Raw genomic sequence first — 57,671 nt, 5'->3', positions numbered from 1 at the left:
CGGATTTCCAGCAGCGTGTTCATCGCTGACGGCCTCCCTCGTCGCCCAGGTAGGCTTTGTGCACATCCGGGTTGGCACGAATCGCCTCTGGGAGGCCCGAGGCGATGACATGGCCGTAGACCAGCACCGAGATCCGGCTGGCCAGTCGGAAGACTGCATCCATGTCGTGCTCGACCAACAGGATGGTCAGGGTTGGGTTCTTGGGCGCACTGTTACCCGACGCTGTCGAAAGGGATCGCCTCAGATTGGAAATAAGCTCCACCATCTGCTCCGACTCCTCCGGCCCCATGCCCGCCATCGGCTCGTCCAAGAGCAGCATCTTGGGCTTGCAGGCCAGGGCCAGCCCCACCTCGAGCTGCCGCTGCTCGCCGTGCGAGAGTTCCGCAACAACCGTGTGGTTGCGGGAGGTCAGGCCCAGCAGCTCGGAGATCTGTTCGGCCTCCTCCCGCAGGTGGGCTTCGTAGCGTACAGGATTCCAGAAACGAAAACTGCTCCCGTTGCGGGCCTGCACGGCTAGCTCGAGGTTTTCCAGAATGGTGTAACTCTTGAAAAGGTTGATGATCTGGAAGGTGCGGGCCAGCCCCAGCCGCACGCGCTGATGCTGTGGCAGGTGGGTGATGTTGTGCCCATCGAAAAGAATCTGGCCCCTGGTAGGTCGCAGGGCGCCGCTGATCTGGTTGATCAGGGTGGTCTTACCGGCTCCATTGGGGCCGATGAGGGCATGGATTTCACCCGCCTCGATGGTCAGGTTGCAGTCGTTGACTGCGGCCAATCCGCCGAACTGCTTGGTGAGGTGCACAAGGGTCAGCAGACTCATTGTGGCCTCCGCCAAAAGAGCCCGGCAATGCCTTTGGGAGCAAACAGCACAATCAGCAAAAGAATCAGTCCCACCCCCAGTTGCCAGTAGATGGTGATGTCCTGCAAGATTTCCTCTACCACTAGCAGTACAGTTGCTCCCAACACCCCGCCCCAGAACTGCCCCACCCCACCTAAAATGACCATCATCATCAGATGGCCCGACTGCTGCCAGGCCAGCAGGTTAGGCGAGGCGTACTGGGTATAGTGCGCCATCAGCAGCCCCGCCAGCCCGGCCACAGCCCCCGCAATCACAAAGGCCACCAGTTGATAGTGATAGATCGGGTACCCAATGGCAGCAGCCCGGGTCTCGTTTTCGCGGATAGCTTGCAAAACACGCCCAAAGCGTGAGTTCACCAGCCGGGCCATTGCGTACAGCGTTCCTACCAGTACGGCTAGGGTCAGATAATACAGCGTGGTGTCGTCCAACTCGAACAGCCCAAATTCGGGACGCCGCGCCCGCAGACCATCCTCGCCGCCGTATTGCTTGAACGAGACTACTACAAAGTAAATCATCTGGGCAAAGGCCAGGGTGATCATAATGAAATACACACCCCGGGTACGCAGGCAGATGGCCCCAATCAGCAGGGCCAGCAGGGCGCAGATTACGATCGCGGTGGGCCAGATCACCCAGGCTGAAGTCACTCCCTCACGGGTCAAAATTGCAGAAGTGTAGGCCCCTATCCCGAAGAAGGCTGCATGTCCGAAGCTGACCATGCCGCCATAGCCCAGAATCAAGTTTAGACTGCTAGCAGCCAAGGCAAAGATCATGATCTTGTTAACAAGACCGGTATAAAACTCTAGACCTGTGCTGTTGGCAATCGGTGGGAACACTAGAAGCAGGCCCAGCAGCGCAGAGGGAATCAGCCAGTTTCGCTGCATACAGCACTCCTAGGTGCGGGCCGGGAACAGCCCTTGTGGCTTGAAGAACAGCACTACCGCCATCAGCAAGTAAATCAGGATGGAGGCCAGGGCCGGGCCAAGATTCGAGGCGACTTCGGGCGAGGCTACCTGACTGAGCAGCAAAGGTAGGAAAGCCCGCCCCGCCGTGTCTACGATCCCCACCAGCAAGGCGCCCACCAGCGCTCCCTTGATAGAGCCTATGCCCCCAATCACGATCACCACAAAGGCCAGAATCAGGATGCTCTCACCCATCCCCACTTGTACTGCCAGAATAGGCCCCAGGAAGGCCCCGGCAACGGCACAAAGGGCGGCTCCAACCCCAAACAGCAAGGTGAACAAGGGTTTGATAGGTACCCCCATGGCCTGGGCCATCTCGCGGTTGGAGGCCCCGGCCCGCAGCCACATCCCGGCTTTGGTGTAGTTCACCAAAAGGAACAGGGCCGCCGCCACGACCAGCCCTACCCCGATGATGGTCAGACGAAAAGCCGAGTAGTTGAGGCCGGGCAGAATCTCGATGGGACCGGACAAGTCTTCGGGGGCCGAGAGCAGCAGGGGTTGCGAACCCCAGATGATCCGCACCAGTTCGTTGATGATCAGTATCAGGGCGAAGGTAGCCAGCACCTGCGAGAGGTGGTCTCGTCGGTAGAGCTGGCGCAGGACGGAGACCTCCAACAGCATCCCGATGAGGGCCGTCCCGACCACCGCCAACAACACCCCCAGCCAGAACACCCCGGTGAGGCCCACGAAGGTTGCGGTCAGGTAGGCCCCAATCATATACAACGAGCCGTGGGCCAGGTTGATCATGTCCATGATGCCGAATACCAGCGTCAGGCCCGCCGCCAGCAGAAAAAGCATCAGACCAAACTGGATGCCGTTGAGGATTTGTTCTAGAAACAGGGATGGGGGCATGGTGAGGTAGGGCTAAACGGTTGGGTGTGGGAGGCAGAGGGCAAAGGGTTAAGAGCTTATGGTTTTAGCTCTTGGCTTTACGCCCTCTGCCCTCTGCTTTATTTCAGCTTGCACTGCGAGACATAGGCATCGCTGTGGTTGGCGAAGATGTTTCCGGCCAAGCGGTTGATGATTTCGCCGCCCGGAGCCTGCACCACTTGGCGCAGGTAGTAGTTCTGGATGGGGTAGCCGTTGGGGTTGAACTTGATGGGTCCCCGGGTGCTGTTGAAGCCAGCCAGCATGGCCTTGCGCAGGTCGTCTTTCTTAGAGAGGTCGCCACCCACCGCTTTGATGGCGGTGTCCAGCATCAAAGCCGCGTCGTAGCCCTGTGAAGCGTAAAGGGTAGGAGTGCGGTTGTAGGCCTTGCGGAACTCTTCTACAAAGCGCTGGTTCACGGGGTTGTTGAGCTCCAAAGCCCAGTGCGAGCTGTTATAAATGCCTACCATGGGGCGACCTACCGCTCGAATGACGTCCGAATCGGCGGAGAAGCCGGGCAAGAACAATGGGATCTCGCGCAGCAAGCCGGCCTCGGCATACTGTTTGATAAAGTTCACGCCCATTGCACCGGGCTGGAAGGCGTAGACCGCTTTGGGCCGTGCGGCGCGTATCTGGGCAATCTCGGCGGAGAAGTCGAGCTGGTTGAGGCGGTTGTATACCTCGGCGGCAATCTTGCCCTTGTAGAAGCGCTTAAAGCCGGTCAGGGCGTCGCGTCCAGCGGGGTAATTGGGAGCCAAGATAAAGACGTTCTCGAAGCGGCGGGTGTTGACGTACTGCCCCATGGCCTCGTGCAGGTTGTCGTTCTGCCAGGCCACATTGAGAAAGTAGGGGTTGCAGCGCTCCCCCGCGTATTCCGAGGGCCCGGCATTCAAGCTGATGTAGTGGACTTTCTCCTCGAAGATGGCATCGCCCACCGCCAGCAAAATGTTGGAGAAGATGATCCCGGTCATGAAGTCCACCCGCTCGCGCTTGAGCATCCGATCCACTGCCTGCCGCGCCACGTCGGGGTTCTGCTGGTCGTCGGCTACAATCACCTCGACCGGTAGGCCGCCCAACTGGTTGTTGAGGAGCCGCACGGCCAGATTGAAGCCGTCGCGGGCGTCAATGCCCAGAGCAGCTCCGCCACCTGAAAGGGTGCTCACGAAGCCGATCTTGACCGTGCGGGGCTGGGCCATCGAGAGCGAGAAGCCGACCAGCCCCAAGAAAACCATCAGCCAAAGCATTTTTTTCATATTTCCTCCCATCGCGCCCTGTGTTTGTCAAATGATACTGGGTTTGCAACGCTTTGTTTAGTACCTCGAGCCTCCCCAGGTTGTTGCCTTCTAGAGGTCGGTACGAACCTGCCACAGCTCGGGAAAGAGCACGATGTCCAAAGCCCGTTTGAGATAAGGAACCCCTGCGGTGCCGCCGGTGCCTTGCTTGTAGCCGATAATGCGCTCAACCGTGGTCAGGTGGTTGAAGCGCCAGCGGCGGAAGTTGTCCTCTACGTCCACCAGTTTCTCGGCCAGGTAGTACAGATCCCAGTACCGCTCGGGGTGTCGGTAGACCTCGAGCCAGGCTGCCCGCACCCGTTCGTGGGGCTGATAGGGTTGCGTAAAATCGCGTTCAAGAACGCTTTGAGGGAGCTCCAGCCCCCTTGCCGCAACCAGTTGCAAGGCGATGTCGTAGAGGCTTGGAGCCCGCAGAGCCTCTTCCAGAGGCTGATGATGCTCGGGCCGATGCTGGTGCGGGCGCATCATAAAGGGCTGCTTGTTGCCAAACAGGAACTCGATCAGGCGGTACTGGTACGACTGAAACCCGGAGGCCCGCCCAAAGGAGGCCCGAAACTGCAAATAGTCTGATGGTGTCATGGTTTTCAGGACTTCCCAACTGGCAGCCATCTGCTCCTGGGCGCGGCAGACCCGGGTCAGCATCTTGAGCGCAGGGTCAACGATGCCCTGCTTCAATAAGCCCATCGCACTGCCCAACTCATGGATAATCAGCTTCATCCAAAGCTCCTGTACCTGATGGATTAAGATGAACAGCACCTCGTCGTGGGCCTGGGTCAGGGGGCGTTGGGCCGAAAGCACCTGGTCGAGCATCAGGTAATCGCCATAGGACAGATCCTGACGGAAGTCGGTGTGGGCTTGGGTGTAGGTGTGTTCCTTGTCCATTAGGTCACCTTGGCCCGCTGGCTGAAGCGGGGCTCTCTCCAAAGCTCTTTTTGCAGCACTTGACGCAGCCTTTCTACCGCTTCCCAAACGTCGGTAAAGCGCAGGTACAGCGGGGTAAACCCGAAACGCATGATGTCGGGGGCGCGGAAGTCGCCGATCACCCCCTGATTAATCAGGGCCTGCATCACTGCATAACCCTCGGGATGCCGGTAGGAAACCTGGCTGCCGCGCCGGGCGTGGTCGGTAGGGGTGACCCGCTCGAGGCCGTACCGGGCGGCCAAGGGCTCCATCAGCTCGATGAAGAGGTCGGTGAGCTGTAGCGACTTTTGCCGCACCTGTTCCATGTCCACGCCCTCGAAGACCTCGAGCGCCGCCTCCAGCGCACTCATCGAGAGCACGCTGGGCGTCCCCACCGTCAGGCGCCGGATGTCCTCGGCGGGCAGGTACTCGGGCACAAAAGCGAAGGGAGCCTTGTGCCCCATCCAGCCGGAGAGGAAGGGGGTGGTAACCGACTGATGCCGCCGCGCCACGAACACGAAGGCGGGCGCCCCAGGGCCGCCGTTCAAGTACTTGTAGCCGCAACCCACTGCAAAATCCACCCCGTGCCGGTTGAGGTGTACCGGAAGGGCCCCCGCGCTGTGGGCCAGATCCCAGACGGTCAGGGCCCCTTTCTGGTGGGCCAGCTGGGTGAGCCGGGCCATGTCGTAGAGGTAGCCGGTGCGGTAGTCCACCTCGGTCAGCATCAGCACCGCGGTCTGCTCGTCGAGGGCGTCCTCGAGCTGGTCTTTTTTTACGAAGCGCAGCTCGTACCCGCCCAGAAGCTCCGCGATGCCTTGGGCGATGTAGAGGTCGGTGGGGAAGTTGTCAATGTCCGAAACGATAACCCTACGTCCGGGGCGCAGCTTGAGGGCGGCCAGCAGCACCTTGAATAGGTTGACCGAGGTCGAGTCGGCGGCGATTACCTCGTCGGACTCGGCCCCAATCAGCCGGGCGATCTTGGCCCCCACCCGAAGGGGCAGGTCCACCCAGCCGTGGGTGTTCCAGCTTCGGATCAGATCGGTGCCCCATTGTTGCAGCAGAACGTGCTCCAAGTGCTCCCGTACTGTCACCGGCAGCGGCCCCAGCGAGTTGCCGTCGAGGTAGACCAGCCCCACGGGGATATGAAACGCCTGGCGTTTGGCCGCCAGCGGGTCGGAGCGGTCCAGGGCTTGTAGCAGAGCAAGACTCATGCCTTCTCCTTTAGTCGGGGATCACCGCCGTGGCTTCAATTTCTACCTTGGCCCGGTCTTCCATCAGGGCCGAGACTTCTACTACCGACATGGCTGGAAAGTTACGCCCCATTACCTCGCGGTAGGCATCCCCCAGGGCCTCGAGGGAGGCCAGGTACTCTTGCTTACTGGTAATAAACCAGGTCAGCCGCACCACGTGCTCAGGTTTCCCGCCGGCCTCGGCCAGGGTCTCCACGATGTTTTGCAGGGCCTGTCGGGCCTGCCCTACGAAGCCGTCGGTCTCGAATACACCCTGCCGGTTCCAGCCGATCATTCCGGCAGTAAAGACCAGCCTGCCCCTGGCCGCCACCCCGTTGACGTAACCTCTGGGCTTGACCCAGCCGGGGGGTTGCAGGATTTGCAGGCTCTCTTTGATGTGCTCCATAATCACCCCCTTGCCCCTTCGGACTCCCGGCGCAGCATAAAGCGCTGTAGTTTACCGGTCTGGGTGCGGGGCAGGCTCTCGCGGAACTCGATGGCCCGTGGGTACTTGTAGGGTGCGATTTTCTGCTTGACGAAGTCCTGTAGCTCCTTCACCAGCGCAGCCGAAGGCTCTATACCGGCCCGCAGCACCACATAAGCCTTGACGATCTGGCCCCGTTCGGGATCGGGGGCCCCCACCACCGCGCACTCGGCCACCGCTGGGTGGAGCAGCAGGGCATCCTCCACCTCGGGGCCGGCGATGTTGTAGCCCGCCGTGACAATCATATCGTCGGTACGGGCCTGGTAGACGAAGTAGCCCTCCTCGTCCACCAGGTAGGCATCCCCGGTGATGTTCCAGCCGTGCTGTACGTAGTTGCGCTGGCGCTCGTCGTCTAGGTAGCGGCAGCCGGTGGGGCCCCGCACCGCCAGGCGGCCTACCTGCCCTGGGGGAAGCGGCTGGCCTGCCTCGTCCAGCACGCAGGCCTGGTAGCCCGGTACGGTTTTGCCGGTGGCCCCCGGCTTGGCCTTTTCCTCGGTGTGGGAGATGAAGATGTGCAGCATCTCGGTGGCCCCGATACCGTCTATGAGCTCAATGCCGGTGGCCTCCTTCCAGAGCTGGCGGGTGGGGGCTGGTAGGGGCTCCCCGGCTGAAACGCACTTGCGCAGCGAGGTGAGATCGAACTTTTGGGCCGGGGCGGCCATGGCCCGGTAGGCGGTGGGGGAGGTGAAGACCACGCTGGCCCGGTACTCGGCGATGGTCGGGAGCAGAAGATCGGGGCTGGCTTTTTCCAGCAAGACCGAGGAAGCCCCGATGCGCATAGGGAAAAGCACCAGTCCCCCCAGCCCAAAGGTGAAGGCCAGCGGCGGGCTACCGGTGAACAGGTCGTCCGGCGAAGCCCGCAAAATGTGCTTGCCAAAGGTGTCGCAGATGGCCAGCACGTCGCGGTGGAAGTGCATACAGCCCTTGGGCTTGCCGGTGGTGCCAGAGGTGAAAGCGATCAGGCAGGTGTCGTCGCTGGCAGTCTCCACATTGGTGAAGTGCGTGGGTTTATGGGCCATCCGGGCTTCCAGGCTGCCCCCTTCGCCCCAGTAGACCACCTGTTGCAGGGTGGGGCAGTTGGATCGTGCGTGCTCGAGCTCCTCCCGCAGCCGCCCGTCGCACAGGGCATGGGAAATCTGGGCTTTTTGAATGACCTCACTGAGCTCTTTGGCTCGCAGCAAGGGCATGGTGGTGACCGCAATGCCCCCGGCTTTCATCACCGCGAACCAGGCCGCCACCAGCAGGGGGTGGTTGGGCGCGCGTAGCAGCACCCGGTTGCCGGGCACCAGGCCCATATCCTGGATCAGCACCTGGGCGATGCGGTTGGCCTGCTCGAGCAGCTCGGCGTAGCTCCAGCGCAAGCCCGCGCCTTGCAAGCAAAGCCGTTCGGGGTGTTGCGCAGCCATCCGGTCGAGCAGCTCGCTGGCGCAGTTGAGCCGCTCGGGGTACTCTAGCTCGGGCAGCGTGAAGATTAGCTCCGGCCACTCCGACTGGGGTGGCAGATGCTCGCGGGCAAAGGTGTCTATGTGGGCGCTATACCCCATCTCCGATTCCTCCTTTCACGGTTTGGGTTTCCTTGAAGTGCTTGAGCAACTCGCGGGCGATGATGAGCTGCTGCACCTCGCTGGCCCCCTCGTAGATGCGCAGGGCCCGGATTTCGCGGTAGAGCGACTCCACCACCTGGCCCCGGGTCACGCCCAGCCCACCCCATAGCTGCACGGCCCCGTCTACTACCTGCTGGGCGTACTCGGTGGCGGTGAGCTTGGCCATGGCGGCCTCCTGGGTAACCCGCTGGCCTTGGTCGCGTAGCCAGGCCGCACGGTAGGTGAGCAGGGCAGCAGCGTCTACCTTCACGGCCATATCGGCCAGGCGGGCCTGGGTGAGCTGGAAGTCGGCCAGGGTCTGGCCGAACAGGGCCCTTGTGGTGGCGCGGTAAAGCGCCTCGTCCAGCGCCCGCCGGGCAAAGCCCAGGGCGGCGGCGGCCACCGAGGTGCGGAAGATGTCCAGGGTCTGCATGGCAATTTTGAAGCCCTGGCCTTCCTCACCCAGGCGCTGGTGGGCCGGAACTCGGCAGTGGTTGAAGCGTAGGGTGGCCAGCGGGTGCGGGGCGATGACCTCTATCCGCTCGGCAACCTCGAGCCCCGGTGTGCCGGCCTCCACCACAAAGGCCGAGATTCCCTTGGTGCCCTGGCTGCCCGGTGCGCGGGCAAATACCACATAAAAATCGGCGATGCCCCCGTTGGAGATCCAGGTCTTCTGCCCGTTCAGGATGTAGTTCTGGCCCTCGGCCCGGGCCTCGGTGCAGAGGGCCCCCACGTCCGAACCCGCCTCCGGCTCGGAGAGCGCAAAGGCCGCAATGGACTCGCCTCTGGCCACCGGGCCGAGGTAGCGGGCTTTCTGTTCGGGGCTGCCGTGCAGGCTGATGGCCCCCGAGCCCAGGCCCTGCATGGCGAAGGCGAAGTCGGCAAGGCCCTGGTGGTAGGCCAGGGCCTCGCGGATGAGGCAGACGGCGCGGGTGTCTATCTGCTCGCGCATCCCCCCGTAGGCCGGGCCCCCCACCGCGTAGCGCGTCCAGCCCCCCGCGCCCAGCAGCCGGACGAGCCGGCGGCAGGCCTGGTCGGTATCGGGCTCGAGGTGCGCGGTGAGGTGATGCCTGGCCCAGGCCTCCAGGTCGTGCGCCAGCTTGCGGTGCCGGGGCTCGAAGAAGGGCCAGTCCAGGTAGGCTTGATCCCGCATCAGTCCCCCTGGAAAACCGGCTTCTCTTTGGCCACAAACGCCCGGTAGGCCCGCTGGAAGTCCTGGGTGGCCATGCAGAGGGCCTGGGCCTGGGCCTCGGCCTCGATGGCTTCGTCGAGGCCCATGCTCCACTCCTGGTGCAGCATCTTTTTGGTCATGGCGTGGGCGAAGGTGGGGCCCTGGGCGAGCATTCGGGCAAACCCGCGGGCCTCCTCCAGCAGCTCCTGGGGCTCGCACAGCCGGTTGAAAAAGCCCCAGGCCAGCCCTTCCTCGCCCATCATCACCCGGCCCGTGTAGAGTAGCTCGGCGGCCCGGCCCTGCCCGATAATCCGCGGCAGCATGGCGCAGGCCCCCATATCGCAGCCGGCCAGGCCCACCCGGCTAAACAGGAAAGCGGTCTTGCTCTGGGGCGTGCCGAAGCGGATGTCCGAAGCCATAGCCAGAATGGCCCCGGCCCCGGCGCACACCCCATCCACCGCGCTCACGATGGGCTGGGGGCAGGCCCGCATGGCCCGCACCAGGTCGCCGGTCAGGCGGGTAAAGGCCAGCAGCCTGGGCATGGGCATCTGGGTCAGGGGCCCGATGATTTCGTGCACGTCGCCGCCCGAGCAGAAGTTGCCTCCAGCCCCGCAGAGCACCACCGCCCGCACGTCCTCGGCCTCCGGCAAGGCCCGGAACAGGTCGCGCAGCTCGGCGTAGGACTCGAAGGTGAGGGGGTTTTTGCGCTCGGGGCGGTTGAGGGTGATGGTGGCCACGGCCTGCTCGAGCTGCCACAAAAAATGCTGGGCCTGGTAGGTTGCCAGTTTCACCGGCGGGTCTCCTTTCCGTTGAGGTGGGCCTTGAGTTTGCCCAAAAGCCTGTGCATCAAGTCTTTTTCACTGCTGGAGAGCCCTTCAAAAAGCTCGATCACCCAGCCTTCGTGCTCCTGGGCCATCCGGGCGAACACCTGGCGGCCCAGAGGGGTGAGTTTGACCGTGTAGGCCCGCCGGTCCTGGGGGTCGGGCTCGCGCCGCACCAGGCCCTCGGCCTCGAGCTGGTCGGTAATCCCGGTGACGTTGCCGGTGGTCACCATCATGCGCTTGGACAGCTCGCTCATCTTGAGGCCCTCGGGGTGGCGCTCGAGCTGGGCCAGCAGGTCGAAGCGGGGCAGGGTGGTCTGGAAGTGCTCCCGCAGCCGGGTGCGGATCTGACTGGTGATCAGGTTGGTGCAGGTCAGCAGGCGCAGCCACAGCTTGATGGCCTGGTGGTGGTCTTTGGCCAGGCGGGTCTCGAGGTCGGGCTTGAGCGCCGGCATCTACATCACCTCCCCCCCCGCCACGGCGATGGCCTGGCCGGTCAGGGCCGCCGACCCTGGCAAACACAGCCACAGCACGGCCTGGGCCACCTCTTCGGGTTCGACCAGCCGGCCCTGGGGGTTGTGCCGCACCAGTTCGGCCCGGGCCTCGGCGGCGCTGCGCCCGGTCTTCTGCGCGATGGTGGCAAGGCTGGCCTCGAGCAGCCCGGTCTGGGTGTAGCCGGGGCAGACCGCATTGACGGTGATATTTTTCCGGGCCAGCTCCAAAGCCAGCGCGCGGGTCAGGCCGATCACCCCGTGCTTGGCCGCGCAGTAGGCGCTCACGTAGGGGTAGCCCCTGAGCCCGGCAGTGCTGGCGATGTTGACGATGCGCCCCCAGCCCGCGGCCAGCATGCCCGGCAGGGCCGCCTGGGTGCACAAAAAGGTTCCGGTGAGGTTCACTTCGATCATGGTTCTCCACAGCGTCAGGTCGGTTTTGCCGAAGGGCCGGCTCTCGGCCTGGCCGGCGTTGTTGACCAGGATCGCCACGTCTCCCAATACGGCCGATGCCCCCTGGAAGGCCCGCCGCACGTCGTCGGGGTCGGATACATCGCAGGTCTCGATGTGAATCCTTGTACGGAGTGTTTGGGCTTGCATCTCCAGTGGTGCCCGACTGCGACCCATCAGGGTGATGTCGGCCCCGGCACCCGCCAGCGCAACCGCTATAGCAGCGCCAATGCCGCGCCCGCCGCCGGTCACGACGGCGTGTTTGCCTGCCAGGGGTTGGGGGCTCATCGGGCAGCCAGCTCCTCGGCCCGCTCGAGCGAGGCCCGGGCTAGGTTGCGCTCGAGCTGGGCCTTGCCGGATAGGTACTGCTTGGGCCAGCGTACCTCGGTGTAGCCGAGCCGCGCGGCCTGGTTCAGCGTCCAGTGGGGGTCGGCCAGGTGGGGCCGGGCGATGGCGCACAGGTCGGCCCGTCCGGCGGCGATAATCGAGTTCACGTGGTCGGCTTCGTAGATGGCCCCCACCGCCATGGTGGCGATGCCCACCTCGTTGCGGATGCGGTCGGCGAAGGGGGTTTGGTACATGCGCCCGTACACCGGCCTAGCCTGGCGGGTGGTCTGTCCCGAGGAGACGTCGATCAGATCGCACCCGGCCTCCTTGAACAATCGGGCGATTTCTACCGCGTCGTCGGGGGTGTTGCCGCCGGGGGCCCAGTCGTGGGCCGAGATGCGCACCGAGATCGGCAGGTGCTCCGGCCAGACTGCGCGCAAGGCCCGGAAGACCTCGAGGGGATACCGGCAGCGGTTCTCCAGGCTGCCGCCGTACTCGTCGGCGCGCTGATTGGTGAGGGGGCAGATGAAGGCCGAGAGCAGGTAGCCGTGGGCGCAGTGCAGCTCGAGCCAGTCGAAACCGGCCTCCACCCCCCACTGGGCGGCCCGCACGAACTCGGCTTTGACCCGCTCCATGTCCTCACGGGTCATCTCGCGGGGGGTTTGGTTGTGGGGGCCGTAGGGGATGGGGGAGGGAGCGATGAGCGGCCAGTTGCCCTGCGGCAGCGGCTCGTTCTCGTCCTCCCAGCCCACCTGGGTCGAGCCCTTTGGCCCGGCGTGCCCGAGCTGCAGGGCGATCTTGGCATCGGTATGCTGGTGTACAAAATCCACGATGCGCTTGTAGGCCCGCATGTGGGCCTCGCTATAGAGCCCCGCGCAGCCCGGCGTGATGCGCCCGTCGGGGGAGGGGGCGGTCATCTCGGTAAAAACCAAAGCTGCCCCACCCAGGGCCCTCGCCCCCAGGTGCACCAGGTGGAAGTCGTTGACCAGCCCGTCCTGGGCCGAGTACATGGCCATGGGCGAGACCACCACCCGGTTCTTGAGGGTCAGGCCCCGCAGCCGGAAGGAGGTGAACATGGGCGGAATGGGCCTGGGGGGCAGGCCGGATTTTTGTGCCAGCCAGCGCTCGTAGCCCTCGAGGTACCGCCGGTCGCGCAGTCGCAGGTTTTCGTGCGAGATGCGCTGGGAGCGGGTCAGCAGGCTATAGGCGAACTGCTCGGCCTCGAGGTGGCTGTAGCGCTCGACGTTCTCGAACCACTCGGTGGAGTTGCGCGCGGCGTTTTGCAGCTTGAGCACCTCCACCTGCCGCGCTTCCTGGTAGGCCTCGAGCACCTGGGGTAGGTGCGCCGGGGTATCGCCCAGCCGCTCAAAGGTGCGGGCCAGCTCGATGGCGTCCTCGAGGGCCAGCTTGGTGCCGCTGCCAATGGAAAAGTGCGCGGTGTGGGCAGCGTCGCCCATCAGCACCACCGGCACCGGGCCATTCCAGTGCACCCAGTTCTGGCAGACCACCCGGGGAAACTTGATCCAGATGGCCGAGCCCCGCAGATGGGCAGCGTTGGACATCAGCCGGTGGCCCCCCAGGTACTTGGCAAAAAGCCGCTCACAAAAAGCGATGCCCTCCTCCTGGCTCATCTTGTCCAGACCGGCCTTCTGCCACACCCCCTCTGGCGTTTCCACGATGAAGGTGGAGGTGTGCGCATCGAACTGGTAGGCGTGACCCTGAAACCAGCCCCACTCGGTTTTCTCGAAGGCAAAGGTGAAGGCCGGAAACGGCTGGTGCGTGCCCAGCCAGACAAAGCGGCACTTGCGCAACTCAATATCGGGCTGGTACGAGGCTTCATACTTTTTGCGGATGCGGCTGTTGATGCCGTCCGAGGCGATTACCAGGTCGGCCTGGTAGGCCTGGGCCACGGCCTCGTCGCCGGTGACCTCGTTCTGGAAGGCCAGTTGGACGCCCAGCTCCCTGCAGCGCGCTTGCAGGATGTTTAGCAGCTTCTTGCGCCCGATGCCGATAAAGCCGTGCCCCTCCGAGCGGATCACCCGGCCCTTGAAGTGCACCTCGAGGGCGTCCCAGTGGTGAAAAGCCCGGCTGATCTGGAGGTAGGTGGGGTGGTCGGCCTTTTCCAGGTTGCCCAGGGTCTGGTCGGAGAAGACCACCCCCCAGCCGAAGGTGTCGTCCGGGCGGTTGCGCTCGAGCACCGTAATCTGGTGGGCGGGGTTTAGCTTTTTCATCAGCAGGGCGAAGTAGAGCCCTGCCGGCCCGCCGCCGATGCAGACGATCCTCATATCCCGATCCTGTCCGTTGTAAAGGCTTGCTGTAGCCCGCAGAAGTTATGCATGATTCTGTACTCCCTGCGCAGATAACTGCTTTTTTATTTAGACTTAAGATATTTAGGTCTGATATAAAAAATTGTGTGCTGAGGAACAAAAACCACCCCGCTCACAGGCGGAGTGGTCTTGGATGATCGAAGGGTTGGGCAAGGTTGCTTGCTCAACGTCGCTCGAGCATTTTCTTGAAAGCCTCGAGAACAGGGATGCGCTCGAGCTCGGCGGTCGTGCCGGAGGTCAGCTCGAGGCTCAGATTGATGTTGCTGGCCGGTGGTCGTACGAGGGCCACCTGACGGCCTACTAGGTAAACCCCAAAGTAATCGCCGCTGTCCACAGTCTGGTTTTGGTTAATGTCCTTCCAGCCCGCCACCGCATAAGAACCGGCCTCCAGTTCCGGGATGCTGTAGCTGCCGGTGCGGGTATCGGCGCTGAGGGTGACCCCTTTGGAGCGGTTTACATCAAAATCGCTGCCGGTCCAGAAGAGCGCTGCCATAAACACATCCTTCAAAGTTGGCAGGTTGGCAGTGCCCACAGTGAGCACCAGCGCTGCGTTCACCGTCTGGCTGCCAGCGCTGCCCTGCACCACCATGGGGTACTGGCCTGGCGGCACCGTAGTGGCCACGCTGAGGGCCAGGGTGGCGGTTGTGCCGGCGGAGGGGTTAGGGGTGAAGCTACCGCTGACCCCGGCGGGGGCGCCCTGCAGACTCAAATTAATCGCCCCGGTAAACCCTCCCACCCGCTCGATGCCAACTACTACCTGGGCTGTACCGCCGGGTGCGATGCTAAGGCTGCTGGGGGTGGTGTTTAGGATAAAGGAGCCCACGGGTGCCCCCCCAAGGGCCTGAATGGCGGCTTGGGCATCCACCAGACCTGCTCCACAGTCGGTGGCGGTGATGCCAGGCGGGGGGGTGGGGCGGCTGGCGTCGGTCTCACCCTGGCACTGGGTCTGATTGAGCGGACGGGCGGTGCGCCGCAGGATGTCGAGGGCCTCGGCCCGGGTCAGGCTGGGTTGTACGCTTTTCATTAGGGCGATCAGGCCGGCCACGTGAGGGGCGGCCATCGAGGTGCCGTGGTAAAAAACATAGTTGAACTGGTTGTTGGGGTCGGACTTGAGCGGGCTCAGCACCCCGCCGCCGCTCTGGATGCCGTTTAGGTTGACCGAGACATTTCCGCCCGGTGCCATCACATCAATGCGTGTACCAAAGTTGGAGTAAGGTGCGCGGCCGCCCGAAGGTCCGGTTCCGCCTACAGTTATAACGCCGCTACAACTGGCTGGAACAAAGTTGGCTGCATTTTGAGCGTTGTTTCCTGCTGCTGCCACGATAATCACCCCGGCGGCATTGATGCGGTTGATGACGTCCTGGTATAGCGGGGCCTGGCTACAGGGCAGGGCCCCGCCCAAACTCATATTGATGATGGCAGCTTTGTTGGGGTTGTTGGGTGCGCCCTCCACCGGCAGCGCGGCTGCCCACAACATTCCGTCGGTGATGTCTACCAGGCTTCCACCCTGTACGCCCAGCACCCGCACCGGCAGCAGCCGGGCTCCCCAACTCACCCCGGCAACGCCCAAGTTGTTGTCGCTGCGGGCCAGGATGGTACCGGCTACGTGGGTGCCGTGGTAGCTGCTCTGGGTAGGTTCCATCAGGTCGCCGGAATCCTCCGGATTGTTGTCGCGCCCGTTGCCATCGCGGGCATTGTTCGGGTCGGAGATCATGTCGAAACCGGGCAGGATACGGCTTGGGTCGAAATCGGGGTGTTGTAAGAGCTGACCGGTATCTATCACCGCCACCGTGACGGGGTTGGTCTGGCCGCGCTCAGTATCCCAGGCCTGCGGTAGGTTGATGGCTGGGTAGTGCCACTGCTGGGCATAGAGCGGGTCGTTGGGGGTTAGGGTGGGGTAAAGAATGTAGTTGGGCTGGGCATACTCGATCTCGGGCCGGGCGGAAAGCTCGGCCACTGCGTCCAAAACGCCTTGAGCGTCGAGCGGCGCTTGGTATAGGGCGGTGTGCTCGAGCGAAAGCCTCCGTACCCGCTGTAGATTCACGCCGCTGGCCTGCAGGGCCTGCATGCTTTGCAGGCTGACCCCGGCCCTGAACTTGACGATCACCTGCCCGGGTACGAAGTCGGTACTACCCGCCGACGCGCCTCCTGTACCAATACTGACGGTGCCGGAGATGCTGCCCCCGCTACCGCCTGGCGGTCCGCCGCCGGCCTGAATGTTCAGCCGGAAGGTGGCGGTGTTGCTGGCCGCTCCACTGGTACCGCGTACGACCGCATCGTAGGTGCCACTGGCGACCCCCCCGCCTACCAGCACCGTGAGGAGGCTGGTGTTCGCGGTGCTGCTGACGGTGGGGGGGTCGAAGCTGCCGGTGACGCCGGGCGGCACGCCCTCGAGCGCGAGTACGACCTGGTTGGTAGCACCCGGCGCGAAGGCCACGTTGACGGTGGTGGTGCCGAAACTGCCGACGGTAGCGGTCATCCCCGGTACAGACAGGCTGAAATTGGGGGTGTCGCCGCCTCCGCAGGCGCTCAGAAAAATCAAGAACCACAAAGCCATCCAACGCATAGCATGCTCCCGCTACTGCTGGTTGTAGGTGGCCGGAACCGTGAACTGGGTGGGGGAGTTGGGGCGGGTTACGGTAAAGGTAAAGCGGTACTGGCCACTGATCTTGAGGTAGCAGGTATTAGGAGGCTGTAAGGCCAACCGCTCGCTGGGGATGGTGAGCGTCCCGCCCAAGTTGACATCAAAGTTGCCAAAGGAGGGTCCGATGGCGTGGGTGATGTTGACGCTCAGGAGCTGGAGGTTCTCGCTGGGTGCGGCCAGAAATTGCAGGCAGGGTCGAATCTGGCCGCCGAAATTGCCGGTGGTCTCGAGGGCAAAAATGGTGATGGTGGGGTTGGCCGGGGGCGGTGGGGGTGGGGGGGTGCTGCTTCCGCCACAAGCGCTCAGGGTTGCCAGGCTGAGGACAAGACCGATGGTTCTGCTGAAAGCCGTCATATGCTCCTCCTTGATCGTTGGAAACTGCATTCTTGGCTCAGAAATAGATATTGGCCCCCACCCTCAGCTCGATGGTGGTGCCGCTAATGGGTATCGAGACCGCCGACCCTCCAGCCGTGCCGGTTACCGAGCCGGTAGCGAAGCCGGGCCGGGCCTCGGCAAAGATGGCAAACTGGCGGTTGACCAGGTACTCCACCCCCAGTACCCCACTGGCTTCAAACACAATTCCCGAGACCGAGGCCCCTTGTAAAAATCCGCTAAGAAAGCCAAGTCCCACCCCCGCGCCCAGGTAAGGGTTGACCGGGGAGTTGGGGGTGGTCACCAGGTACAGGCCATCCGCTCCAAAGCCAAATCCAGTCAGGCCTCCTCCAGAGCTGAAGGAGAGCACACCCCTGGCACCGAAGGCTGGGGTGAAGTTGGCCCCAAACTGCACCCCGAAGGTCGCGGTGCTATCGTTGAGTGCAAAAGCGAAAGTTCCGCCTAGGTAGGGGCGCTGGGCCAGGCTTTGGGTAAAAAGGCCAAAGATCATCAGGGCTAGGGGTAGCAGGATTTTTCTCATACTTTTTTCCTTAGGGGTTCGGCGTAGAGCGACTTTGGGGCAGTTGGTTGGAGGGCTTCACTCGGGCTTGGACGGGGCCAGGCGAAACTGCTCCATCCATTGCAAAGCGGCCTCGAGGCTATCGGTTTGGGCCTCCGCGCCACTTGGCACATGGCGCACCAGGTAGCACCGGCTGCCATCTGGGAGCAGCCAGCAGCGCACCAGAAAGGTGGTTCGCTGCTTGGGCAGGCGTCTGGTTTTGTCCATACAACGCTCCTCAGCAGGCTCATGATGCCTATGATTTCGGAGGGTGCTTACTTGTCACTTACTTGCTCTTACAGCCTTGCTAAGATGAGCCTAGATGTCTTCAGAATTGCGTTTGCGTGTGGGTGTACTGGGCCAGTTTTTTTTGTGCCTGGACGACCAGGTCTTGACCACTCCCCAGCGCAGGAAGAAGGCCAGCGACATCATCAAGTTGCTGGCCCTCCAGCCCAAGCAACGCCTGCATCGCGAACAGGTATTAGAGGCTTTGTGGCCCGAGCTGGATGAGAAGTCGGGCATGAACAACCTGCACCAGAACCTCTACCACGCCCGCCGTATGCTCGAGCCAGGGCTTACTGCGGGAGCCAGACCGCGCTTCTTGACCTTTGAACACGAGACCCTGGTGCTACATGCGGGCGGTTCGGTCGAGGTGGATTACGCCGAGTTCCTGCGCCTAGTCAACCAGGCCCGTAGACAGGGCGATGCTGGGCTCTACGAGGCTGCGGTGGCGCTTTATCGGGGTGACCTTTTGCCAGAAGAGGTTTACGAGGATTGGACGGAGCCCTACCGTGAGGAGGCCCGTTCGCTGTACCTGGCCGCCCTGCTCGAGCTGGCCCATCTGCTGGAGCAACGTGGCGACCTGCTCCGGGCTTGCCACTACCTCGAGCAAGCCACTGCCAAAGAGCCGACCGCCGAGGCGGCCCATCTGGCCCTGATGCAAATCTATGCCCGCACCGGGCGACGAACGGAGGCCATCCAGCAGTTTCAAATCCTGCGCGAAGCACTGGTGCGCGAGCTGGGCGAGGAGCCCGACGAGGGAACCCGGGCCCTCTATGAGCAGGTTTTGCAGAAGTGGCCCAACCTGCCCGAGCTGACCGCGCCGCCTGAGCTTAAACAAGCCCACCAGGGATGGGTGCCGGTGCCCTTATCGCCGCTGGTGGGTCGGGAAGCGGCCCTGGAGGAGACCCTACAGTTACTGTCTGGCACCCGCTGCTTGACGCTCACGGGAGTTGCCGGTTCGGGAAAAACCCGCCTAGCGCTGGAGCTGGCCTCGAGGTTACAGGGACAGTACGAAGGCGGGGTCTGGTGGGTGGAGCTGGTAGCCCTGAGCAACGCCCAGATGATACTGCCCGCCATCGCCCAGGCTCTAGGGGTACACGGAACAGCACAACCGCCCCTGAAGGGTGTCCTCGAGCGGTTGCGGGGTTGCAAAGCCTTGTTGGTGCTGGACAACTGCGAACACCTGATTGAAGGCTGTGCCGAGACTGCAATTCAGTTGCTCAAATCGCTTCCAGGGCTGCAACTACTGACCACCAGCCGCGAATCCCTGGGGATTGAGGGTGAGATCGCCTGGGTGGTGGCTCCGCTGGAGGTTCCTGCTCCAAAAGCCGATCTGCGCGCGGAGGAGCTGGATCGCTACGGATCGGTGCGCTTTCTGCTGGGGCGGATCCGACAGCATCAGCCCCGCTTTCGGCTTGACGCGCACAATGCGATTTATCTGGCGCAGATCTGCCGCCGATTGGAGGGCTTGCCGCTGGCACTGGAACTGGTAGCTACCTGGGTGGGGATGCTTTCGCTACAGCAGATCGTTGCCCGCCTAGAAAATAGCCTGCGGTTGCTCACGCGGGGCCACCGGGGTGGAGAGCGGCACCACCAGACCCTGGAGGCGGCCTTACAGTGGAGCTACGAGTTGCTGAGTGAACCAGAAAGAAGTCTCTTTGCCCGCCTTTCGGTTTTTGTGGGAGGCTGGACCCTCGAGGCCGCTGAAGGCGCCTGTGCGGATCTGAGTTTTCAGGGAGGTGAACCCGCAGAATGGCATTCCCGGCTGGTGCGCACCTCGATGGTGCTGGCCCAAGAAGGTAGCAATCAGATGCGCTTTCGCATGCTCGAGCCGGTGCGCCAGTTTGGCCTGGCCCGGCTCGAGGCCCTGGGGTTGGCTGAAGCCACCCAAAAGCAGATGCTGGAATGGTACTTGACCCAGGCCACCCAGATTGCTCCCAAACTGACCGGAGCGGAGCAGGCCTACTGGTATGACTACCTTTCCACAGAGTACGAAAATATCCGGGCGGTATTGCAGAGGAGCCAAACCCACCAGATAGACCTGGGTTTGCAGCTTGCGGCGCGGCTGTGGCGCTTCTGGCAGGTGAAGGGGCATGCCCAGGAGATACTGGCTTGGTTTGAGGCAACCCTCCCTCGAGCTGTTCAAGTGCCTCTGGCTGTTTTGGCTGAAGCCCAGAACGCAGCAGGAATCATGGCCCGCACTTGCGGCCAGTATGACCGCTCGTTTGATTACCTCGAGCAGGCTCTGGCCTCCCGAAGCGCACTTGGAGACCGGCGGGGGGAGGCCATCGCACTCAATAACTTAGCCGTGAGTGCCCGTGACCAGGCCAACTACCCCAAGGTCGAGCACTACTGCCGTCAGAGCCTGGCCATTGCCCGCGAAGTCGGCGACCGGAACCTTGAGGCCCTGGGCCTGATGAACCTGGGGGTTGCGTTACGCGGACAGGCTCAGAACCAGGCAGCTCGAGTTCACTTTCAGCAGAGCCTTGCGATTTGTAGTGAGCTGGGCGAAAAGCGATCGGTGGCTGCCCTGTACAACTATTTGGGCGGTCTGGCCCAGGACCAAGACCAATACCCGGAAGCCCGGCAGTACTACCAGCAGAGCTACGAGCTCAACCAGGAACTGGGGGACTTCTGGGGATTGGGCATCTCCACCCACAACCTGGCCGCCCTTTGGCACCAACAGCAAGACCACGACCAGGCCTGGGAATGGCTCATGCAAAGCCTGTCGTACTACCAGCGGGCGGGGGTGCTGCACGGCTTGAATGAGTGTTTTGAGACTCTGGCCAGTATCGCCTACAAGCGGGGCCACCTCGAGCAGGCCGCTTGGGCTTTGGGGGTTTTGGAACACCTCGAGGACTCCATCGGAGTAATCGTACCCCCAGAGCGCAAGGGCATGCGCACCCAACTGGCAGAAGAAGTAAAGCGGGCCATGGGCCAAGCGGCGTATATCCAAGCACGCCAGAAAGGGTACAGGGACTCGCTGCAAGATGCCTACCGGCAAGTGCTCGAGGGTTTCAGGTAGGCCCGGCTAGACCTAGCGGGGTATCTGCCGCCAGACCTTTTCAGGGGTGAGCGGCATGTCCAGGTGGGCGAGGCCCAGCGCATCCAGCACCGCGTTCACCACCGCCGGGGTGGCGGCGATGGCCCCGGCCTCGCCCACGCCCTTCACCCCCAGGGGGTTGGTGGGGGAGGGGGTCTGGTGGCGGTGGGGCTCCATGGGGGGGATTTGATCGGCTTTGGGCAGGGCGTACTCCAGGTAGTTGGCGGTGCGGTTCTGCCCTTCCTCGTCGTAGACGATGCCCTCGTAGAGGGCCTGGCCGATGCCCTGGGCGATGCCGCCGTGCTGCTGGCCCTCGAAGAGCAGCGGGTTGACCACCACCCCGCAGTCGTCCACCGCCACATAGCGCAGGATGCGCACCTGGCCGGTCTCGGGGTCTACCTCCACCACGGCCAGATGCGCCCCAAAGGGGTAGTTGGCGTCTTTGAGGGCAAAGCTGGCCTGGCCCTCGAGGCCCGGCTCTAGACCGGGCGGCAGCTTGCGGGGGTTGAAGGCGGTGGCGATGATCTGCTCCATGGGCACGGCTTTGTCGGTGCCGCGCACCCCCCAGCCCTGCTCGATCAGCTCGATATCCTCCGGGGCGGCCTCGAGCAGATGGGCGGCGATTCGCGCCACCTTGTCGCGCACCAGGTCGGCGGCCTTCAGCACGGCCGAGCCCCCCACCGAGAGGGTGCGGCTGCCGGCGGTGCCCATACCGTAGGGAACCGCCAAGGTATCGCCCTGCACCACCCGGATGCGCTCCGGCAGGAGGCCCAGCCGCTCGGCCACAATCTGCACAAAGGCGTTCTGGGTGCCCTGGCCGTGGGGCGAGGTACCGGTGAAAATCACCGCGCTGCCGTCGGGGTTGATGCGCACGCCGCCGGTGTCCCAGCCGTACCCCGTAATCTCCACATAGCTACAAAGCCCGATGCCCAGCAGCCGCCCCTGGCTTTTGGCCTGGGCCTGCTCGGCGCGAAGCTGGGGGTAGTTGCTGACCTCGAGCAGCTTTTGCAACACCTCGGCATAGGCCCCGGAGTCGTACCTGGCGCCGGTGCGGGTTTTGTAGGGGAAGGGCCCGGTGATAAAGTTTTTGCGGCGGATCTCGGCGGGCTCGAGGCCCAGCGCCCGCGCGCCCATGTCCATCAGGCGTTCGAGGTAGTAGGTGGCCTCGGGCCGCCCGGCCCCCCGGTAGGCCCCGGTGGGGGTGGCGTTGGTGTACACCCCCAGCATTTCCAGCTCCAGCGCTGGAATCTCGTAGGGGCCCTGCAGCATCAGCAGGGTGCCAGGGGCGTTGCCCAGGGTGGTCTCGAGGGCATAGGCCCCCAGATCGGCCACCACCCGTCCGCGCAACCCCAAAATTTTTCCATCGGCGTCGAAGGCCATCTCCAGCTCGGCCACCTGGGCCCGCCCGTGGATGGTGGCCCCAAAGCTTTCGCCGCGCCCCTCCACCCAGCGCACGCTCCGCCCCAGGCGACGGGCCAGGTAGGCCACCAGAATTTCCTCGGGGTAAACGTTAATTTTGGCCCCAAAGGCCCCGCCCACATCGGGGGTGATCACCCGCACCTGGTTCTCGGCTAGACCCAGCTTCTCCGCCACAGCGCTGCGCAGGTCGTGGGGCATCTGGGTGCTCGACCAGACCGTGAGGGCCTCGCGGATGCCGTCCCAGCTGGCCAGCACGCCCCTGGGTTCCATGGCGCTGGGGGCTACCCGCTGCTGCACCAGCCGCCCGCCCACCACCGTATGGGCGCGGGCAAAGGCCTCGGCCACCTCGCCAGCAACGGTTCTGCGGGTCATGGCCACGTTGCTCGGGAGCTGGGGGTGGATGGCGGGGGCTGCTTCGGCCTGCAGGGGCTCGGGGTAGGCTGGCAGCGGCTCGTAGTCCACAAACACCTGCTGGGCCGCGTCGTGGGCCAGGGCCTCGGCGGTCGCCAGCACGGCCACCACCGGTTCCCCCGCGTAGCGCACCTGCTCGCGGGCCAAGAGCGGATGGGGGATGCCGTGGGCATCGCGCGGTGCCGAGGCCGGGGCGTACAGCTCGGGGAGGTCGCTCGAGGTGTATACCCCCACCACGCCGGGGCACTTCAGGGCCTCGGTGGTATCTACCGAAAGCAGCCGGGCGTGGGCGTAGGGGCTGCGCACCAAAGCCAGGTGCAGCAGGTTTTCGGAGGGCAGGTCGGCCAGGTACTGCCCCTGGCCCCGCACCAGCTTGCCATCCTCGAGGCGCTTCATGGGTTGACCGATGTAGCGGTTCGACATGGCGATATGTTACCCACAAACCTCGAGCAAATGTGGGGCTGGGCGTATGCTGGGGACGCTATGCCAATCCACATCTTCGAGCCCACCCACTACCACCACACCCTGGGCACCCATCCGCCGGTCTTGCGCATTGCGCCGGGCGATACGGTGCAAACCACCTGCGTGGATGCAGCCGGCCAGGATCGGGATCTGCGGCCGGTCACCCCCCGGGGGAACCCCATGACCGGGCCTTTTTACATCGAGGGCGCCGAGGTGGGCGACACCCTGGTGGTTCGGCTGGAGAAGCTCAGGCCCAACCGCCGCCGCGGGTGGTCGGGGGTGGTGCTGGCCGCCAACGTAGTAGACCCCGAGGACGTGCCCCGGCTGGCCCAAGCCCAGGGGGCGCAGCGCTGGCTGGACTGGGAGGTAGATCTGGAAAAGCAGACCGCCCGGCTCTATTCGCCGGTGAGGGGTCTGGAGGGGCTCGAGCTGCCCCTCGAGCCCATGCTGGGCTGCTTTGGGGTGGCCCCCAGCCGGGGCGAGGCCATCTCCACCGCCACTTCGGGGCCGCACGGGGGCAATATGGACTACCGGGGCTTCAAAGAGGGGGTCACGGTCTATTTTCCGGTAGGGGTGGAGGGGGCTCTGTTCTTCCTGGGCGACGGGCACGCCCTGCAAGGGGATGGTGAAATCGCCGGAACCGGCATTGAAATTTCGATGGACGTGCAATTTTCGGTGGATATCATCAAAGGCCAGGCCATCCGCTGGCCCCGGGGCGAGGACGCGGAGTACATCTTCACCGTGGGCAATGCCCGCCCCCTCGACCAGTGTGTCCAGCACGCCACCAGCGAGATGCTGCGCTGGCTTACCGGCCCCTACGGCCTGGATCTCCAGAGCGCCTCGCAACTGATGGGGCAGTGCGTCCGGTACGATCTGGGCAACATCTTCGACCCGGCCTACACCATGGTCTGCAAGATGCCCAAGAAACTCCTGGAGCGCCTGGGCTCTACTTCGGCATAGTTCGGCGCAGCAAGTCCTGGATAATCTGGTCTACCCGCAGGCCCTCGAACTGGGCCTCCTCGGTCAGGAGCAGCCGGTGGGAGAGGGCCGGCCTGGCCGCGTTGCGCAGATCGTCCCAGTCGAGGTGGGCCCGGCCCGCTAGGTAGGCTAGAGCCTTGGCCAGATGGAGCCAGGCTTTGGCCCCGCGCGGCGAGAGGGCCATGCGCAGGTGCTTTTCTTCGCTAGCGAGCTGGGCGGTGTTGGCGATGGCCTCGAGGGCCGGCTGGCTCACCACCACCTGCCGGGACTGCCGGTGGGCCTCGAGCAAATCCAGCCCCTCGACGGGCTGGGGGGTGGCAGGTTCTTCCGAAAGAATCCGCAGCCAGGTGGCCCGGGGCGGGGCCTGGACGGCAATCTTGGACATAAAGCGGTCGAGCTGGGCCTCGGGCAGGGGGTAGGTACCCTCGAGCTCCAAAGGGTTCTGCGTGGCCAGCACCAGAAAGGGCTCGGGCAGGGCGTAGCGGGTGCCTCCCACCGTCACACCCTGCTCCTGCATGGCCTCCAGCAGCGCCGACTGGGTTTTGGGGGTGGCCCGGTTGATCTCGTCGGCCAGCACCACCTGGGCAAAGATAGGCCCCTGGCGGAAAACAAACCGTCCATCCTCCAGAATCTCGGTGCCGGTCACATCGGCGGGAAGCAGGTCGGGGGTGAACTGAATCCGCCGGTAGGAGAGGCCGCTGGCCTCGGCAAAGGCCCTGGCCAGCAGGGTTTTGCCCAGCCCCGGCAGCCCCTCCAGAAGGGCGTGCCCACCTGCTACGGCGGTTGCCAGCAACTCGCGGATGACCTGCTCCTGTCCAAACAGAACCTGAGCGAGTGCGGTTTGTAAGGCGGTTAAGTGAACTCGAGCGTCGCTCACGGGCCCATACTACCCGCAGCCTGCCGCCCCTATACAGGCCCTAACCCGCAATTGGGCCTGTGGCTTGACCCGGGGAGCCTGGGCGGGCAGAATCGGGCTGTGTGGATTCTGGGCATAGACACCTCCTGCGACGATACCGGGGTGGGCCTGGTGAAGGATGGGGTGGTGGTGGTCAATCTGGTGGCCTCGCAAACCCTCCTGCACCAGCGCTACGGAGGGGTGGTGCCCGAGCTGGCCTCGAGGGAACACACCCAGGTGATTGACGGACTGATGCAGCAAGCCCTGGAGGAGGCCGGTCTGAAGCCCGCCGATCTCGACCTGATTGCGGCTACCCGCGGGCCGGGCCTGATCGGGGCCTTGCTGGTGGGCTATACCTATGCCAAGGGACTGGCCTTTGCCCTGGGCAAGCCCTTTGTGCCGGTGCACCACCTCGAGGGCCACATCTATGCGGCGCTGGCCGAGCACCCCGAGGTCGAACCGCCTTTTCTGGCCCTGGTTGCTTCGGGCGGACACACCCACTTATTTGAGGTTAGAAGCTGGGGTGAGTACAAACTGATAGGAGCAACCCTCGACGATGCGGCAGGGGAGGCCTTCGACAAGTCGGCGCGCCTCCTGGGGCTGGGCTATCCGGGAGGGCCTGAAATTGAAGAACTGGCCAAGCGGGGAGATCCCAGAAAAGTCCCCCTGGGCGTGCCACTCGAGGGTCAGGAAGGCTTCGCGTTCAGTTTTTCGGGTCTAAAAACCGCAGTGGCCAGGGCCATCGAAAAAGGATACCCACCGGCGGATATCGCCGCCAGATTTCAACAGGTTGCTGTAGAGCACCTAGCACAGGTGGTCACCCGGGCTGCTGATTACACCGGACTCACAACCCTTCTGGTAACGGGAGGGGTGGCGCAGAATGCAGCGCTTAGGTTTCAGTTGGAGGCCTCAGGCCTCAGGCTGCTATTCCCTCCCAGGGGCCTCGCCACCGACAATGGGGCCATGATTGCCCTGGCGGCCTGGCGAACGCAGACCCCAAACCCAGGCAACCAATTGGCGCTACCGGCTGCAGCTTATCTACCTCTGAACCCAGCACCCTGAGCCTTACTTCCGCAAGGCCACCAACTCGGTAACGTTTTCACCATCACGGGTTTTCTGGATGCTTCTAACCATTCCCACGTTCTCGGCATACCAAGAAGTGCCCTGGCTTTCAAAATTGAAAGGAATATTGATGGGGCCTGCATTGGCCCGGATTCGGGTGACAAAGTTGGTCTGCAATCTATAGGCGTTAAAACGTCCTGCGGGAGTGGTGACGATTTCCTGTGCTACGACCCGGTAGGTGGTCTCGAGCGTTCCATTGATGTTGAAGCGCACAGGCCCCTGCTGCCCGGTTCCGCGCACCTCGATGACCAATTTCCAGCTATTTCCCACAGCCCAGGTGTCGTAATCCGGCACCGCTACCCCTGTGACCTTGGCGACCTCGAGGTTGTAGTTGATCGGTTGCCCACCAGCCTCGGCCCGGTTGTTGCCACTACCGCCAAAATCCACAGGAAAGATACCTTCCGGCGTGCAGCGATACCTGGATTCCTCTCTGCCGCCTGCGGTCTGGCGTACTTGAATATAGCCACTATCGTTAATATCGGTTTTGCGTATGGAATAGGTGCTGGTGCGCTCTCCAGTGACCCGGTATTGCCACTCCCAGTTGGGGCGGGTAGGCGAAAAAGGTTGATCGCAGAGCTGGGCTAGGGCAGGGCTGCTTAGTAGGAGCAGTGCAGCTACTATTCGATGCATAGTCAAAGTTTATAGAATTACTCCACCGAAAACGTTAGAAATCATACCAGTGGCCTAACGCGGTTTTTATCGCTAGCTCGCCCTCTGGGTGGAGCTATTCAAGCAGATCGTACTATCTTTATTGAGGCCTACGGGTGCCTTATTCGTGAAACCCGCTTTAGAGTAACCCTAAATAGAGCTAAATCCAAGTATTCGACATCCGTCACGCGCCCATATCCCGTACAAATACCCCATTCATTCTCATCTGAACAGGGTACAATCGCGTTTGGTTATGTTGGCCTGGATTAATAAGCTTCTAGATAACAACGAACGTAAGGTGGCCCGCTACTGGAAAGAAGTAGTGGCCCCGGTGAATGCCCTCGAGGACGAGGTCTCGAAGATAGAAGACCTGGCTGCGGAGTACGCCAAACTGCGTGAACAGTATGCAGCAGGCACCGACCTCGACGACTTGCTGCCCCGTGCCTTCGCCCTGACCCGCGAGTCTTCCAAGCGCTTTCTGGGGCTGCGCCACTACGACGTGCAGCTCATTGGCGGGGCGGTTTTGCACGAGGGCAAGATTGCCGAGATGAAGACGGGCGAGGGTAAGACCCTGGTTGCGACCCTGGCCGTTGCGCTCAACGCCATCGCCGGTAAAGGGGTGCACCTGGTCACGGTCAACGACTACCTGGCCCGGCGCGACGCCGAGTGGATGGGGCCCATCTACAAGGGGCTGGGCCTCTCGGTGGGGGTGGTGCAGAACCACTCGAGCCCCGAGGAACGCCGCAAGGCCTACCTCTGTGACGTGACCTACGTGACCAACAGCGAGCTCGGCTTCGACTATCTGCGCGACAACATGGCAGTGGCCCCCGAACAACTGGTACTGCGCCACGACACCCCTTTGCATTACGCCATCATTGATGAGGTGGACTCCATTCTGGTGGACGAGGCCCGTACCCCGCTCATCATCTCCGGCCCGGCCGAGAAGGCCACCGATATGTACTACCGGATGGCCGAGATTGTAAAAAAGCTCGAGCGTGGGGAAAAGCCTCCAGTGGGCACCAAAGGCGAGCCTACCGGTGACTACACCATCGAAGAGAAGCAAAAAGCGGTACACCTAACCCTGCAGGGTATTGCCAAAGCCGAGAAGATGCTGGGAGTCGAGGGCCTGTTCAACACCGAGCACATGGAGCTGGCCCACATGCTGACCCAGGCCATCCGGGCCAAGGAGTTGTATTTCATTGACCGCGAATACATCGTGCAGGAGGGCCAGGTCATCATCGTGGACGAGTTCACGGGCCGCCTCCAGCCGGGCCGCCGCTTTGGCGAGGGGCTGCACCAGGCCATCGAGGCCAAAGAGGGCGTGAAGATCGAGCGCGAGAACCAGACCCTGGCCACCGTGACCTACCAGAACTTCTTCCGCCTCTTCGAGAAAACCGCTGGCATGACCGGCACGGCCAAGACCGAGGAGAAAGAGTTCCAGGAAATCTACGCCATGGATGTGGTGAGCATCCCCACCAACCGCCCGGTGATCCGCCAGGACGCCCCCGACGTGGTCTACCGCTCGGAGAAGGGTAAGTTTTTTGCGGTGGTTGAAGAAATTGCCGAAAAATACGAGAAGGGCCAGCCGGTGCTGGTGGGCACCATCTCGGTGGAGAAGTCCGAGCGGCTCTCGGCCATGCTCAAGGAGGCCCGCCACTACCTGCCCCGCCTCGAGGCCCGCGCCCAGGCCCTGGCCAAGGCCATCGAGAAGCAGAGCGGCCCCGAATGGGATCGCCTGAAGAAGGCCCTCGAGCGCCCCGGTTCCCTGCGCGATAGCGAGCTCGAGGCCCACGAGTCCACCATCCCCCCCAAGGGCAATATCCGCACCGCCTGGAATTACCTGAAAAAGGCCGTGCACACTCTCGAGCTCATCCGCAAGGGCATCCCCCACCAGGTATTGAACGCAAAGTACCACGAAAAAGAATCCGAGATCGTGGCCCAGGCCGGCCGCAGCAAGACCATCACCATCTCCACCAACATGGCCGGGCGCGGCACCGACATCAAGCTGGGGGGTAATGCCGAGTATCTGGCCGCCGACCTTTTGCGCAAAGAGGGCCTCGAGCCGCGCTCGGAATGGCGCATTGAACTCTTCATCAAGAAGCTCGTTCAGGGCGCGGAGGATGAGGCTCTTAAACTTGCTGCCGAGATTGGTGTGCGCCAATCGGTGATTGATGAGATTCGTCGCTTGCGCGATACCTGCGCTGCCGACGAGGTGCGGGTCAAGGAGCTGGGCGGACTGCACATCGTCGGTACCGAGCGCCACGAATCGCGCCGCATTGACAATCAGTTGCGCGGGCGTTCGGGCCGCCAGGGCGACCCCGGCAGCAGCCGCTTCTACGTCTCCTTCGACGACGATCTGATGCGCCTGTTCGCCTCCGAGCGCATCGTGGGAATGCTGGATCGAATGGGCTTCGACGACTCCGAGCCCATCGAGAACCAGATGGTCACCCGCTCCATCGAGCGTGCCCAGAAGCGGGTAGAGGATCGCCACTTCGACACCCGCAAGCAACTGCTGCGACTTGACGAGGTGATGGCCCGTCAACGCGAGGTAGTGTATGCCCAGCGCCGCAACGTGCTCTTGGGCACCGACGAATCGGTACGTGAAGGGGCCCTCAACATGGTGGAGGACACCGTAGATGGCGTAACTTCCAACTACCTCAACCCGCAGCAGCACCCCGAGGACTGGGACATCGAAGGCTTGCGCTCGAGCCTGGTAGACTTCATCCCCCCGCTCAAGGATTTCGACTTCGAAGCATTGCGCAAGCTCAAGGCCGATGAAGGGGTCGAGAAGCTGATTGAAGCGGGACGATCTGCTTACGAGGTTCGTGAAGCCGAACTTAACGCGCAGGGGCCCAACCTGATGCGGGCGGTGGAGCGCTTCGTGACCCTGCAGGTGGTGGACAACGCCTGGAAAGAGCACCTGCACAGCATGGACGTGCTCAAGCAAGGCATCTTCCTGCGCGGCTACGGCCAGCGCGACCCATTCCAGGAGTACAAGCTCGAGGGTACCCGCTTCTTCAACGAGATGATCGCCAGCATCAAGAGCGAGGTCACCAAGTTCCTCTTCCGCCTGCAGGTAGAGGTGAACCAGCAGCCCGCCCCAGCGCCCGTAGCCCAGGGTGTCGAATACAGCGGCGGGGAGGCTGGGCCAGCCCCGCAGGCCAGCCGCGACCCCTTTACCGTGCGTCGCCAGCAAAAGGCGGCCTCGGCCTACTCGGGCCTGAGCCGCGCCGAACGCAGAAGGCTCGAGCGCGAAGAGAAAAGGAAAAATAAAGGCTAGTTTCGGCTTTGAGGACAGGGTGTTGTAAACAGCCCAGCGCAGCCCTGCTCCGGACGTAGCAGACCAGAAATGCTGCGCCACCGGGTAATACCGGTTCCGCTTGAACCCTTTACCTTTGGATGTGATTAAAGGAGAGGGGTTCAAGCCGACCGAGGGGAGTTGGAGTGCGTATAAACCAATCCAGGGTCAGGCTCCCAAGCTGCCCGATGGTTTGAAACCGGCACCGCAAGCGGGCTTTGGGGCGTAAACTAAGGGTTATGCTGTCCCGCCGACGCTTTTTAACCCTGCTGGGATTGGCGGGCCTGGGCGCTGCGGGGGCTCTGGGGCTGGCCGTGGCCCAAACCTACCCGTTTCAAACCAACCGTTATCGGCGGGTTTTGCCGGGTCTGGATCGGCCCTTACGGGTCTTGCAACTAAGCGATTTGCACTACGGCCCCTGGGTTCATGCGGCCTCGGTGCGGGCCTGGGTGAAGGCAGCCAATGCCGAGAACCCCGACCTGGTGGTGATCACTGGAGACCTGATCGAGTCAGGGTTGCGCCTGGAATGGCTCAAGGATGTATACCGGGCTTCCTCACCCGATCTGGAGGTGCTATTGGCCGAACTCGGCAAGCTCAAAGCACCCCTGGGGGTCTACTCGATCTGGGGCAACCACGACAATGGGCTGCCCGAGGTCAAGCGTTTTCTGGGACAGCGATTGCCCAAACAAGGAGTCGAAGTGCTGGCCAACCGGGGGCTGTGGGTGCGGGAAGACCTGTTTCTAAGCGGGGTGGACGACTACTGGGCCGAGGAGGCCAACCCCAAAGTCTCCCTTGTCGGTTATCGGAGGGGCAAAGCCAGTTTGGGCTTGGTTCACAACCCCGATTTCTGGGATTTCTACCAGGGTTTGCCGGTATCTTTGGTATTGAGCGGTCATACCCACGGCGGCCAGGTCTATCTTCCGGGGATCGGCGCCCCCTGGACCCCTTCGTTCTACGGTCAGAGCTATCTGGGGGGTTGGTACAATCCCGGCTATAGCCCTGGTTCGCCGCCGGTTCCGGGGTTTGTATCCCGTGGTTTGGGTATGACCCTGCTGCCCTTGCGCATCAACGCCCCTGCCGAGCTGGTGGTGTTCGATTTTCTACCCGAGGGTTAGAGCACTCTTCAGAATTATTGGGCTAGATGCCAACTCGATGGCTGTGTCCCGCACAGCACAGCGGCCTCCCATCCGGGAGGCCGCGTCTGTGAAGAGTGCGATAGGATAACGGGGTGATTTTTGGATACTCCTTTGTTGTAAAGCACTACCAGCGCCCCCTGCGGGGTTTGCAGATGCCCGTGCGGGTCGCCCACCTCTCCGACCTGCACATTGGCTTTTTTATTCGCCAGGGTTCAGTCCGCCGCTGGGTAGAGGCCACCCTGGCCGAAGAGCCCGACCTCATCGTGATTACCGGCGACCTGACCGACTCGGGGCGGAGGCATCAAGTGCTGCCCAGCCTGACCGAGCTGCAAAAGCTCCAAGCCCCGCTGGGAACCTGGGCGGTGTGGGGCAACCATGACTACCGCTTCAACAACTACCAACCCAAACACCCAGACCGGGTATCTGCTTCCGGGAACCAGGGTGCCAGTCCGCCCAAAGTGCCGATGCTGCCGCCACGTGACCTCGAGGCCTCCCTCAAAGAGCTGGGCATCCATTTTCTTCACAATGCGGGAACTCAACTCAGAACGGATCTTTACCTGGCCGGCGTGGAAGACCTGTGGCACGGAGAGCCCGACGTGGCCAAAGCCTTGGAAGGGCATCGGGATTCCTCGGCCTGCTTGCTGATCTGCCACAACCCGGACTACCTGTACCAGGTGCCCGGCCCGGTTGACCTCACGCTGTGCGGCCACACCCACGGGGGTCAGGTGGTACTGCCCTGGTATGGCCCCACCTTTACCTCCTCGCTGTACGGGCAGAAGTTTGCCGGGGGTTGGGTAGACGACCCGGTGCCGGCTTTTATATCGAGGGGCCTGGGCGTCTCCACTGCGCCTTTGCGGGTGGCCTGCCCTGCCGAGCTGGTGATTCATGACTTTGTTCCGCTCGAGCGCTAGTATAAATGGCATGCCAAGCAGTGCTGGATGGGTCTGGGTAGGCGTTCTGCTCGCGGGGCTGTGGGGGTTTGCCGTGGTGCTCTACCCAGGCCTGCCGGAGCGCATCCCTGGGCATTTTGGCCTGGATGGCAGCGTAACCCGCTGGGTCAGCCGCTCAGGGTTCTGGTGGCTTCCAGCAGTGGCCACGGGCTTGGCCTTGCTGGTATTCGGCCTCACGCGGCTGGCCTTTCGCTATCCAGAAATTTTGAACCTTCCGCAAAAAGAGCTGTTTTTGTCGCTCCCAGAGCACCTGAAGCATAAGGTAACGCGTGGGCTGGACTTACATCTGGCTCTGCTGACGGGCTACATTTGCGCCTTGTTTAGCTATCTCCAGTGGGGCACTTATCTAGTTGCGCTGGGAGCAGCTAAAGGCCTGGGCTGGGAGATATGGCTGTTTTTTGCGGTACTTCCTTTGCTGATAGGTTGGATGATCTGGGACACAAACCGCCGGCTGCGGCAAATTCAGCGCACCTTATAGCCGATGCCCTCCAGAATCTGGCGGGCCTGCTCGCGCTCTTCGGGGGTGGCAAAGCCCATGCGAATGGCCCCGCCTTCGTCGCGGATAGCCAATACCTCGAAGTTTTTGATGTTGACCCCGGCATTGCCCAAAGCGGTGGAGACCGCGGCGATTTGTCCTGGCCTGTCGGGAACTTGCACCACCAGTTCGTTCATAACCGGCAACAAGCTGCGTTTGACGATGGGCAGCGAATCGCGGGTGCGCTTGGCGTCTTGGGCGACCTCGAGCAGGTTTTCTGGTGCATCGAGCAGATTTTCCAACTCCAACATCACAGAACGTAAGTCTTCGACGGCCAGGCGTAGGGCTTTTTTGTTGGCCACTACCATGTCGCGGCTCATACGGGGCGAGCCCGAGGCTACCCGGGTCAGGTCGCGGAAGCCCCCAGCCGCCAAGAACATCAGCAAGTCTTGATGGGGGTCTTGGGCCACCAGCCGGTTTAGGCCCACGGCCAGCAAGTAAGGCAGGTGGGAGACGCGGGCCACCAACCGATCATGAAGCTCGGGGGAGATTTCCAGAGGGTAAGCCCCCAGATTCTGCACCAACTCACGCAGGGTTGCCAGTGCAGGGGCAGGGGTGCTAGGGGTTGGAGTGATGACCCAGACTGCATTTTGCAGCAATCCAGCATGGGCGGCCTCGACACCGGCTTTCTCGCTTCCCGCCATGGGGTGCGAACCCACAAAATTGGGTAAGAACCCTGTCAAGGCCTCTACCACCGGTAGTTTTACGCTGCCCACATCGGTCCAGAGGGTGTGGGGGCTGGAAAAACCCGCCAACTTTTGGCCCTCGCTCACCAAAACCCCCATGGGAGCCGCCAGTACGCCTAGATCGAGCTCACCAATCCAACTTCCCAACGAAGTGTGTACCTTGTCCACTACTTGTAGCGCAAGGGCATCTTCCAGTGCTTGTGGATCGGGGTCGTAGGCGTGAATTTCCTCGGCCAGAAAGCGTTCGCGCAGCCCCAGGGCCACACTGCCACCCAGGAGACCAATGCCAAAAATGCCTACTTTGCGGAAAAGGGGTTTCATCATAGCAGCGTATGAGAGGATGGCAAGCAGTCTTGCTGGCTCTCCGAAGGAGCTTATAACAGCTTTGGGTCAGGTGGATAGTTTTCAGGGCTCTTCGCAGAAGACTCACCAGTCAAATTAACCAGCGCGAATCGGTGTAATCGCCAGCGTGCAGCGGGAAATACATACCAGCCGCCCCTGCTCATCGCGAATTTCAATGCTCCAAACCGCTGTGGTGCGGCCCGAGTGAAGGGGGGTTCCGGTAGCCGTGACTTTGCCAGATTGCATGGAGCGCAGATGGTTGGCATTGATTTCCAGCCCGAAACTGGTGTAGCCCTCGGGGGCGGCCAGATACGCGCCAATGCTGGCTACCGTCTCGGCCAGCGCCACCGAGGCACCGCCGTGCAAATAGCCAAAAGGCTGGTGAACCTTGGGGGTCACGTCCAGTTCGGCCACCACCCTTTGTGGGCTGGCCTCGAGCAAACGGATGCCCAGGGTTTGCATGAGTGTTTCGCGCTCGGGCTGAAGGGGGTCAATCTTCTGCATGGCTCTAGCCTAAATAGCGCGACCCCACCCTTTCAAGGGCGCCCAAAATCTGCTACACTTTAGAACTGCCTGGGGGCGTTCCGGTTTCGACAGGGACTCTTGAAGGCAGTACGGCGTGTCGAGGTTGCCCATGGCCTCGTAAAAATGGGCAAAGCCATAACTGGCAACGTTCGTAGCAACAGCTACGCTCTCGCTGCTTAAGTCAGCGACGTTCTTCAGAAGCCCAGCCGATGGCGTGCTGAACGAACGACCTAAAGTCGGCTAGCTCGAGGCAAGGCCCCGTAGCCAAGAGCGAAGTCCCCTACGGAGCTTGGTTTAGGCCCGCTGTTGGTGGCGAAAGCCTAAACGACAACCAAACGCCAACTACACACGTAGAAGTCTGCCGGATGATTCTTTGGACGCGAGTTCGACTCTCGCCGCCTCCACCAGATGCCGCCTGGAAAACCCCAGGTGGCTTTTTTTGTTGTGGGGCCTCAGATCTGGGGCGTTCCTTGCATTTGTCTAACCTCAAAAGCCCAATAATAAAACTGTGCTGTTCTGGTTGCGAGGGTTGACCATTGCTTTGCTGCTGCTCGCATTCTGGGGGCCCAGTCTTCCTTTGCAGCCAGTCCAGACAGTGGTGCTGCTCGATCAGAGCCCTTCGGTCAGGGAGGCGGTTTGGAGGGTCGCGCCCCAGATTCAGTTACCAGGAGCCGCATACGTGGCCTTCGCCAGCGGGGCTACCCAGGTGGCCAGTGCAACGGCCCGGCGTCTGGATTTGGGGGAGGGCACCCGTTTGACGGAAGCCCTGAAAAAGGCCCAGGAACTGCGACCCGACCAAATTGTGCTGGTATCAGATGGCTTGTTTCAGGATCAGGCCAAGCCCATCGGAGTTCCCATCTACGGCCTCTACCAACCTCCCAGCCCCAACCTCTCGCTTTCTCTGGCGGCACCGGCGCTTCCTGCCAAGGGCCAGACCATCGAGGTGCGTGCCATCCTGGAGTCTACCGCCAACGTACGGGCCAGGCTGACTGTGAGCGGGCCCGGCGGATCGCTGGAGCGGGAACTGCAGGTTCAGCCGGGCCGGAGCAGCGTGGGCTATCGCTTTCGCCTGGATGGCCCCAGCACGGTTACGGCACGGGTGGAGAGCCCCTTGGGCAGTGAACAGGCCCGTCTGGAGTTGAGCCCTGCCGATACCACTCGAGTATGGGTGCTGGGCGACCCGGCCCTGGCCCGCTACCTGCAAGCCCAGGGTTTTTTGGTGGAGGAGCGGCGGGACATTACCCTCCCAATTCGGGCCGAGGTGGTGGCCCTGGGGGTTGGGGCACGGGATCTCTCGGCGGCCGAACTCGATGCGCTGCATAGCTTTCTGAACCAGGGGGGAAGCCTGTTGTGGACGGCGACCCCCAGCGGGTTGTTCTTTGGCGGTTGGGAGCGCACCAGCCTGGCCGAAAGCCTGCCGGTGGAGCCGGTGGAGGAGCCCGGTGGGGTGGGGATGGTGCTGGTGCTGGACGTGTCGGGCAGCATGCTGGAAGCCGACAAACTGGGGCTGGCGGTGGTGGGTTCGCTCGAGCTGATCCGCTCGGCCCGCCCCCAGGACTACATCGGGGTGGTGGTTTTCTCCGACCGTCCGCGCTGGTTGTTCCGGCCCCGGCCCATGACCGAGCAAGGACGCAAAGAGGCCGAGAGCCTGTTGTTGTCTACTTCGGCGGGAGGGGGCACCATGATCCGCCGGGCCTACCTCGAGGCCCTCGATGCCCTAGAGCAAGTCCCCACCGATTCTAAGCAGGTCATTGCCCTGACCGATGGGCTGGCCGCCGATGTAACCCCCGACCTGTTCGATGCGGCCCGCGACGCCAGCCCCAAGATCAAAACCAGCACTGTGGCCATCGGCGCCGATGCCGACCGCCAGTTCCTGCGCGAGCTGGCCAATGCAGGCGGGGGCAGCTTCTGGGATGTGCCCAGCCCACAGGACCTGCCCCGGTTTTTCCTCGAGGAGGCCCAGCGGGCTTTCAAGCGAGAAGCCCTCGAGGGGAGCTTTCCGGTCTCGGTGCGCCCACACCCCATCACCCGAAATACCAGCCCCCCTGCCCTTACGGTTATCCTGCCCGTCAAAACCAAACCCTGGGCACAGACCCTGCTCAGCTCCGGCGAGGGAACCGTGTTGGCGGTAGGAGAGAGCGGAAGGGGCCGGGTTGCAGCACTGGCCACCGATCTTTCGCGCTCGTGGCAGGGCTGGCCGGGCACTCCGGCCCTCATGGCACAGTTGCTGCGCTGGCTTTCGCAGACCCCCGCACGACCCAGGGTAGAGGCCGTACGGGAGCCGGATTCTGTACGGGTGCTCCTGGAAGGCCAGTTCGAACGGCCCAGTCTGCGTACCGCAGGCCAGGAACAGCCCTTTGCCCCTACCGGGCCCCTTCGTTTTGAGGCTCAACTGCCACCAGAAGCTGTGGGTCAAGCCGTGGTGTTCGAGAACCAGGAGCCCCGATTGCGCCTGCAACTGCCAACCCAGCCCGAGTGGCGCATTGAAGATGGCCGGGCCAATTTGCAGCGGTTGTCCGAGATGAGCGGTGGCCGCCTTCTGGCCGATGTCGCCGAACTGCAAAGCCTGGCGGGACGCAAAGCCTTCAGCCTGCAATGGCCCCTGATTGCGCTGGCGCTCGCGTTATTTTTGCTGGAGCGCTACCTCGAGCGAAGACGAGGCCACCCCAACGTGTGAAGTACTGCTCAGCAGTCCACCCTGCTGCTCGCGCCTGCGGCCTCGAGCGAAGACGAGGCCACCCCAACGTGTGAAGTACTGCTCAGCAGTCCACCCTGCTGCTCGCGCCTGCGGCCTCGAGCGAAGACGAGGCCATCTCACGGTGTGACAATTTGCAGGCAGCTTGCCGCACTGCTCGCGCCTGCGGCCTCGAGCGCAGATGAGGCCATCGCACTGTGTGATGAAGTTCTGGTTAATACCCTTTGCAGGACTTTTAGGTAGCGGGTCTTTAGCCTTTCTTGGAATTGGTCAAAAGTGGCTTGACTTTGGTTTGGCTGGCGCTAGTGTTGAGTAGATGCGTTTTTACTCACTTCTGGCACTGATTTTGTTGGCAGGGTGCTCCTCGCAAAATGCCTGGATGCCAGCACCTACCCACTCTATTCCCGGCGAAGTGGTGATGGAGGGCCTCGAGGGTACCCTCTCGCTGCGGGTCGGCTCCAATGTGGCTTGGAGGTTAGATTCCTTTAGCAGTTGGCTACGGGTCACACCACAGAGTGGTGTGGGCCCCAAAGTGGTGCAACTCAAGGCTGAGTTTGACGGGGAGATCCAGAGCCAGTCCGAGTACAGGGGCAGCCTTGCTGTTTCGGGTGATGTGGAGGCCGAAATCTCCGTGCGTTTGCCTTTGGTCAAGGTGGTAGGCGCGGTTTCCGACGTAAGTGTGGCCTCGAGCAGGGCGAGCGAGGCGTTGAATGTGCAGGCGGCGCAATCCGAAAGGCAACCGGCCAGTGTGCGCACTTCGCATACAGAAATTCTGGTCAAATACCGCACCGACCTGCGTACGGCCATTCTGCCCCAGGGCAGCAGGGTTTTGTCCCACGACCGAATCAGCCGTTTGACCAAGCTCCAGTCGCCGAACCCCCAGGCTTTGCTGCAACGTCTGCGCCTCGACCCCAGCGTGGAGTGGGCCGAAATTAACGGTACGGTAACGGCCCAGGGCGAGCCCACCGACCAGTTTTATCCCCAACAGTGGTACCTGCGGGCCACCGGGGCACGCTTTGCCTACCAGCAAACCTATCCGACGCCCATCACGGTGGCGGTGGTGGATACCGGGGTGCGCTACGACCACCCCGACCTGGCCGGGCGGCTGTGGCAGCCCGGCGAGGGCGCCTACGACTTTGTGGGGGATGCCGCACCGCCTACCAACCCTGCCGATCCCTACGACCCCTGCGGCGAGCCTGTACCGGGCACCTCGGGTGACAACAATCCGACCGACCCCTGTGATTTGCTTTCCAATTCCGGAGGCAGTCACGGAACCCACGTAACCGGCATCGTTGTGGCGAACGCCGGAACATTTGTGCCTGCCTGCTCAACCTGCACCGATTCGGGGGTCGTTGGGCTGGCCCACAACGCGCCCATCAAGGTACTGCCTTTGCGGGTGCTGGATTCATCGGGCAACGGCACCTTCGAGGATGTGGCCCTGGCGGTCCGCTATGCTGCGGGCATCCCGGTAGAGAAAGCCGGTCAGCTCTTACAAAATCTTCAGCCAGTGCAGATCATCAACCTCTCGTTGGGCTCGACGGTTTTCTCCAATGTGATGTGCGAGGCGGTAACCGATGCGGTGGCTCGAGGGGTGCTGGTGGTGGCAGCCGCAGGAAACTTTCAAAGCCGCAGCCCTGGTGCAAAGGTCTATCCGGCAGCCTGCCCAGGGGCTATTTCGGTAGCGGCTACCGATCAAAACAATCAAGTGGTCTTCTACAGCCAGCAAAATAGCGAAGTAGACCTCGCTGCGCCGGGAGGCAACACCGCGGTCTCTGGAGGCGGCATACTTTCGACGACCTGGAATTTCACCACCAACCTGCCCAACTATACCTTCTACATGGGCACCTCCCAGGCCACCCCCCAGGTGGCGGCGGCGCTGGCCATGGCGCTGTCCAGTGGCCGGGCCAGCACTGCCACGGAAGCCTGGAACCTGATTCGCTCGAGCGCCACCGACTTGGGCGCGCCGGGCCGGGACGATGCCTACGGCTATGGTTTGCTCAACCTGCCGGGGGCCTTTGGCTGGACGCTGCCCAGGGGTGAGTTTCTGGTAAGCCTGAGTGGCCCCATTGCCCGGCGGGTGCCGGTGGTCAATGGGCGCTTCGAGACCTTTTTGGTGCCGGGCCGCTACACCATGGTAGCCTGCCGCGACGACTCCGGTAACAACTTGTGCGATAACGGTGAGCCTAAAATGGAGCGTCAGGTACAGGTGAACGGCGGGAATACCCTCGACCTGGGGACGATACAGATACAACCATAAGCTCTAAGTTGCGCCAGGGTAGATGGGCCAAACCAGCGGAATCGGCAAGGCGTACCTGACGCAATTCCCCACTGATCTTTGAGGATCGGATCTCGCATTTCAACTATGGAGACACTTAGCAGATTGTGGCTTACCTGAACCGCCGAGCTGGTATTGTTTCGGTTATTCGCCGCCAAAATACTCTGGCAACTGGTCGCGGGTAATCAGCACATCCCTGGGCTTGCTGCCCTGGTGCGGCCCCACGATGCCCATGGCCTCGAGCGCGTCCACCAGCTTGCCGGCCCTAGCGTGCCCCACCGAGAGACGGCGCTGGAGCCGGCTGACTGAGGCGTAGCCCTCCTCGATCACGATTTCGGCGGCTTTTTTGAGCAAAGGGTCGCCAAAGTCAATATCCCCAGCATCCCCTGGCGTCCCACTCCCTAGATGCAAGGGCCCCTCGAAATCGGAGCTGTACAACTCGGCAAAAGAATCCTCGAAGCTCTGTTCGCGTAGGAAGGTCGCGATGCGGTGCACTTCGGGCTCGGAGAGGAAGGGGCCTTGCAGGCGCACCGGCTTGGGCAGGCCGGGCTGGTGGTAGAGCATGTCGCCCTGGCCCACCAAGCGCTCCGCGCCGTAGGTGTCGAGGATGGTGCGCGAGTCGAAGCCCGAGGAGACCGCAAAAGCCATGCGGGCCGGTACATTCACCTTAATCAAGCTGGTCAGGATGTCCACCGAGGGGCGTTGGGTGGCCAGAATCAGGTGCATGCCGGTGGCGCGGGCCATCTGGGCCAGCCGTAGAATGGCCTGCTCCACTTCTTTGGGGGCGGTGATCATCAGGTCGGCCAGCTCGTCAATCACGATGACCAGATAGGGCAAGGTGGCGTCGCCGGCGGCGCGCATCTTCTGGTTGAACTGTTCCAGATTTCGGGCCCCCACCTGGCTCATCATCTTGTAGCGGCGCTCCATGTGGGCCACGGCGCCCAGCAAGACCCCTGCGGCGTCGGCGGGGTTGGTCACCACCGGCCGCACCAGATGGGGGATGCCCTCGTAGGGGGTGAGTTCCACCATCTTGGGGTCAATCATCAGGAAGCGAAGTTCGGTGGGAAGGTATTTGAACAACAAGCTGGTGATGAGGGTATTCACCGCCACCGACTTACCCGAACCTGTCGAGCCTGCAATCAGCAGGTGGGGCATCCGGGCTAGGTCTTTTACCCAAACCTCGCCGTCAATGCTTTTACCCAGCACCATCGGCAGGGTGTCCTTGGAGCGGGTGAAAGCGGAGCTTTGAATGGCCTCGCTGTAGCGTACTAGTTCGCGCTCCGCATTGGGCACTTCCAAACCAATCACGCTTTTGCCTGGAATGGGCGCTTCGATGCGTACCGAGCCGGCGGCCAGGGCCAAGGCCAGGTCGTTGTGCAGGTTTTGTACCCGGCTAATTTTTTCGCCGGGGGCGGGCTCGAGCTCGAACCGGGTCACGGTGGGGCCCCTAGACCAGCTCACCACCCGGGCCTCCACGCCGTGGTGTTGCAGGGTGTTGTTGATATGTTCCACCTGGTGCTGGGTGATGATCTCGAGGGCCCTGGGGTCGTAGCGCGGCGCTTCGGGCTTATCCAGCAACTCGAGGCTGGGTAGGAGCAGGGCCGTAGAAGCCTTGGCTGGGCTGGCGGCTTGCGGGGTAGAACCCTTGCTTGGTTTGCTGGTTTTGGGCTTCTCGCTGGGGAGGGCGTTTTTGTTGGTAGCCCCTACCTTGTCGGGTTCGGGGAATACGAGATCGAAATCCAGCAGCGGCTCGGTGGAGGGCTTGGCGGTGGCCACCTCGAAGGCAGGGGGTTCAGCGCTCAAGCCTTTTTCCAGCAGCGCCCGCAATCCTGCGGAGTGGGCTTCGGCCGGGGCTGACTCCACCCACTCGGCCCAGCGTAGCCAGCCGTCTACCCGTTCTTCCAAGCCTAGAGTTAGCTCTTCCGATTCGCGCCAGCCAGCCAGGCGATTCTGGTGCTCGTCCAGTGCAACCAGCAGAGCCTTGGCGGTAGCGGGATTGCCCAGGTTTTTAGCAACGGTCTCAGCCTTACGGGCGAGGGCTTGGGTTTTGGTTAGCAAGGTGCCGATTTCCAGCATCAGTGCGGTGCGACGTTCCTCCAGGGCCTGGGCCAATCCTTCGCCCTTAAGAGGTGCTGCCAAGGCTGCCGCCAAGCGCTCGAGGCGTACCGGAAGAGGCCGGGGCTCAGTTGCCAGCTTTCCTGCCAGCTCTTTGGCACGTTCGGTTTTGAAATCGCCGAGCAATTTTGCAAAACCTGCGATAACCTCTCCATCCTGGGGCCTGCGCCGGAAGGCTTGGAGATCCTGTTGTAAGGTATTTAAGGTTTTGTGTTCAGGATAGCGTTCGGCCAGCGCCTGCGCTTCGCGCAGGAGCTTGGTGGCGGTCTGCGAAAGGGTGTAGGAATGGTGCAGCCGCTCTGCAGCCAGCGCCACCCGCCGGGTGCTTTTGCCAATCAAGTATCCCGGGCGCTGGCGCAGAGCAATATCGGCCACAAAACTTAAGGCCAGCAAGGGAATTAGCAAACCGAAATTGCCCAACTGGCCTACCAGTAAGGCATGCAGGGTACTGCCCAGCCTGCCGCCTAGAAGCGTGGAAGCATGCGCTACCAGGGGTAGACTAATCAGGCCCCCCACCGCAGCGAGGGCAGTGGCCCTGGCAAAGCCACCCAGGGGCCAGTCCAACAGTAACCAAACCCCCAATAAGGCCAGGGTGGGCGGAACCAGCCAGGCCAGATACCCTAGGTTGCCCCAGAAAAAATTTTGCACCGTGCTGCCCAGCTGTCCGGCCAAATTGGAACCAAAGTAGATGGCAGCGGCGAGGAGTACCGACAGCCCCAGTACCAGTAGTGAGAAGGCCTCGAGGTCGCGCTTGCGTTCGGTCGGGGTGGCTTTGTTTCGATCTCCTTTAGATTTGCCCTTTGCCATCGTTTACGATTCTAACATACTGGCAATTAAACTTGACCCTGACAATAAACCGGCATGGCCGAACAGGTCGTGAACCTTAAGAAAATGGATGTGCCGTGGGCAAGCGTGTTGCCTTATCGCGGTCTTCGCTATTTTTGCTGCTGGCGAAAACGAGAATGTGTCTAGGCCCAGACGTATATTATGCACTCGTGGGCCACACGCGGCCCACACTTGGGATTCGAGGTTCCCAGTGGCAAAAAATGAGCCTGGAGAAGCACTTCTCATGATTGATACGCATTTCGGCTGTATCTTTCACTTCTGAAAGCCTAAACAATACTGCCGAAATCGGCTTGAATCCTTCACCCTTTGACTACGTCCAAGGGTGAAGGGTTCAAGCGGAAACTGTATGAGGTGGTGCTCTTCTTTCTGAAGAGCGCTCTAATCACAAGAAAAGCGTGGGGGATGTGCCACCCACGCTCATTTAGGGTTCATCTATTTAGGCAGGGCGCGAACCACTGCGTCGGTAATCTCGAGTTCGTCGGCGGCATAGACTACCAGGCCGCTGCTGGCCGCCACTTTCTTATCCAGCACGATAGCGAAGCCTTGTTGTTGAGCCACCCTTGCAATTACCTGGTCAATTTCTTCGGTGATGGGCTTTAGAACGGCGTTGCTACGATCGGTCCATTTGCGCCCGGCTTCCTGCAAGCTTTGGGCCAGCACACGGTAATCCTGCTGTTCCTTAGCGGTGGCATTGCCCGCCCGCAGCTTGGCTTCCAAGGGCTGTATCTGATCGCGCAGCGGTTTGAGCTCACGCTCGGCCTGGGCGCGTACGTCCTGGACTTTCTTGAAGTCTTTGTGCGCCTGGACCACTTTTTCGGCATCTATATAACCGATGCGGGTGGGGGTGGGGCGATTTTGCGCAATCAGCGAGCCACCCAACAACAAACCTGCCAGTACCACAACAAACAACCCGTTTCTGTTCATCCTCTCACTCCATTACTTGGGCAAGGCCCGAACGATGGCTTGGGTAATATCCAACTCCTCGGCAGCGTAAACCACCAGACCGCTGCTGGCTGCTATTTCTTGGTCGAGCACGATGGCAAAGCCTTGCTCTTTGGCTACCTTGCCGATCAACTGGTCAATCTCTTCGGTAATGGGCCGCAGGGCTGCGTTTTGCTGATCGGACCATTTTTTGCTGGATTCCTGCAAACTTTGGGCCAGGGTGCGGTAGTTTTGCTGTTCCTGGGCAGTGGCATTCCCGGCACGTATTTTGGCATCCAACGGTTGAATTTGGTCGCGGAGGGGCTTGAGCTCGGCCTCAGCACGAGCCTGCAGATCCTTGACCCTAGCGAACTGGGGGTGGGCTTCCACTACCACACGGGCATTGAGGTAACCGATTTTGCTGGCAGTGGGCTGGTTTTGTGCAACCAACAGGCTGCTCAGGAGCACTGCAGCCAGTATGGGTGCAAATAGCGAAAAACGCTTCATACGCGCCATACTGTAAAGGCACGCCCTTAGCACAGGGTGAGAGCCAGGCCACTGGCGATTTAGGCCAGGCTAGGCTATGGTATCGGCTGTGAGGTCTGTGACCTCAAAACCAGAGGTGTGTGCTATGAAACGTTTACCAGTCTTGATCGTTTTGTTGTTGCTAGCGTTTGCCTCAACCGGTTTTGCCCAACGAGCCTTTCAACTCCGCATCTCGGTGCCTGCGCCCAGCCTGGGCTTTGGCCTCGAGGCCAACATCCAGCGCGATTTGGTGGCCCTTATCTACGGCGATGTGCGGTTTGAGGGTCCCAGCTTCCTGATTGGCGGCGAGGTGCTGTTTAAGCCCGACCTGGGCCAGTTTGACCGCGACCTCCGGGGTATCAAGCCCTATTTTGGCGGCGGCCTGGGTTTGGGGTTGCCCAATGCCAACTTTGCCCTGACCCTGGATGCGGGCATTGAATTTGCGCTGGATAATTCAACCGGACTCTTCTTGGGTGGGCAGAGTATTTTCCCCTTCAGTGCAACACCGTCGGCAAGGCTGTTGTTTGGCGCAACCTTCCGCTAGTGCCGATGCAACACTAGCTCGATAGTTTGCCCGAAACTCAAAGTTCGCTGGGGGTCGAGAGTCTAGGCTTTCGACCCAGCACCCTGCAATCCCAGCGACCCGTTATCTACGGCTCCTTGACAAACCCCCAACTGGTGACGGCTGGATAGGAGCCCAGTACCTTCACAAACGAAGCGCGGCGCAGCAGGGTTAGCAGGGCCAGCGAAGGGCCGGGGTCTTCGGCGTGCCCCTCAAAGTCGGCGTAGAAGATGGGGGAAAAGGGGCGGTCGGGGTCGCGGCGGGGGCGGGACTCGAGCTTGGTCAGGTTGATGCCCTGGTCGGCGAAAGCCTGCAAAGCGGCCAGCAGCTCGCCAGGGCGGTGGCGGGTGGTGAAGACCACCGAGGTTTTGTAAGGGCCCTCTTGGCGCGGCAAATCTTCTCGAGCCAGCACAAAGAATCGGGTGTAGTTGCCGGTGAAGTCTTGAATCGCTTCAGCCACAATGGTCAGTCCGTAGCGCTCGGCAGCACGGCGACTGGCAATGGCGGCGAGGCCTGGCTGGGGATGTTCGGCCAGTTCGCGGGCGGCCCCGGCGGTATCGTAGACCGGTTCGGCCTCGAGTTTGTACCGGGCGATAAAGCCGTCACACTGGGCCAGGCCTTGGGGGTGGCTCTTGACCTTGCGAATATCCTCCAAGCGTGTCCCTTGCGGGGCCAGCAGGCAGTGCTCGACCTTGAGTACCAGTTCGCCCACCACGTGCAGGTCGGTCTCGAGCAACAGGTCGTAGGTTTGGTTGATGATCCCCGCGGTGGTGTTTTCCACCGGAACCACACCGCGATCCACCTCGTGGTTGGTCACAGCAGCAAATACCTGGTGGAAGGTAGGTAGACCAATCGTTTGTGCGCTGGGAAACGCCCGCAAGGAGGCTTCCTCGCTATAGGCTCCTTCAGTTCCTTGAAAAGCGATACGCATCACGCGGCCCAGTATAGTTCACCCCCTGACCGTTTTAGCTAACAACCGACTTCGCAATCGCATCCCGCATGAGGAAAATTGCTCCTGGAGAGGATTGAGCGATGTATGCTACTTAGCCAATGCCCCGATGGTTTATCAAGAACCCAAACAAGTGCAACTTCATAGGGCATAATGATGTACCGTGTTGAGATTGGAACCCATTACCGACGCGGCTGCCTGGAATCAGAAAGTTTCGTCGCTGCCGATTAGCAGTGCTTTGCAGTCTTGGGGCTGGGGCGAGGTCAAAAAACTTTCGGGTTGGCAGCCGGAGCGTTATGCGGTTTATGATAATAGTGAGCTTATCGCTGCTGCACAGCTTTTTCGCCGCAGATTTATCGGGCCTGTCTCGATGCTGTATGCCTCGAGGGGCCCTGCACTACGAAGCATCCAGGACCTCCCTAGGGTGGTCGAAGTACTCAAGCAGCGGGCGCAGGGTGCAGTGTATCTGAAGCTCGAGCCCGAGACCGGCCAGCCGGCCCTGCAGGCTGCACCGGAATTCTCCCGGGTGCAAATTGAGGAGACCATCCAACCTGAGTACAGTATCTGGCTGGATCTGACCCTTGGGCGCGAGGGGCTGCTTGCCAACATGGAAAACATGCACCGACGCAATACCAAGCTGGCCGAAAAGCGCGTTGTGACCACCATCGAAGGCCCCGAAGCCTTCGAAGAATTCTGGCAGCTCTTTGAGGAGACCAACCGCCGGGCCAAGCTGTTGCAACACTCCAAAACCTACTACCAGACCGTGCTCAAGGAGATGAATCAACCTCTGGGCCAGGCCTTCATTTCGATTTCCCGACTGGAGGGCAGGGCTCTGGCCGCCGGTTTGTTTGTGGCGTTTGCTGGCAAGGTGGACTATCTCTACGGGGGCAGCAGCCGCGAGCACTCCAACGCCAAGGCCCCCAACGGCATGCACTGGGGAGCCATCCACTGGGGGCTCGAAAATGGCTACCGGATCTACGATTTATGGGGGGTGCCCCGTCAGAGCGAGGGCAGCCATGCGGCCGGTATAGATGCGTTCAAGGAGGGTTTTGGCGGCAGCCGGGTGCGCTTTCCCGCCTACGACGTGGCCCTCTCGCCACTCTACGGCGCAATCAAGAAGGCCCTGCGCTGGCGTAAAAACTGGGTCAACTACCGCACCCGAGGCACCCCTCGAGACGTGTTGTAACGCCGCGCCTCACCCGGAAGCCTACAGACCTATGGGCATCTTGTTTGGAGTTAGAAAACCGTGAAATGCACGGGGGTGACGGGGGGAGCCATGTATCCTGGGTGAAGGTGGCCCCTAGCCTCCACTCATGGGAAATTCAAACTGCCCCAATGACCTTTAGCCCTCTGTTCACGCTTCTAAGCGACCTTCCTTCTACCCTCTAGCCGTGGTTCGTCCTGCGCTCATCGCTCTGGTTGTAATTGGGGCGCTCTCCCTGTTTCTGGTGAGCCGCCCGGTTCCAACGCCCGCCACCCCCAACCGAGGGGTGAGGCTCGAGAACGTCCGCCTTACCCTCTACCCCGAGCAAGACCCCAAGGCCCGTTGGGAGTTTGCTGCCGTTCAGGTCGAACAAGACCCGGGCACCCGCGAGGCCAAAGTGACCGGCTTGCAGTCGGGGCAGCGCTTTGTGGAGGACCGCCTGGATTTGCGGCTTTCGGCTCCAGAGGTGACCATTGACCGGGCCGACAACCTGCGGCTGCCTTATGCCAAGGTGGAGATCCTCAAAGGCTGCTACACGGTTAACCTGGGAAAGCCGGGTGAGATGCCGGTGACCATTGACCAGCGCGAGGGCTTCCGTGCTCCCAGTGTTTTGATTACCGCGCCCAGCCTGGAGGTGCAGGGTACTGACTTCAAAAGCGATTTTGGCATCGAAAACCCCAGTTGGCGCAATCCGATCGAAAAGTTTATCTCCGGCGGGGAGCAGCCTCCCTGCCCCATCGAAGGCGGTAGTTCATGAAGCGTATTGGGTTCATCCTGTTTCTCCTAACGCTGGCTGTTCTGGCCCAGAGCAAGGAACAGCGCATCATCACCATCGAGGCCCCCGGCGGACAGCGCTCGGGCAACCTGCGCAACGGCCCCTGGGTTTACGAGGGTGGTAAACCCGGTGGGGTTATCGGTAAAGTCAAGGATTTGGAAATCACCGCTACCCGCGCCACCCTCGAGGCTCCCCAGGGTAAAACCATGCAGGAAGCCGAGGGAGAGCGGGTGGCCTCTTTCGAGGGCAGCGTGGTGGTCAAGCGCGACCGCATGACCGCCAGTGGCCCCAAGCTGGTCTACCGCGAGACCAATGGGCGTGGCACTTTGGATGGAAATGCCCGTATGCGGCAAGAACCCCGTGACCGCAACAGTGACCCCGTAGAGGTCACAGCCCCACGCATGACCTTTGAGGTGGATACCAACATCTCTACCAGCGAAGGTGGAGTGACCCTCAAGAATGGTCGTCAGGAAGGGCGCTCGAAGGGTGTGTACTACGAGGAAGACAAGGGGCTGGCGGTCTTCAATGATGCCAGGGAAGTCGTGCTTACCCGCAAGCGGGAAGGCAAGGGTGACCTGGTGATTCGGGCCAAGGAAATCCGAAGCCTAACCGACGAGAAGCGCCTGCTGGCGACCGGCGGTGTGACCCTGGTGGATGGCGACATCACTACGACGGGGGCCAGCTTGGTTTACAACGACAACACCGGTGAGGCCACCATTGTGGCGGGCCGGGTGGGGAATCAGAACGTACCGGCCCGCAGTGTCAACGCCAAAGAGCGGGCCACCTTGTCGGGCAATTCGCTCCTGCACAACGTTAATCGCTCACAAGTTAGGGTTCTGGCCCAGGCTCCACGGCTACCCGTAAACGATTTTCGCAAGCTAAGTGAGCAATAATAAGCGCCATGCGCTGGTTCTGGTTGCTTCTGGGCCTGTTGCTGGTGGCCGTAGCCCAGCAGGAACCCGAGCCATCCTTTCAGACCACTGCCGAAATCGAGCGACGGGGCAAAAAAATTGTGGTGGTCAAAACCGGGCCGGACAACCCCCCGGCCATCATCGAGCTACGCGACCTGTATGGCGGGCTTATCACGGCGCTGGATGCCGAAAAGAAGTCCCTTCGCCTAGGCGAGCAGGAGTTTACCACCGATAAGCTGACCCGTTTCTGGATCGAAGGTAAGCCAGCGCAGTTTGCCGATTTGAAGGTAGGCCAGCAGGTGCGCCTCGAGGCCGCCGAACAGAACGACGGCAGCATCAAAGCCTTCGACGTGCAGATTGGGGGTAAGCGGGAGGGCCCATCCTTGAGCCGCTCCCTTTTTGCCGATCCGGCTCCCTTTCGCGTCCAGATTACCTTTGGTGACGACGCCAAGGCTTTTGGGGCCATTGCCCGTGTAGAGCAAATCCGCGAAGTGAACGATTTTGTGTTCATGACTGGGGGCACCGCTAAGTACATCGAGGAGGAAGATCGCCTCGAGCTCGAGCTCAAACCAGCGCCGAGGGCGGTGGAAGTTCAGCAAGGCAAGAGCAAGGCCTGGGGCAGCCGTCTCGACTACGACAACGAAAGCGGCGATGCACGGGTGGCGGGGCCCATCGAGCTCGAGCGCTCCGGCGATAAACCCCTCCAGGGTAGCGCCCAACGTATGATCTACAACGTAGACGACGAGATTCTGCGCTTGTTTGGGGGGGTGCGGTTGGTGCAGGATGGCCGCACCTCCACCGCCGATACTGCGGTAGTACGCGAAAAAGACCGTATTGCCTATCTTTTTGGCTCCAAAGACAAACCCGTTCGCAGCCAGAATAAAGATGGCTTCGTCGAAGGAACCCGTGTGCTTTACAACCTCGACACCAGCGATGTGGTGGTGCTGGAAGGGGTCAAAGGAGAGTTCCAAGACCCGTAGGATGGCATCCGATGGTAGGGCACGCATATCGAAATGGGTAGCGCAACCCATGTCACAATCCGATTTGCCCTAAACTGTAAACGTGCGAAACCTGGTACGGATTCTGGTGGCGGTGGGGTTCATCGGGGCGCTGGCTTTTTTCTTCCTCTTCTATCCGACCCAAAAAGTTGAGATCCTGATCTGGACCTCGGGCGAGAAACAGAATGTGCTCAAGCCAACCCTAGAAGAGTTTAATAAGCAGGGCCGCACAGTGCTGATTGGTTCCCGGCGCTATACCGTACAGGCCAAAAGCGTAACGGTCAACTCTGGTGAGATGTATACCCACCTAGTGCGGCGGCTCAACCAGGGGGTGGCTTTCCCCGAGCGAACCGGTGGCGAACCTACTGTACTTTCCCCCTCGACCTCCGACTGGCTGGCCCAGGTGAACCTGGATACCCGGCGGCCGGTCTTCGACTTTGCCGAGATGCCCTCCATCGTGCGTACCCCGGTGGTCATCTTTACCTTCCGCGAGATGGCAGAGTGCCTGGGCTGGCCTGCCAAGCCCATCGGCTGGTCGGACATCATTGCCCTAAAGGAAAGTTCCCAAGGATGGGCAGCTTGCCCCACCGCCAAGGCCGAGTGGGGGCGCAAACCCAGGGTGGCTTTTACCGACCCCGCGGTAAGCTCCACGGCCCGTTCGACCCTGCAACTCCTCTACCAGGCTGCCGCAGGAAAATCGGGTTCCAACCTCACCCTAGAAGATGTGCGCTCGGCCAAGACCCAAAATTATGTGCGGCGCTTCCAGGCTACAGTAGACCACTACTACCCCGAAACCCTCAAGCTTCAGACCAAAATCTTTCAGGGGCCGCGCTTTGTGCACTTTGCTCCCCTAGAGGAGTACAACCTTCCCTGGCTTTACCAAGGGCGAGTGAACGCCGAGAGCGCACCAGGAGGTCAAGTGGTGCAACGACCCATCACCGATGCGGGCTACGAGGTTGTTGCACTGTACCCCAAAGAGGGCACAGTCTGGCACGACAATCCATTTGCCATTCCCAATGCCGACTGGGTCACGCCGCAACAGCGGGCCGCAGCCCAGGTGGTTCGGGAATATCTTCTGACCGAAGCGGTACAAAAGCAGTTCATGGCTTGGGGGTTCCGCCCAGGTTCCAACCTACCTTTTACGGATGTGCTTAACTCGACCCTCGGCATCAATCCCAGCGAACCCAAAAAGTTGCTGGGAAGGCTTGATCCCGAGGTGGCTAGGGCTATTCAAAACAGTTGGGAAGATGTGAAAAAGCCTGGTGTAGCGGTCTTGGTGCTGGATACTTCGGGTTCGATGTCCGGCGAGCGCATCCAGCAGGCCAAAGAAGGGGCCAAGCGCTTTTTGGATCGGGCTGCGCCTGCCACCCACGTGGGTCTGGTCACATTTTCCAGTAACGTTCAGGTGCGGGTTCCTATTGGTCCTCTAAACAAGACCCGCTTTGCCATTGTGGAGGCCATTGACTCGCTTACGGCACGAGGTAATACTGCCATGTACGAGGCTATTAGACGAGGTCTGGAGCTGGCCGATGGTTACGAGGGGGTCTCGAGGGAGGCCATCCGCGGGGTGGTGTTGCTTTCCGATGGTATTGCCAACTCGGGCTCGGTGGGTATATCCGGGCTGCTCAAGCTGACCGACCGCCAGGAGCGGGAAGTTCGGCTCGAGTTCCCCGAGAGTGCCCAGCTAAGAAACATCGTGGCCTCGGGCTTGGCTTTTCCTACCCAAAACACCGTTCATGTTTTTAGCGTAGGCATCGGTGAAGCCGACTGGGAAGCATTGCGCTTGGTTGCCGAGGGTACAGGTGGGGTAGTGGTACGCAGCGATCAAGGGGAACTGGGGCCGGTGCTCGAGCGTTTCTCTAAGTATTTCTGATGCCAGATTCAGGATGCTAGCCCCCGGATGGTAGCGAACGACCCCGACTAGGGACAACCCCTTCACACCCATAAATATGTGCCAAAAACCCCTGGATGCTGAGAGGTTGTGAAAAAGCTGTGCAAAACGATGTTTATTTTTCACACCGCGTCCCTTATGCTGTGTGATAGCCTTATCAAGGCTTTATTAATCACTGATTAATATTGCTGCATTTGCGTATCTGAATGGGGTGGCAGTTCGCAATGCGCTCTTTAGTCATGCAGGAGCGCTGGTTTTTTTATTGCATCGGATGGAGCCAGGAGGTATGGTGACCAACTGCGTTTACGTTATGGAATCAAAGAAGATTAACACCAAATCATCAAGCTGGCATGAAAGCCTAGTGCCTGGCATATTTGTTCCACAATTCTTAATCGCTGCGAGGAGGGGTTGATGATCAAAGGAATTCTACACCGTCTCAATTCATTGAGCATTGTGGCGTGGGTTCTCTTTACCGGGCTGGTCCAAGCCCAAATTCCCAACCGTATCATTGTAAATCCTAGCTTTGAGATTCCAAACATTTCTTCTCCTGGCATCTGTACCGCTGCTGGGGGAACCACCCAGCGTTATTTACCTGATAGCAGCTACAGTGGAACCAACGAAGCCAACAAGGTGCCCGGCTGGCGCACCACTGACGACCCCTACAACAGCACTGCCTTCAACTGCCCTACCTTCAGCTTACCCTATCGTCCCGTTGAATATTTCCGCACGCCGACTTCGGGTTCGGCAGCAGATGGCCAGCAGTGGGCGGAACTCAATGCAGAGTTCCCACGTCGGCTGTATCAGAACGTTTGTTTGGTGGCGGGTGAGTCCGTGCCTTTCACCTACAGCCACCGGGCACGCTTTGATGCAGGAATCGAAACTGCCAGGGCGGCTATTTATGCTGCTGATGGCGTTACGCTGATTAGCGCCGGCCCCGATACGACCGCCACCTCCACCAGCACATGGAATATTCGCTCTGGTACGCTTACCAACACCGGCCCCAGCGGGCTCTACCAGTACGGCTTCGAGGCTCGAATTGGCGCCGGAGGCACACCGGGGGTGATTGGCAGTGGCCGGGCCAACGAGGGCAATTTTCTCGACAACATCCGCATTACACTGCGCCCGCTGGCCGATATCAACCGCTTCGTGGATAGCTCCGGCAACACCCTGAGTAGTGTGGGCGAGTCCGCTGGCACGGTTTTCCTCGAGGTCATCATCAACGGCACGGTTCAGGGGAGCGGTGCCATCATTACCCTGACCCGAAGCGGAGTGGCCGCCACCGCCGATTTTAGCGTGGGCTCGAGCACCAACCGTCCGGGCGCCACCGCCAGCGCCAACGCCAACGGCGACATCACCTTGAACATTCCCGCCGGGGAGTATGACCCCAATGCTGCTACCGGCAGTCAGATCGGGGCCATTCGCATCCCCATCACCATCACCAACGACAGCGCGGTGGAAGGGAGCGAACCACTTACCTATACCATCGCCTCTGTCAGTAACCCTGGTGCGCCCGCAGGAGCAGACCTCGTCACCAACATCAACGGTCAGAGTGCCCGCTGTACGACTGCGGTGGTCAATACCACCCTCACCATCCGCGACGAGGCCGACCTGGCCGTCGAGAAAACGGGCCCGGCCAGTGTTGCGCAGGGCAGCACCGTCACCTACACCATTAAAGTCTGGAACCGTGGCCCCACTGCCGTTAGCAGTGCCAACTTTAGCGACAGTGTGCCTTCGTCCCTGACGGGGGTAACCTGGACCTGTACGGCCAGCGGTTCTGCGGCGTGCGGTAGCAGCTCGGGAACAGGCAACAGCATTAGCGTAACCACCGGTGCCCTACCAGTTAACACCGCGGCCGCCAACCCCACCAGCGGCAGCTACCTAACCTTTACCGTGAGCGGCACTGCCAGCAGCGCCGGCTCGCTGCCCAATACGGCCAGCATTTCCCCACCTGTTGGGGTGATTGACCCCAGCAGCGGCAACAACAGCTCGACCGCCACTACCCAGGTCACGCCGCCCCCGCCCAGCATCTCGGGTACGGTGTACAACGACAACAATGGGAACAGTAGCCTCGATGTCGGCGAACCCCGCCTGGCCAACGTGCAGGTCGAGCTTCTTAATTCCGGTGGTACGGTAATTGCAACCCAGAGCACCGATGCTCAGGGCAACTACACCTTCACCGGTATCGCTCCCGGAACCTACACGGTGCGGGTCAGTACCACCGATCCCGATCTGCCACCGGGTTCTACACTCACCACCCCCAACAACCTCTCCGTTACGGTGCCCGCTGGTAGTGCGGTGACGAACCAAAACTTCGGCTTCCGCCGCCGCGCCCTGGACGTGATCAAATCTGCAGGCCTGGCACAGCAGGTTGCTTCGGCTGCATATGTGGTGCCTTACACCATCGTGGTGGGCAATACCGGACAGCTTTCCCTGCCCAACGTGCAGGTCACCGAGAACCTGAGCCAGACCTTCCCCGGCAGTTCCTCCATTACCCTCGTGGCGGGCTCGCTGAATGTTGCTACAGGCGGTGGTGCGACCTGCACCCTGAATAGTGCCTTCAACGGTACCAGTGATACACGTCTGCTTAGTGGCTCCAACACCTTGAATGCCGGCCAAAGCTGCACCATCAGCTTCTCGGCACGGGTGACCTACGCCAGCGCTGGAGCCGTACCCACGGTGCCGCAGAACAACACCGCCTACGGCTCGAGCACGCCCAGCGGCCCCAACCCCGGCTATTCCTTCCCTGGTGGAACCCCAACGCCCCCCAGCGGTGCCCTAGCCACCGATGCCAGCACCAACAGTGCCAACCCCGCAAGCCCCGCCGGATTGCCAAGTACGCCGGGCGGCGACAGCCCCAGTGCTACACCGGTGACGCTCACGCCCAACCCTGGAAGCATCCGAGGGACGCTTTACAACGACCAAAACAACAACGGCAGCTTCGATTCCCTTACCGAGCCGCGCCTGCCGGCCAACATCGAAGTTCAGTTGCTGGACAGCAGCAACAACGTGATCGCCACCACCCAGACCGACGCCAACGGCGAGTATGCCTTCCCCAGCGTGGCGCCGGGTAGCTACACGGTGCGGGCCGTGGCCACCGATCCTCAGGTTCCCACCAACCTAGCGCCCAGCGCACCGAGTAGCGGTGCTGCGCCGGTGACGGTCACGGCGGGGGCCCCCACCACCCAGGACTTCGGGTTCCAGAAGGTGGTCATTGACGTCATCAAATCGGCGGGAACCCCGGTTCAGATCAACCCCACTACCTACGAAGTGCCCATTGCGGTGGTGGTGGGCAACACGGGCAATGTGCTGGCCTCCAATGTCCAGGTTTCGGAGAACCTGAGCCGCACCTTTAGCGCCGGAAGCCCCACCATCAGCCTGGTCGGAACGCCTGCCCTGGTCGTAACCCCCTCTTCCGGTGCCACCTGTACAGCCAACCCCTCGTTCAACGGCACCAGCGTCTTTGGCCTCCTGAGCGGAACCGACGACCTAGCGCCGGGCCAGAACTGCACCATACGGTTTACAGTTCGACTGGTCTACCCGAGTACCGCGGCCATTCCCAGCGCCCCCCAGAATAACCAGGTCTTCGCCTCGAGCCTGCCCGGCAGCGGCCCCAACCCAGGCCATACCTTCCCCGGTGGTGTTCCCACACCCCCACCGGGGGCCAGCGCCACCGATACCAGCAGCAACACCACCCATCCGGCCTCGCCCGCGGGCCTGCCCAGCACGCCCGGCGGCGATACACCCGGCAACACCCCCATCACGCTGCCCAACCCCGGCAGTATCTCGGGAACCCTGTACCTCGACCAGAACAATAACAACGCTTTCGACCCCGGCACCGATCCGCGCCTCCCCAACGTCTCGGTGGAGTTGGTGGATAGCGGCGGTAACGTGGTGTCCACCACCCAGACCGATGGCAATGGCGACTACTCCTTCACCGGGGTAATACCCAGCAACTACACCGTGCGGGTAGTGGCTTCCGACCTCGACCTGGGCGGGGCTACCCCCAGCGCACCGCCCAGCGGCACCCGTAGCGTCAGCGTAAGCCCCGGCACCGCCTCCACCAATCAGAACTTTGGCTTCAGCCGAACCGGTCTGGATGTGCTCAAGTCGGCCGCAGCGCCGGTGCAGGTGGATGCGCGCACCTTTACCATCACCTACACGGTGGTCGCGGGCAACACCGGCACCACGCCGCTGCCCAACGTGCAGCTCACCGAAAACCTAGCCCAGACCTTCGCCACCAACTCACCCACCATTACCATCATCTCGGCTCCGGCCAAAACCGCGGGTTCGGCACCCTGCACCCCCAATCCCTCCTTCGATGGCACCTCCGATACCCGCTTGCTGAGCGGTAGCGATACCTTCCAGGGTGGCCAAAACTGCACCATTGTTTTCACCGTGCGCGTACAGTACGCCGATGCGTCTGCAGTGCCCAGCGCTCCGCAGAACAACTCGGTGTACGCCTCGAGCACCCCCACCGGCCCCAACCCCGGTTATAGCTTCCCAGGTGGCACCCCCACTCCGCCTGCTGGGGCCACCGCCACCGACACCAGCACCAACACCACCAACCCTGCCAGCCCCGGCGCGCTACCCGGCACCCCTGGCGGCGATACCCCGAGCACGACCCCCGTCAGCCTCGTGACCAACCTGGGTAGTATCTCCGGCACGCTATACAACGACCTCAACGGCAACAAGAGCTTCGATGGAACCCCGCAGGACGCCCGCCTGGGCGCGGGGATCACAGTGGAGCTGGTGGATGCCAGCGGAAGCGTGGTTTCCACCACAACTACCGATGCCAACGGCAACTATAGCTTCAATGCGGTTGCCCCAGGCACCTACACCATCCGGGTACCCACGGGCTCGAGCAACCCTGCCTTGGGAACCTTGCAGCCCGTGGCCCCCACCAGCGCCCAGATCACCGGGGTGAACATCGCACCGGGCACGGCTGCCAACAACCGCAACTTTGGTTTCAACAATCCGCCGGTAGCCCAGAACGACAGCGCCACCACCCCCTTCAACACCCCGGTTACCTTCAGCGCGGTGGGCAACGACAGCGATCCGGATGGCTTCGTAGATCCGGCCACCATAGACCTCGACCCCAGCACGCTGGGCGACCAGAAGACCCGCACCGTGCCCGGTCAAGGTACCTTTAGCGTGGATGCCAGCGGTAACGTGACCTTCACCCCAGAGCCGACCTTCAGCGGCACCGCCACCATCCCCTACACCCTGCGCGACAACACCGGCAATACCTCGAACCAAGCCAACCTCTCGGTCACGGTGCAGCCGCCCCAGCCCCCGGTTGCGGTCAACGACGACGCCTCCACGCTGCCCGGCACACCCGTGACCATTGACCCCAAGACCAATGACTCCACCCCCAACCAAGGGGCCAGCATCGTACCGGGCTCGGTGGTCTTCCCTGCAACGGGACAGCCCGCCGGTAGCACCCGTTCGCCCGACGGCAAGACCCTGACCGTGCCGGGCCAGGGTACCTACAGCATCAACCCCGATGGAACGGTAACCTTTAGCCCCGTACCCACCTTCGTAGGGACGGCCACACCGGTCACCTATACCTTCCAGGACAGCACCGGGCAGACCTCCAACCCCGCCACCATCACGGTAGACATCAGCAGCCCGGCGGCCGTGGACGACAACGCGACCACGCCCTTCAACACCCCGGTGACCCTCGACCCCAAAACCAACGACTTGGTGGCTTCGGGGCGTACCCTGAACCCCAGCAGCGTGGTATTCCCACCATCCGGCCAGCCTGCGGGCAGCACCCGTTCGCCCGATGGCAAGACCCTGACCGTGCCGGGAGAAGGCACCTATCAAATCCAGCCCGACGGCACCGTGACCTTCACCCCCAGCCCCACCTTTACCGGCACCACCTCGCCGGTGCAGTACACCATCGCCGATGACGCCGGCGCGGTCTCCAGCCCGGCCAGCATCCGCGTGACGGTGGGCCCGCCCGCGCCTCCGGTGGCGAACCCCGACACCGCTACCACCCCGTTTGGTGCGCCCGTTACCCTGAATCCCCCGGCCAACGACACCGCTGGCCCCGGCACGACGCTGGTGCCCGGCTCGATTGACCTCGACCCCAGCACGCCCGGCCAGCAAACCACCCGCACCGTACCGGGCCAGGGTCGCTTCGACCTCAACCCGACCACCGGCCAGGTCACCTTCACGCCGGAGCCAGGGTTTGCCGGCACGGTGCAGATTCCCTACACCATTCAGGACAACCTGGGCCAGACCTCGCCCCCCAGCACCCTGACCGTCAACGTGACCCCGCCCCCCGCCCCGGTGGCGCGCGACGATGCCAAAGCGGGTGACTTTAACCAGCCCGTAACTGTGCCGGCTGTTCTGAACGACAGCCCCAGCCCCGGCACCACCCTGGTTCCGGGCTCTATAGACCTCGACCCCAGCACGCCGGGCCAGGAAACCACCCGTACCATTCCCGGCAAGGGGACCTTCACGGTACAGCCCGACGGCACCGTGCGCTTCGACCCCGTGCCGGGTTTCGAGGGTACGGCGGTAGTGCCCTACACGATCAAAGACAACCTGGGCCAAACCTCCAACCCGGCCAACATAGCCGTCACAATTCGCCCGCGTCCAGCCCCGCCCACCGCCCGCGACGACAGCGCGACCACGCCCAAGGGCACCCCGGTAACCCTGGACGCGGTGGCCAACGACAGCGCCAACCTGCCCAACGCGATTGACCCGGCCTCGATTGACCTCGACCCCAGCACCCCAGGCCGCCAGACCACCTTCACCGTACCGGGGCGCGGCACCTTCGAGGCTGAACCCGATGGCAAAGTGGTCTTTACCCCTGTGCCCGGCTTCACCGGCACGGTGACCATCCCCTACACCGTCGCGGATCAAGACAACGACCCCAACACCAGCCCACAAACCTCCAACCCGGCCAACCTGACCGTGACCGTCAACGAGC

General features: G+C 61.9%; 43 protein-coding genes and 1 other RNA gene (1 of these 44 running past the window's edge). 17 read left to right on the top strand and 27 right to left on the bottom strand.

Going from position 1 to position 57,671, the window contains the following annotated elements; translation table 11 throughout:
- From WKI89_RS01810 to WKI89_RS01725, 18 genes are all read right to left on the bottom strand, one after another.
- Positions 1-23 carry the beginning of an ABC transporter ATP-binding protein gene (locus WKI89_RS01810; RefSeq protein ID WP_337867509.1) on the bottom strand. Its footprint begins 688 nt before the window's first position, so 23 of the gene's 711 nt are visible here — the first part of the coding sequence; the start codon lies at positions 21-23; the stop codon falls past the left edge of the window.
- Complete coding sequence (locus WKI89_RS01805) at positions 20-817, bottom strand: ABC transporter ATP-binding protein (protein WP_337867508.1); 798 nt, start codon at positions 815-817, stop codon at positions 20-22. The genes WKI89_RS01810 and WKI89_RS01805 overlap by 4 nt, the downstream gene beginning before the upstream one ends.
- Positions 814-1,737, bottom strand: coding sequence for a branched-chain amino acid ABC transporter permease (locus WKI89_RS01800; protein ID WP_337867507.1), 924 nt, complete (start codon positions 1,735-1,737; stop codon positions 814-816). The genes WKI89_RS01805 and WKI89_RS01800 overlap by 4 nt, the downstream gene beginning before the upstream one ends.
- A gap of 9 nt (positions 1,738-1,746) precedes the next feature.
- Complete coding sequence (locus WKI89_RS01795; protein WP_337867506.1) at positions 1,747-2,667, bottom strand: branched-chain amino acid ABC transporter permease; 921 nt, start codon at positions 2,665-2,667, stop codon at positions 1,747-1,749.
- Positions 2,668-2,765: 98 nt separating this feature from the next.
- A complete protein-coding gene (locus tag WKI89_RS01790; RefSeq protein WP_337867505.1) occupies positions 2,766-3,935 on the bottom strand; it encodes an ABC transporter substrate-binding protein in 1,170 nt (389 codons plus the stop codon).
- Between the two features lie 90 nt (positions 3,936-4,025).
- Positions 4,026-4,856, bottom strand: coding sequence for a tryptophan 2,3-dioxygenase (gene kynA, locus WKI89_RS01785; protein WP_337867504.1), 831 nt, complete (start codon positions 4,854-4,856; stop codon positions 4,026-4,028).
- Positions 4,856-6,085: a kynureninase gene (gene kynU, locus WKI89_RS01780; RefSeq protein WP_337867503.1), complete on the bottom strand. Its 1,230-nt coding sequence runs from the start codon at positions 6,083-6,085 to the stop codon at positions 4,856-4,858. The genes kynA and kynU overlap by 1 nt, the downstream gene beginning before the upstream one ends.
- Before the next feature lie 10 nt (positions 6,086-6,095).
- Positions 6,096-6,509 (bottom strand): RidA family protein, encoded by a 414-nt coding sequence (locus WKI89_RS01775; RefSeq protein WP_337867502.1) that lies wholly within the window; start codon positions 6,507-6,509, stop codon positions 6,096-6,098.
- Positions 6,510-6,511: 2 nt separating this feature from the next.
- Positions 6,512-8,131 carry an AMP-binding protein gene (locus WKI89_RS01770; RefSeq protein ID WP_337867501.1) on the bottom strand — a complete coding sequence of 540 codons (1,620 nt, stop codon included), beginning with the start codon at positions 8,129-8,131 and terminating at the stop codon, positions 6,512-6,514.
- On the bottom strand, positions 8,121-9,323 hold the full coding sequence (locus tag WKI89_RS01765) for an acyl-CoA dehydrogenase family protein (protein WP_337867500.1): 1,203 nt from the start codon (positions 9,321-9,323) through the stop codon (positions 8,121-8,123). Before WKI89_RS01765 ends, WKI89_RS01770 begins: the two co-directional genes overlap by 11 nt.
- Positions 9,323-10,132: an enoyl-CoA hydratase family protein gene (locus WKI89_RS01760; protein ID WP_337867499.1), complete on the bottom strand. Its 810-nt coding sequence runs from the start codon at positions 10,130-10,132 to the stop codon at positions 9,323-9,325. Before WKI89_RS01760 ends, WKI89_RS01765 begins: the two co-directional genes overlap by 1 nt.
- Complete coding sequence (locus WKI89_RS01755; RefSeq protein WP_337867498.1) at positions 10,129-10,617, bottom strand: MarR family transcriptional regulator; 489 nt, start codon at positions 10,615-10,617, stop codon at positions 10,129-10,131. The genes WKI89_RS01760 and WKI89_RS01755 overlap by 4 nt, the downstream gene beginning before the upstream one ends.
- Positions 10,618-11,391 (bottom strand): SDR family NAD(P)-dependent oxidoreductase, encoded by a 774-nt coding sequence (locus WKI89_RS01750; protein WP_337867497.1) that lies wholly within the window; start codon positions 11,389-11,391, stop codon positions 10,618-10,620.
- A complete protein-coding gene (locus WKI89_RS01745) occupies positions 11,388-13,715 on the bottom strand; it encodes a bifunctional salicylyl-CoA 5-hydroxylase/oxidoreductase (protein WP_337867496.1) in 2,328 nt (775 codons plus the stop codon). The genes WKI89_RS01750 and WKI89_RS01745 overlap by 4 nt, the downstream gene beginning before the upstream one ends.
- Before the next feature lie 205 nt (positions 13,716-13,920).
- Positions 13,921-16,323: a S8 family serine peptidase gene (locus WKI89_RS01740; protein WP_337867495.1), complete on the bottom strand. Its 2,403-nt coding sequence runs from the start codon at positions 16,321-16,323 to the stop codon at positions 13,921-13,923.
- Between the two features lie 12 nt (positions 16,324-16,335).
- Positions 16,336-16,755 (bottom strand): hypothetical protein, encoded by a 420-nt coding sequence (locus WKI89_RS01735; RefSeq protein ID WP_337867494.1) that lies wholly within the window; start codon positions 16,753-16,755, stop codon positions 16,336-16,338.
- A gap of 37 nt (positions 16,756-16,792) precedes the next feature.
- Complete coding sequence (locus WKI89_RS01730; RefSeq protein WP_337867493.1) at positions 16,793-17,314, bottom strand: hypothetical protein; 522 nt, start codon at positions 17,312-17,314, stop codon at positions 16,793-16,795.
- A gap of 57 nt (positions 17,315-17,371) precedes the next feature.
- Entirely contained in the window at positions 17,372-17,560 is a 189-nt protein-coding gene (locus WKI89_RS01725) for a hypothetical protein (protein WP_337867492.1), read from the bottom strand.
- Positions 17,561-17,654: 94 nt separating this feature from the next.
- Here WKI89_RS01725 and WKI89_RS01720 point away from each other — a divergent pair, with 94 nt between their 5' ends.
- The gene (locus tag WKI89_RS01720) at positions 17,655-20,639 is read left to right on the top strand and encodes a tetratricopeptide repeat protein (RefSeq protein WP_337867491.1); all 2,985 of its coding nucleotides are present in this window, start codon (positions 17,655-17,657) and stop codon (positions 20,637-20,639) included.
- Between the two features lie 12 nt (positions 20,640-20,651).
- On the opposite strand, the gene WKI89_RS01715 is transcribed toward WKI89_RS01720, so the two are convergent.
- Positions 20,652-22,910, bottom strand: coding sequence for a xanthine dehydrogenase family protein molybdopterin-binding subunit (locus WKI89_RS01715; protein ID WP_337867490.1), 2,259 nt, complete (start codon positions 22,908-22,910; stop codon positions 20,652-20,654).
- Between the two features lie 60 nt (positions 22,911-22,970).
- On the opposite strand from WKI89_RS01715, the gene WKI89_RS01710 reads away from it, so the two are divergent.
- A complete protein-coding gene (locus tag WKI89_RS01710) occupies positions 22,971-23,909 on the top strand; it encodes an acetamidase/formamidase family protein (RefSeq protein WP_337867489.1) in 939 nt (312 codons plus the stop codon).
- Here the strand turns inward: WKI89_RS01710 and WKI89_RS01705 are convergent.
- Entirely contained in the window at positions 23,896-24,804 is a 909-nt protein-coding gene (locus WKI89_RS01705; protein ID WP_337867488.1) for an AAA family ATPase, read from the bottom strand. The two genes, WKI89_RS01710 and WKI89_RS01705, sit on opposite strands and share 14 nt — an antisense overlap.
- Positions 24,805-24,903: 99 nt before the next feature.
- Between WKI89_RS01705 and tsaD the strand changes: the two genes are divergently transcribed.
- The gene (tsaD, locus tag WKI89_RS01700; RefSeq protein WP_337867487.1) at positions 24,904-25,884 is read left to right on the top strand and encodes a tRNA (adenosine(37)-N6)-threonylcarbamoyltransferase complex transferase subunit TsaD; all 981 of its coding nucleotides are present in this window, start codon (positions 24,904-24,906) and stop codon (positions 25,882-25,884) included.
- A 3-nt stretch (positions 25,885-25,887) separates the two neighbouring features.
- Here the strand turns inward: tsaD and WKI89_RS01695 are convergent, their stop codons facing one another.
- Positions 25,888-26,574, bottom strand: a complete 687-nt coding sequence (locus WKI89_RS01695; RefSeq protein ID WP_337867486.1) for a hypothetical protein — start codon at positions 26,572-26,574, stop codon at positions 25,888-25,890.
- Positions 26,575-26,845: 271 nt separating this feature from the next.
- Here WKI89_RS01695 and secA point away from each other — a divergent pair, with 271 nt between their 5' ends.
- The 4 genes from secA (at position 26,846) to WKI89_RS01675 (ending at position 32,454) form a co-directional block, all read left to right on the top strand.
- Positions 26,846-29,872 (top strand): preprotein translocase subunit SecA, encoded by a 3,027-nt coding sequence (gene secA, locus WKI89_RS01690; protein WP_337867485.1) that lies wholly within the window; start codon positions 26,846-26,848, stop codon positions 29,870-29,872.
- Between the two features lie 257 nt (positions 29,873-30,129).
- Complete coding sequence (locus WKI89_RS01685) at positions 30,130-31,005, top strand: metallophosphoesterase (RefSeq protein ID WP_337867484.1); 876 nt, start codon at positions 30,130-30,132, stop codon at positions 31,003-31,005.
- A gap of 113 nt (positions 31,006-31,118) precedes the next feature.
- A complete protein-coding gene (locus WKI89_RS01680; protein ID WP_337867483.1) occupies positions 31,119-31,937 on the top strand; it encodes a metallophosphoesterase in 819 nt (272 codons plus the stop codon).
- Positions 31,938-31,947: 10 nt separating this feature from the next.
- The gene (locus WKI89_RS01675) at positions 31,948-32,454 is read left to right on the top strand and encodes a DUF1648 domain-containing protein (RefSeq protein WP_337867482.1); all 507 of its coding nucleotides are present in this window, start codon (positions 31,948-31,950) and stop codon (positions 32,452-32,454) included.
- Here WKI89_RS01675 and WKI89_RS01670 read toward each other — a convergent pair.
- Positions 32,439-33,518, bottom strand: coding sequence for a prephenate dehydrogenase/arogenate dehydrogenase family protein (locus tag WKI89_RS01670; RefSeq protein ID WP_337867614.1), 1,080 nt, complete (start codon positions 33,516-33,518; stop codon positions 32,439-32,441). The two genes, WKI89_RS01675 and WKI89_RS01670, sit on opposite strands and share 16 nt — an antisense overlap.
- 117 nt (positions 33,519-33,635) lie before the next feature.
- Positions 33,636-34,043, bottom strand: coding sequence for a hotdog fold thioesterase (locus WKI89_RS01665; protein ID WP_337867481.1), 408 nt, complete (start codon positions 34,041-34,043; stop codon positions 33,636-33,638).
- Between the two features lie 71 nt (positions 34,044-34,114).
- On the opposite strand from WKI89_RS01665, the gene ssrA reads away from it, so the two are divergent.
- The 3 genes from ssrA (at position 34,115) to WKI89_RS01650 (ending at position 39,016) form a co-directional block, all read left to right on the top strand.
- Positions 34,115-34,471: a transfer-messenger RNA gene (ssrA, locus tag WKI89_RS01660) on the top strand.
- Between the two features lie 104 nt (positions 34,472-34,575).
- Complete coding sequence (locus WKI89_RS01655) at positions 34,576-36,741, top strand: VWA domain-containing protein (RefSeq protein ID WP_337867613.1); 2,166 nt, start codon at positions 34,576-34,578, stop codon at positions 36,739-36,741.
- Positions 36,742-37,138: 397 nt separating this feature from the next.
- Complete coding sequence (locus tag WKI89_RS01650) at positions 37,139-39,016, top strand: S8 family serine peptidase (RefSeq protein ID WP_337867480.1); 1,878 nt, start codon at positions 37,139-37,141, stop codon at positions 39,014-39,016.
- A 162-nt stretch (positions 39,017-39,178) separates the two neighbouring features.
- Here WKI89_RS01650 and WKI89_RS01645 read toward each other — a convergent pair whose 3' ends face one another.
- The 3 genes from WKI89_RS01645 to WKI89_RS01635 all read right to left on the bottom strand — a co-directional run bounded on the left by WKI89_RS01645 (position 39,179) and on the right by WKI89_RS01635 (position 43,423).
- Entirely contained in the window at positions 39,179-41,956 is a 2,778-nt protein-coding gene (locus WKI89_RS01645; protein WP_337867479.1) for a DNA translocase FtsK, read from the bottom strand.
- 471 nt (positions 41,957-42,427) lie between these two features.
- Entirely contained in the window at positions 42,428-42,919 is a 492-nt protein-coding gene (locus tag WKI89_RS01640) for an OmpH family outer membrane protein (protein WP_337867478.1), read from the bottom strand.
- A gap of 12 nt (positions 42,920-42,931) precedes the next feature.
- Positions 42,932-43,423 (bottom strand): OmpH family outer membrane protein, encoded by a 492-nt coding sequence (locus WKI89_RS01635; protein WP_337867477.1) that lies wholly within the window; start codon positions 43,421-43,423, stop codon positions 42,932-42,934.
- Positions 43,424-43,547: 124 nt separating this feature from the next.
- On the opposite strand from WKI89_RS01635, the gene WKI89_RS01630 reads away from it, so the two are divergent.
- Positions 43,548-43,985, top strand: coding sequence for a hypothetical protein (locus WKI89_RS01630; protein WP_337867476.1), 438 nt, complete (start codon positions 43,548-43,550; stop codon positions 43,983-43,985).
- Between the two features lie 106 nt (positions 43,986-44,091).
- On the opposite strand, the gene pheA is transcribed toward WKI89_RS01630, so the two are convergent.
- Positions 44,092-44,934, bottom strand: coding sequence for a prephenate dehydratase (gene pheA / locus WKI89_RS01625; RefSeq protein WP_337867475.1), 843 nt, complete (start codon positions 44,932-44,934; stop codon positions 44,092-44,094).
- Between the two features lie 181 nt (positions 44,935-45,115).
- On the opposite strand from pheA, the gene WKI89_RS01620 reads away from it, so the two are divergent.
- From WKI89_RS01620 to WKI89_RS01595, 6 genes are all read left to right on the top strand, one after another.
- A complete protein-coding gene (locus tag WKI89_RS01620) occupies positions 45,116-46,138 on the top strand; it encodes a peptidoglycan bridge formation glycyltransferase FemA/FemB family protein (RefSeq protein WP_337867474.1) in 1,023 nt (340 codons plus the stop codon).
- Between the two features lie 205 nt (positions 46,139-46,343).
- Positions 46,344-46,913 carry a hypothetical protein gene (locus tag WKI89_RS01615; RefSeq protein ID WP_337867473.1) on the top strand — a complete coding sequence of 190 codons (570 nt, stop codon included), beginning with the start codon at positions 46,344-46,346 and terminating at the stop codon, positions 46,911-46,913.
- Positions 46,910-47,824 carry an LptA/OstA family protein gene (locus WKI89_RS01610; protein WP_337867472.1) on the top strand — a complete coding sequence of 305 codons (915 nt, stop codon included), beginning with the start codon at positions 46,910-46,912 and terminating at the stop codon, positions 47,822-47,824. Before WKI89_RS01615 ends, WKI89_RS01610 begins: the two co-directional genes overlap by 4 nt.
- A gap of 8 nt (positions 47,825-47,832) precedes the next feature.
- The gene (locus tag WKI89_RS01605) at positions 47,833-48,822 is read left to right on the top strand and encodes a DUF5666 domain-containing protein (RefSeq protein ID WP_337867471.1); all 990 of its coding nucleotides are present in this window, start codon (positions 47,833-47,835) and stop codon (positions 48,820-48,822) included.
- An 82-nt stretch (positions 48,823-48,904) separates the two neighbouring features.
- Entirely contained in the window at positions 48,905-50,713 is a 1,809-nt protein-coding gene (locus tag WKI89_RS01600; protein ID WP_337867470.1) for a VWA domain-containing protein, read from the top strand.
- A gap of 429 nt (positions 50,714-51,142) precedes the next feature.
- The coding region (locus WKI89_RS01595; RefSeq protein WP_337867469.1) for an SdrD B-like domain-containing protein at positions 51,143-57,671 on the top strand (6,529 nt) is incomplete at its 3' end.

Source organism: Meiothermus sp., from assembly GCF_037443965.1.
In the GTDB taxonomy this organism is placed as follows: Bacteria; Deinococcota; Deinococci; order Deinococcales; family Thermaceae; genus Meiothermus.
This window is presented reverse-complemented; position numbering and strand designations above follow the sequence as displayed.

Coding starts and splice junctions, on each gene's coding strand:
- WKI89_RS01735 (WP_337867494.1), bottom strand. CDS start 16,755: ATGACGGCTTTCAGCAGAACCATCGGTCTTGTCCTCAGCCTGGCAACC.
- kynA (WP_337867504.1), bottom strand. CDS start 4,856: ATGGACAAGGAACACACCTACACCCAAGCCCACACCGACTTCCGTCAG.
- WKI89_RS01750 (WP_337867497.1), bottom strand. CDS start 11,391: ATGAGCCCCCAACCCCTGGCAGGCAAACACGCCGTCGTGACCGGCGGC.
- WKI89_RS01775 (WP_337867502.1), bottom strand. CDS start 6,509: ATGGAGCACATCAAAGAGAGCCTGCAAATCCTGCAACCCCCCGGCTGG.
- WKI89_RS01695 (WP_337867486.1), bottom strand. CDS start 26,574: ATGCATCGAATAGTAGCTGCACTGCTCCTACTAAGCAGCCCTGCCCTA.
- secA (WP_337867485.1), top strand. CDS start 26,846: ATGTTGGCCTGGATTAATAAGCTTCTAGATAACAACGAACGTAAGGTG.
- WKI89_RS01710 (WP_337867489.1), top strand. CDS start 22,971: ATGCCAATCCACATCTTCGAGCCCACCCACTACCACCACACCCTGGGC.
- kynU (WP_337867503.1), bottom strand. CDS start 6,085: ATGAGTCTTGCTCTGCTACAAGCCCTGGACCGCTCCGACCCGCTGGCG.
- WKI89_RS01640 (WP_337867478.1), bottom strand. CDS start 42,919: ATGAACAGAAACGGGTTGTTTGTTGTGGTACTGGCAGGTTTGTTGTTG.
- WKI89_RS01605 (WP_337867471.1), top strand. CDS start 47,833: ATGCGCTGGTTCTGGTTGCTTCTGGGCCTGTTGCTGGTGGCCGTAGCC.
- WKI89_RS01720 (WP_337867491.1), top strand. CDS start 17,655: ATGTCTTCAGAATTGCGTTTGCGTGTGGGTGTACTGGGCCAGTTTTTT.
- WKI89_RS01805 (WP_337867508.1), bottom strand. CDS start 817: ATGAGTCTGCTGACCCTTGTGCACCTCACCAAGCAGTTCGGCGGATTG.
- WKI89_RS01740 (WP_337867495.1), bottom strand. CDS start 16,323: ATGCGTTGGATGGCTTTGTGGTTCTTGATTTTTCTGAGCGCCTGCGGA.
- WKI89_RS01745 (WP_337867496.1), bottom strand. CDS start 13,715: ATGAGGATCGTCTGCATCGGCGGCGGGCCGGCAGGGCTCTACTTCGCC.
- WKI89_RS01790 (WP_337867505.1), bottom strand. CDS start 3,935: ATGAAAAAAATGCTTTGGCTGATGGTTTTCTTGGGGCTGGTCGGCTTC.
- WKI89_RS01685 (WP_337867484.1), top strand. CDS start 30,130: ATGCTGTCCCGCCGACGCTTTTTAACCCTGCTGGGATTGGCGGGCCTG.
- WKI89_RS01670 (WP_337867614.1), bottom strand. CDS start 33,518: ATGAAACCCCTTTTCCGCAAAGTAGGCATTTTTGGCATTGGTCTCCTG.
- WKI89_RS01770 (WP_337867501.1), bottom strand. CDS start 8,131: ATGGGGTATAGCGCCCACATAGACACCTTTGCCCGCGAGCATCTGCCA.
- WKI89_RS01725 (WP_337867492.1), bottom strand. CDS start 17,560: ATGGACAAAACCAGACGCCTGCCCAAGCAGCGAACCACCTTTCTGGTG.
- WKI89_RS01645 (WP_337867479.1), bottom strand. CDS start 41,956: ATGGCAAAGGGCAAATCTAAAGGAGATCGAAACAAAGCCACCCCGACC.
- WKI89_RS01755 (WP_337867498.1), bottom strand. CDS start 10,617: ATGCCGGCGCTCAAGCCCGACCTCGAGACCCGCCTGGCCAAAGACCAC.
- WKI89_RS01730 (WP_337867493.1), bottom strand. CDS start 17,314: ATGAGAAAAATCCTGCTACCCCTAGCCCTGATGATCTTTGGCCTTTTT.
- WKI89_RS01715 (WP_337867490.1), bottom strand. CDS start 22,910: ATGTCGAACCGCTACATCGGTCAACCCATGAAGCGCCTCGAGGATGGC.
- WKI89_RS01665 (WP_337867481.1), bottom strand. CDS start 34,043: ATGCAGAAGATTGACCCCCTTCAGCCCGAGCGCGAAACACTCATGCAA.
- WKI89_RS01610 (WP_337867472.1), top strand. CDS start 46,910: ATGAAGCGTATTGGGTTCATCCTGTTTCTCCTAACGCTGGCTGTTCTG.
- WKI89_RS01635 (WP_337867477.1), bottom strand. CDS start 43,423: ATGAAGCGTTTTTCGCTATTTGCACCCATACTGGCTGCAGTGCTCCTG.
- WKI89_RS01765 (WP_337867500.1), bottom strand. CDS start 9,323: ATGCGGGATCAAGCCTACCTGGACTGGCCCTTCTTCGAGCCCCGGCAC.
- WKI89_RS01800 (WP_337867507.1), bottom strand. CDS start 1,737: ATGCAGCGAAACTGGCTGATTCCCTCTGCGCTGCTGGGCCTGCTTCTA.
- WKI89_RS01675 (WP_337867482.1), top strand. CDS start 31,948: ATGCCAAGCAGTGCTGGATGGGTCTGGGTAGGCGTTCTGCTCGCGGGG.
- pheA (WP_337867475.1), bottom strand. CDS start 44,934: ATGCGTATCGCTTTTCAAGGAACTGAAGGAGCCTATAGCGAGGAAGCC.
- WKI89_RS01650 (WP_337867480.1), top strand. CDS start 37,139: ATGCCAGCACCTACCCACTCTATTCCCGGCGAAGTGGTGATGGAGGGC.
- WKI89_RS01630 (WP_337867476.1), top strand. CDS start 43,548: ATGAAACGTTTACCAGTCTTGATCGTTTTGTTGTTGCTAGCGTTTGCC.
- WKI89_RS01795 (WP_337867506.1), bottom strand. CDS start 2,667: ATGCCCCCATCCCTGTTTCTAGAACAAATCCTCAACGGCATCCAGTTT.